The organism is Rhodobacter sp. CZR27, assembly GCF_002407205.1.
GTDB lineage: Bacteria > Pseudomonadota > Alphaproteobacteria > Rhodobacterales > Rhodobacteraceae > Cereibacter_A.
Genome location: NZ_CP023548.1, coordinates 112,236 through 167,636, shown reverse-complemented (window position 1 = coordinate 167,636; position 55,401 = coordinate 112,236). Strand labels below are relative to the sequence as shown.

Genomic DNA, 55,401 nt, shown 5'->3' with positions numbered 1-55,401 from the left:
CCGATCAACTGGCAGTTCCTGCCGACGAAACGGTTCGAGCCCGACGATTTCGCAGCCTTCCTCGCGCTGCTGCCGCCCGAACATGGCGGTCGTCGCCTGCGCCACGCCGTCGAACTGCGCCACGAAAGCTTCCGCGATCCCGCCCTGATCGCCATGACGCGCGAGCGCGGCATCGCCGTCGTCACGGCCGGCGACAGCGAGCATCCGCAGATCGCCGATGCCACCGCCGATTTCGCCTATGTGCGCATCATGGGAACCCGCCCCGAGGAACCCGAAGGCTATCCGGCCGCCGATCTCGACCGCTGGGCGGAACGGGCGCGAGCATTGGCCGGGGGCGACGCGCCGGCGGATCTCGATTGCGTGGCCGCCGGCACACCGCAGGCAACCGGCCCGAGGGACGTGTTCCTGTTCGTCATCTCGGGGCACAAGCCGGCCAACCCCGCTGCGGCGCAGGCGCTTCTCCGCCGGGTGGGATGATGCGCGCTTCCGCCCATTTGGCAGGCAGCCGATCGACATCTGCGGCCATGTTGGGCACACTCGCCCGCAGGCTGTGCCAGGCCCGTCTGCCTGTCTTGCGTGTCCCATCAGGGCGGGCAGTCTCTCACCCACTTCGCCCATGAGGAGAGACCGATGTTCCGCGCCTCCGTTGCCGCCTTCGCCGCGGCCATAACCTTCGCAGCGACGGCCCGGGCCGAAACCGCCATGCCCTTCGCCCTCGACTGGAAGTTCGAAGGGCCCGCAGCCCCCTATTTCGTCGCCATCGACAAGGGCCACTTCGCGGCCGAGGACCTGTCGGTGGAGGTCTCGGAGGGCGCGGGTTCGCTGGACGCGATTCCGAAGGTCGCGACCGGCGCCTTCCCGGTGGGCTTCGCCGACATCAACAGCCTGATGAAGTTCCTCGACCAGAACCCTGGCGCGCCGGTGACGGCGGTGATGATGATCTACGACAAGCCGCCCTTCGCGGTGGTGGGGCGCAAGTCGCAAGGCGTGGCCGCGCCGAAGGATCTGGAGGGTCGGAAGCTTGGCGCGCCGCCGCCGGATGGCGCCTGGGCGCAGTTCCCCATCTTCGCGGCCGAGAACGGCCTCGACATGGGCAAGATCACGGTGGAACCCGTCGGCTTCCCCACGCGCGAGCCGATGCTGGCCGAAGGTCAGGTCGATGCCGTCACGGGCTTCTCGTTCTCGTCCACGCTGAACCTGATCCGGCTGGGCGTGGCCGAGGACGACATCGCGACCCTGCTGATGGCCGACCACGGCGTGGCTCTTTACGGCAATGCGATCATCGTTAACACCGACTTCGCCAAGGCCAATCCCGAGGCGATGACCGGCTTCCTGCGGGCGGTTGCGAAGGGCTGGAAGGACAGCGTGGCTGACCCCGAGGCGGCCATCGCCGCGCTGATCGAGCGCAACCCGGCCGCCGATCCGGCGCTGGAGCAGCGGCGGCTGCAGATGGCGATCGAGGACAACGTGCTGACCGACTGGGTGAAGGCTAACGGCATGGGCAACGTGGATCCGGCACGCATGGCCAAGGCCATCGAGCAGACCCGCTCGGTCTACGAGTTCCAGAATGAGCCGGATGCGAAGCTCTACTTCGATCCCACCTGGCTTCCCACCGATGGCAGCCTGACGTTCGAGTGACCATCAGGCGCCTTCGGGCGCCGCCTGTTCCGGAAAGCCCATGGCCAACCTCATCGAGATCAGGGGCGTCACCCACGCCTACCGCACGCCTGTCGGCCCGCTGCCGGTTCTGGACGACCTTCACATCGCCGTGCCCGAAGGCGAGTTCTGCGCCGTCGTTGGCCCGTCCGGCTGCGGCAAGTCCACGCTGACGCGGCTGGTGGCGGGGCTGATGAAGCCCGACCGCGGCGAGGTCTGGCTGCATGGCGAGCGGGTGACAAGCCCTCGCAAGACGGTGGGGATGGCGTTCCAGAACCCGGTGCTGCTGGAATGGCGCACAATCCTGGAAAACGTCATCCTGCCGCTCGAGATCGTCGCGCCGAAGATGCCGCGGAAGGACCGGACCGACCGCGCGATGGCGCTGCTCGAGATGGTGGGCCTCAAGGGGTTCGAGGGGAAGCGGCCCAGCCAGCTTTCTGGGGGCATGCGCCAGCGCGCCTCGCTCTGCCGTGCCATCGTGCACAAGCCCGACGTGCTGATCATGGACGAGCCCTTCGGGGCGCTCGACAACTTCACGCGCGAGGATCTGTGGCAGACCATGCGCGACCTGCGGGCGGCCGAGCCCTTCACCTGCGTGCTGATCACCCATGACCTGCGCGAGAGCGTGTTCCTCGGCGATCAGGTGATCGTGCTGTCGGGCCGCCCGGCACATACCCAGTTCATCCTGAACGTGGGCCTTCCGGCGGATCGCCGGATCGACGTGCTGTATACGCCCGAGGCGACCGAGATGCTGCACCTGCTGCGCGACCAGATCCGGATCGCCCAAGGCCGGGACGGAGGGCACTGATGGACCTGCTCGGCAAGATCGGCGTGCCGGTGGCCGCCATCCTGATCTTCCTAGGCCTGTGGGAGTTCGTGGTCTGGGCGAACGGCTGGCCGAACTACAAGATGGCCTCGCCCTCGGACCTGCCGCCGGCCTATGCGCGCTACTGGGAGCTTTTCCTGTCGATGGGCTGGCAGACGCTCTGGCGCACGGTCGCGGGGCTGGCGCTGGCGGTGGTGTTCGGCACCTTCCTCGGGATGATCATGGGCTTCTCGCGCATCGCGCGCGACGCGCTCTATCCGCTGCTGGTGGGGTTCAACGCGATCCCGAAGGCGACGCTCGTGCCGGTGATCGCGCTGATCTTCATCGGCCAGCACGACTTCAACACCGTGCTGATGGCCTTCCTGATCTCGTTCTTCCCCATCGCCGTCTCGGTCGGCATCGGACTTTCGACGCTGGAGCCAGAGTATCGCGACATCCTGCGCTCGCTCGGCGCATCGAAGCTTACCATCTTCCGCAAGATTGCCCTGCCGAAGACCCTGCCGGAGTTCTTCGGTGCGCTGAAGGTCTCGGTCACGCTGGCCTTCATCGGGACCAATCTGGTCGAGATCGTCAGCCCCCACGGCCGCGGCCTTGGCGCACTCTTCAAGTCGGGCGAGACGAACGGCGACTACCCGCTGATGTTCGCCGTCCTGATCGCGCTCGCCTTCCTGGGGATCGTCCTCTACTACGCCGTCGTCGTGCTGGAGCGGATCTTCGCGGGCTGGGCCGAGCGTCCGCAACACTGAGCCGTTCACGAAGCGCGAATTGCCCCCGCGACCTGTTGCCTTTCCGACGGATCGGGTCTCAAACTGGACCGAACGGTCAATGAACGAAATCCGACAGGGAGCAACGGCAATGGAAGGCCTGGCACAGACGAACGACCTCAGCGAGGTCATCGAAGCCGACCGCGCGCACATGTGGCACCATCTGAGCCAGCACAAGCAATACGAGACGGTCGATCCGAGGATCATCGTCGAGGGCAAGGGGATGCGGGTCTGGGATGCCACCGGCAAGGAGCATCTGGACGCGGTGTCGGGCGGGGTCTGGACGGTCAACGTGGGCTACGGCCGCGAGTCGATCGCGAATGCCGTCCGTGACCAGCTGATCAAGATGAACTATTTCGCCCATTCCGCAGGCTCGATCCCGGCTTCGAAGTTCTCCAAGCGGCTGATCGAGAAGATGCCGGGCCTGAGCCGGGTCTACTACTCGAACTCTGGCTCCGAGGCGAACGAGAAGGTGTTCAAGATGGTGCGCCAAATCTCGCACCGTCACCACAAGGGCCGCAAGGGCAAGATCCTGTTCCGCGAGCGCGACTACCACGGCACCACGATCACCGCGCTCTCGACTTCGGGCCAGCCGCAGCGGGCCGAGCAGTATGGACCGCTGACCCCGGGCTTCGTGATGGTCCCGCACTGCCTCGAATATCGCAAGCAGTGGGATGTCGAAAACTATGGCGAGCGCGCGGCGGATGCCATCGAAGAGGTGATCCTGCGCGAGGGACCCGACACGATCGGCGCGATCTGCCTTGAACCCGTCACGGCGGGCGGCGGCGTGATCGTGCCCCCCGCGGGCTATTGGGAGCGGGTGCAGGAGATCTGCCGCAAATACGAGATCCTGATCCACATCGACGAGGTGGTCTGCGGTCTCGGCCGGACCGGGACGTGGTTCGGCTACCAGAACTACGGCGTGAAGCCCGATTTCGTTACGATGGCGAAGGGTGTGGCCTCGGGCTATGCCGCGATCTCGTGCACGGTGACGACCGAAGCCGTGTTCGACATGTTCAAGGACAATCCCGACGATCCGCTGAGCTACTTCCGCGACATCTCGACCTTCGGCGGCTGCACTGCCGGGCCGGTGGCGGCGCTGGAAAACATGCGGATCATCGAGGACGAGGGGCTGCTGGACAACACCCTGACGATGGGCGCGCGGGTGATCGAAAACCTGAAGGCGCTGCAGGAGAAGCACGCCGTCATCGGCGACGTGCGCGGCAAGGGCCTGTTCTGCGGGGCGGAACTGGTCGCCGACCGCGCCACGAAAGAGCCGATGGACGAGAAGCGCGTGGCGGCGGTGGTGGCCGACGTGATGGCGCAGGGCGTCATCATCGGCATGACGAACCGCAGCCTGCCGGGCTTCAACAACACGCTCTGCCTCTCGCCCGCGCTGATCGCGACGGCCGACGACATCGACCGGATCACCGATGCCATCGACCGCGCACTGACCCGCGTCTTCGGCTGAGCCAGGATCGGAACGGCGGAAGGGGCCCGTGCCACGCGCGGGCCTCTTTCATTTGCCGCTTTCGTCCCGCTCCCCCGTCCCCTGCGACGCGATGTCAGATTCGCGCATCCGCCTGTCGCTTTGTGATGTGCCCTCGCGTCGCGGGCGCTATAGCCCAGTGCCAAAGAGCAAAATCCGAGGGAGCCCATGCCGCAGTTCGTCCTCACCGTTACCTGCCCGACACGTCGGGGGATCGTCGCAGCCATCGCGAACTTCCTTGCGGACAACGGCTGCAACATCACCGATTCCGCGCAGTTCGACGACATGGAGACCGGCAAGTTCTTCATGCGCGTGGGCTTCCGCTCCGAGACCGGCGCAACGCTCGACCTGCTCGAGACGGCTTTCTCGGCGGTCGCCGACGAGTTCCGGATGGAGTGGCAGATCTTCGACACCGCGAAGAAGATCAAGGTCCTGCTGATGGTGTCGAACTTCGGCCACTGCCTGAACGACCTGCTTTACCGCTGGCGGATCGGGGGCCTTCCAATCGACATCGTGGGCGTGGTCTCGAACCACCTGACCTACCAGAAGCAGGTCGTGAACCATGACATTCCCTTCCACCTGATCAAGGTGACGAAGGAGAACAAGCCCGATGCCGAGGCGCGCCTGATGGCGCTGGTCGAGGAGACGGGGGCGGAACTCGTGGTGCTCGCCCGCTACATGCAGGTGCTGTCGGATGCCTTCTGCGCCAGGATGTCGGGGAAGATCATCAACATCCACCACTCGTTCCTGCCCTCGTTCAAGGGCGCGAACCCCTACAAGCAGGCCTACCAGCGCGGCGTGAAGCTCATCGGCGCCACGGCGCATTACGTCACCGCCGACCTCGACGAAGGCCCGATCATCGAACAGGACACCGTGCGGATCACCCATGCGCAGAGCCCCGAGGATTACGTGAGCCTCGGCCGCGACGTCGAAGCCTCGGTGCTGGCGCGGGCGATCCACGCCCACATCCACCACCGTGTGTTCCTGAACGGCAACAAGACCGTCGTCTTCCCGGCCTCGCCCGGCGCGCACGCCTCCGAGCGCATGGGCTGACGTGTCCGGGCGCCCGCCTCCAGGGTGGGCGCGCGCGCAACAGCCTTCACGCTTTCATGCGGAGAGGCTGAAGCGCCGGAACGCCTGAGCCGCGGCGCCACGGTCGAAGGTCAGGCCAGTTCTTCCGGTTTCAGCGGCAGATCGTCGTGCAGGGGCACGGTCTGCCGCTCGATCATCCGGCGCACGCGGGGCTTTCCCGGCCCCTCGTGCAGCGCCAGCAGCCGGTCGGTCACCTCGGCATCGGCCTTGGTGCGGCGCTCGTGGTGGCGCAGGTAGTCCGCCCAGGTCGCGACGTGATAGCTCTCGGCCCAGATCCCCGGCCGCTCCAGATCCCTCAGCAGCACCCATTGCCGCGCCCCGTCCCGGATGCGGATGCGCCGCCGGTCGGCCATCGCGGCGAGGAACGGCTCGATGTTCGCGGGGGCGATATCGTATTCCACCGTCACCACGATGGGACCCGAGCGCAGGCGCAGGTCGACCGGCAGGTCGGGCTCGACGAAGCGGTTCAGGGGGTCGAGATCCTGCATCCCGAAGGCCGGCAGCGGGATCCGCAGCCCGACCAGTGCGCCGACCAGAAGCACCCCCGCCGCCCATGCCAGCGCCTGCGCGACCCCGCCCGCCTCGGCCGCCTGACCCCAGAGAAGGCTGCCCGCGGCCATGCCGCCGAAGGTCGCCGTCTGATAGAGCGCGAGCGCCCGCCCCACCACCCAGCGCGGCGTCGCAAGCTGCACGCTTACGTTGAACAGCGACAGCGACAGCACCCAGGAGGCGCCGGCCGGCAGCAGCACCAGCCCCGACAGCCAGAGGTCCCGCGACAGGGATAGCGCCACGAGGGCCGCCGCGAAGCCCAGGAAGCCGCCGCGCACGATGGTCTCGTTCCGGAACCGCTCGCGCAGGCGGGCGCCGAGCAGCGCGCCGCCGATGGCGCCAAAGCCGAAGCAGCCCAGCAGGACGCCATAGGTGAAGGCGCCGCCGCCCACCAGGTCGCGGGCCACGATGGGCAGCAGCGCCAGCAGGCTGACCGCGGCAAGCCCGAACAGGAAGCCGCGGAACAGCACCTTCAGCAGCACCGGCGACATCGAGACATAGCGCAGCCCCGCCGCCACGGCCGAGCCCAGCGCCTCGCGCGGGAGGCGCCGCGGCGCGTAGTCGGGCCGCCACAGGAACAGGGCGAGGCACAGCGGGATGTAACTCGCGGCATTGATCGCGAAGGCCGCCGCAGCACCGCCTGCCGCCACGATCAGCCCGCCCAGTGCGGGGCCCACGCTGCGCATCAGGTTGAAGCCCATGCTGTTCAGCGCCACCGCCGAGGGCAGGTCGGCCCTCGGCACGATGTCTCCCACCGAAGCCTGCCACGACGGGTTGTGCAGGGCGACGCCCACGCCGATCAGGAAGGTGAAGGTGAGCAGCAACCACGGCGTCAGCAGCCCGGCGAAAGCCGCCAGTGCCAGCCCCGCCGAGGCGGCGAGCATGAAAACCTGCGCCGTCAGCATGATCCGCCGCCGGTTCAGGCTGTCGGCCAGCGCGCCGGAGGGCAGCGAGAACAGCATGATCGGCAGCGTGGTCGAGGCCTGCACCAGCGCCACCATGCCCGGCGAATGCGTGAGTTCGGTCATCATCCAGCCGGCACCCACCGCCTGCACCAGCCCGCCGAAGTTCGACACGATGCTGGCAAGCCACAGGCTGCGGTAGGTCGGCAGCCGGAACGGGGCAAGGGCAGAGGGGCGCTCGGGCACGCGGAAACCTTCTTTCAGGCCGTCCTGTCGGGGATAGGTCGCGAGGGTGCGGCGCGCAAGGCCGGTCCGCCTGCAACGCCGGGAACCCGCCCGCGTTCCGCCGGTTGAGCGCGACGCCGGACGCAGGGTCCGCGAAGCGCCGAAGCCGGGAGATCGCAGGGTGAAGGACGATCAGGTTCTCATCGAATTGCCGGACGGCGGCGAGGCGCTGGTGCCGCGCGGCCTCGTCTACATCTCGGACAGCGAGCCGGGAATAAGCCGCCGCCGCTGCGGCAAGGGCTTCGTCTACCGCGGACCCGACGGCCGGCTTCTGAGCCGCGAGGAACGGCAGCGGGTGCAGAAGCTGGGCATCCCGCCAGCCTACCAGCGGGTGTGGATCTGCCCGCTCGACAACGGCCATCTTCAGGCCACCGGCTTCGACGCGCGCGGGCGCAAGCAGTATCGCTATCACCCGGACTGGGGCACCTGGCGGGCGCAGGCGAAATATGCGCTGCTGCCGGCCTTCGGTCGCGCGCTGCCGCGGCTGCGCCGCCGGGTGGCGCGCGACCTGCGCGCCGAGGCGGGCGAGCTTGCCTTCTCGCTCGCCGCCCTCACCATGCTGATCGATCGGACCTACCTGCGCGTCGGCACCTCGACCTATGCCGAGGAGAACGGCTCCTACGGGGCCACGACGCTGCTTGCCAGGCACGTGAAGCTGCGCGACGGCGAGGTGCGGCTCGACTTCCGCGCCAAGGGCGGCAAGCGGGTGCGGCAGGTGCTGAAGGACCGCCGGCTGCACCGCATCCTGCAGGAGATCGAGGATCTGCCGGGCCGCAACCTCTTCACCTGGATCGACGACGAGGGGCAGGTGCGCCGCGTGGCCTCGCAGCATGTCAACGACTACCTTGCCGACGCGACCGGCCTGCCCGGCGCCAGCGCCAAGACCTTCCGGACCTGGGGCGGGTCGCTCGCGGCCTTCGGCGTGGCGCGGGCGGTCGAGGGCAAGCTGACCGTGAAGATGATGGCCGAGGCCGCGGCGGAGCGGCTGCACAACACGCCGACGATCAGCCGAACCTCGTACATCCACCCGCGCATCCTGGGCCTCGCGGACCTCAGGCCCGACGACCGGATGGCGCTGCTGGCCGATGCCCCCTGCGCCGACGATCCGGAGTTGCGCAGCGACGAACGCAGGATGCTGGGGTATCTGGAGCAATAGGCGGCGCTTCGCCCCGTCCTGCCTTGCCAGGACGCCGGACACGCTCCGGACCGGGATCTGGACCCGGCAGGTCAGAACGCCCGCGGCGCCCCGTGCCGAGGATCGACGTTCTCGCAAGCGAACCGGCAAGGGCCATTCAGGGCGAGGCCACGCCACTCGTAAGGCGTGCCTTGCGTCCTGAACGGAGCACCCACCCACACCCCCTGGGAACGGAACAGGACAAAGGCGCCGCGCCGGGGAGCGACGGCGCGGCGCGGGCACTCGACCGGGCGGATCAACCGGCGGACTTGTGGTCCGGCTTCCCCTTCCTCGGGGTCGAGGCCAGTTCCTCGAGCTGCCTTTCGGACATGGATTGCTCCATGCTCTTCGAGGCACCCTTCAACTCGCTCTTCTTCGTATCGCCGCGCTTGGCCGACAGGGCGGCACCGGCAGCCTTCTGCTGCGCTTTCGACTTCGCTGGCATTCGTGATCTCCTGGGCCTTTGCGGATGTCTCGGCGGTGCGACGGGCGGGGGCTCGGTTCGTCCGTCCTGCGTCGCGCGCCGTGGCTGGCGGCTGGCTTCGGCGCGAGGGCCGCGGGACGGGGGCGCAACATCGGCGCGCAGGCTTTGTTCCAGGGGCCGGCGGGCACCCGCCGGGCTGGCGGCCGGAACCCGTCCCGGACGGCGGCGGTTGACACCGAAGACAGTCCGGAGCCTGACGATGAAAGTTCTTCAGTTCGCCCTTGCGGCCAGCCTCCTTGCGACGCCTGTGGTGCTGTCGCAGACCGCGCCGACCGCGCCCCCGCCGCTGGTGGTGATCGACGACGCGCAGGTCTTCGCCGACATGGCCGTCTCATCCGCGCTCTACGGCGTGGCCGCAAGCGAGACCGCGCTGGAGCGCACGCAGGACGACACCGTGCGTGCCTTCGCCGAGAAGGTCCTAGCCGAGCGCCGCCACGCCGCCGAGCGGCTGATGGCCGCCGCGAAATCCGATTCGCTTGCGGTGGGCGAGCGCATGTCGCCCCGGCATGCGGCCGAGGCCGAGACGCTTCGCAGCGCCGAGGCGGGCATGTTCGATGCGCTCTACCTCGCCGGCCAGCGCCGCGCCATCGAGGAGGAAGTGACGCTCTACCAGGGCTTTGCCACCGCCGGACAGGCCGGCGCACTGCGCGACGCCGCGGGAGAGTTGCTGCCCGACATCATGGCCGGGCAGGAGGAGGCGCGGGCGCTCTCCTCGCCCTGAGGCAGCCCTCAGGCGGTGCGTGCCGCCGCCGCCCGGCTGTCCACCGGGGCCGCGTTCAGCGCATCGAGGAAGCTGCGGCACCAGTAGAGGACGTCGTGCTCCTGCAGATGGGTCATCATCCGGCGCCAGCGGGTCAGGCGCTCGTCGAGCGGCATGGTCAGCGCGCGACCGATGGCATTCGCCGTCTGCTCGGTGTCATAGGGGTTGATCAGGATGGCCCCGTCCAGTTCGCGCGCGGCGCCGGCGAAGCGCGACAGCACCAGAACGCCCGGGTCCGCGGGATCCTGCGAGGCGACATATTCCTTGGCGACGAGGTTCATCCCGTCGCGCAGGGGCGTCACCAGCCCCACCTTCGCGAGCCGGTAGAGGCCCGCCAGCACCGGGCGAGTCAGCGACTGGTTCACGTAGCGGATCGGCACCCACTCGATGGTGCCATGCGCGCCATTCACCCGGCCGCAATGCGCCTCGACCTGACCCTGCATGTCGAGATACTCGGGCACGTCCGAGCGCGAATGCGGTGCGACCTGCAGAAGCGTGACCTTGCCCGCCTGGTCGGGATTCCGGGTCAGGTAGCGTTCGAAGGCGTCGATCCGCGCCGCGATGCCCTTGGAATAGTCGAGACGGTCGACGCCGATGATCAGCGAACTGCCGTGCAGGCTCTGCTGCATGTCCGGCACGAGGTCGAGACGCTCGGTCCGCGCTGCCAGCCGCGCGAAATCGTCGGTCTCGATGCCGATGGGGAAGGCGGCCGCCGCCACATCCTTGTCGAAGGCCCTGAGCCAGCCATCGCCGCACCAGTCGCCCCAGTTCTCGCGGCGCAGGCAGCCGACGAAGTTGTCCAGATCGTAGTCGGTCTGGAACCCCACGAGGTCATAGGCGGCAAGGCCGCGCATGATGATCTCATAGACCGGCAGCGCGGTCAGGATGTCGGCCGGCGGCCAGGGAATATGCAGGAAGAAGCCGATCCGGTTGCGCACGCCGCGCTTGCGCAGCTCCTGCGCCAGCGGGATCAGGTGATAGTCGTGCACCCAGATCAGGTCGTCCGGCTCCAGCATCGGCACCAGCCGGTCGGCGAACAGGCGGTTGACGCGGAAATAACCCGCCATCTCCTGCCGGGCGTATTCCGCAAGGTCCAGCCGGCAGTGGAAGATCGGCCAGAGCACGCGGTTGGCGAAGCCGTTGTAATATTCGTCGATGTCGGCCTTGGAGAGATCGGTGAGCACGTAGCGGATCGGATCCTGGTCGATGGTGGTCAGCTCCGTCGGCTCGTCCTCGCCGGAAGTCCGGCCGGACCATCCCATCCAGATCCCGCCGTTCTTCCTCAGCGCGGCATGGACGGCCACGGCAAGGCCGCCGGGCGGAGGGTTGCCGCTTTCGTCGGGCAGCGGCACGCGGTTCGAGACGACGACAAGGCGGCTCATGCGGCCAGCTCCGCCACGAGGGCGCGCAACGCCTGGGGCGAGGACAGGCGGCGCCTCGCGACGGTGGGCGCCTCGGTCTCGCAGATCCGGACCGAGGCGCCGCCCCGGTCGTTCGCCACCCGGAACATCTCCTCGTCGGTCACGTCGTCGCCCACGGCAAGCGGCTTGCGGCCGGCGAACGGCGGCTCGGCCAGAAAGGCCTCGACCGCCGTTCCCTTGGAGGCCGAGGCGGGGCGCAGTTCCACCACCATCTTGCCGTGCTGCAGCGCCCAGCCCTTGCCCATCACCTTCAGCGCCATGTCCATCATCGCCCGCACGTCGGGCTCGCGCTCGGGCGCCTGCCGGTAGTGCAGCGCGACCGCCGCCACCTTGTCCTCGAGCAGCACCCCCGGCATCCGGGCGGTCCGTCGGCCGAGATCCTTGCGCAGGGCATTGAGCGCGGGCGTCAGCGCCGCGCGGTCCAGCTCTCCCGAGGCGCGGCGGCGCTCCACGCCGTGCAGGCCGGCGGCCGGAAAGAGATGGGGGCCGAAGTTGGCATCGATCCAGTCCACCCGCCGTCCGGTCACGAGGGCGAGCGCGCCGCCGAGCCGCTCGGCCAGCGACAGCAGGTGCCGGGGCAGGCCCGGCTCGATCCGCACGTCATGGGGCTGCGCGGCGATGTCCACCAGCGTCCCGTCGATGTCGAGAAACAGCGCCCAGTCCCCGGGCGAATCACGCAGGGCCGAGCGGAGAAAGCGGGCGCCGTCATCGGTTTCGGACTGCAGGACGGGATGATGCATGAAGCCTCCGGCGACAATACTGACCCGGGTCAACGCGCGCGGACGCCGTTTGGTTCACCGCAGGGCATCCGCGGCACGGCGGCCGCGCGCAATCCCCCCGGACACCGCGCCCACGGGTCCCGGCTCCGGCCCGCCCCGGTTCAGCCCAGCGCCTCGCGCACAAGTCGCAGAAGGAAGGCGGGCAGCACGCCGAAGGCATAGGTCGCGTGAACGCGCTCCAGCGGCGTGTGGAAGGCACGCCCCCACGGGCCCGCATTCACCGCGGGCAGGCCCGCCACGGTGCCCTCCCAGTCCATGCCGCGCCAGGCGGGTGTGTTCGCCGCGATCTCCGGCACGTCCGAGGCGCTGCCCTCGCCAAGGAAGGACAGGTCCGAGATGCCGGGAAAGAACGCCAGCGTGCCGATCCTTGTGCCATGGCTGTCCGCAATGGCCGCGCGCGCCCGGTCGATCGCCGCTTCCAGCCGGCGCGCGCGCTCTCCGCGGCCCAGCCGGACGGGAAGGTAGGGCAGCGAGCCGAACCCCAGCAGCACCGCCGGACCCTGCCGGCCCGACAGCCGCCACGCCTCCTCGGCCAGACGGCGGTTCTGGTCGGGCAGGGACAGGCCTTGCCCGGCCAGTTCGCGGCCAAGATCGTCCAGCCGCGCTCGCGCTTCGGCAGGCAGGCTGGCCGCAAGCTCTGCCTGCAGGGCCACCGGCACGGCGGGCACTGCGCGACACTCGCCCGTCACCGCCGCCTGCCGTGCGCCCAGGGTGCGCGCCAGATCCCCGACCGCCTCCCGCACGATGGCGCGGAACGCGGCCATCGTATCGGCCGCGCCCCGGCCCTGCGACAGGACGTTCCAGGTCGCGAAGACCGTGCCGGGAGTGGTCACGTCATAGCGCTCCTTGCCGTCGCGCAGGCTGAGAAGCACCGGCGGAATGCCGGCCGCACCCTCCTGGCCATCCGCAAGCTCGGTCGCCCATTCGGCCCGCGTCACGATGGCCGCCGCAAGCGCGCCGGCGTTCAACCCCTCGTAGGGGTGGCTCGCATGGGCCGGAACCCCCACGACCAGCGCCGTGACCAGAAGCTTTCCGACGCTGCCCAGCGCGACGGTGCGGCCGTGGCTGCCGTCGCCCTCGTCCGACACGCAGTCGAGGTTGACGGCGCCGATGACGGACAGGTCCTTTTCGGCCTCGATCCGTGGCAGTGCCGCCGCCAGCGCCCGCGCGCCGACCGAGGTTACCTCCTCGTCCGGGACGGCGACGAACAGGAGGTTCCCGCGCCGGCCGGGCAGCGCAGCCCAGGCCTCGAGCGTTGCCAGCGCCGCGGCAAGCCCCGCCTTCATGTCGAGCAGGCCGCGGCCCGGCAGGAAATCCCCCGATTCGAGATCCGCCTTCGCCAGCCGCTCGGCGGTGGTCGCAGGTTCGGCGAGCCGGCGCAGAAGCGCGCCGCGCAGTGCCTCGGGTTCCGTCGCGACCGGCTGGAGATCGCCGTAATCCTCGTCGGTCACCGTGTCGTAATGCCCGGTCAGCAGCAGCGTCTCGGGCCCCTCGCCGCGCAGCAGCACCGCGCAGCAGCTTCGCCCGAGGGCGTCGCCGCAGGGCACCGACCAGATCTCGGCCGCGGCCAGCGAGGGCGTTGCGGCGACGCGCTCCGCCAGAAGCCCCGCCAGCGCCACCTCGCCCTCGGTGCCGGTCACCGAGCGCTGCCGCGTCAGCCAGAGCGCCCAGTCCCGGGCGCGGTCGCTCATGGGATCGGTCATGGTCTTCCTCGCTTCTCTTCCGGGGTTGGCGCCCAGTGCTATTCCCACCGCAGCCGGGGCGGAACCACCCTCGTGAAAGCGTGAGAGGGGGCGGCGTGATGTCGCCCATGGCCGCTGCGGCCGCCGCGCGGCTTGACGCAGGACGTGGGCGGCGGCAACGGTGATCACTGGCCCAGCCCTGCATGTAAGGAGGCACACTTGCCCGAAGTCTCTGAATTAGCCTTTCGCCTGATGATCGCCGCCGTCATCTTCGTCGGCGTGGGCATCATGTTCGCCTTTGCCGGCGGTCACTGGTTCGTCGGCCTCGTGGTCGGCGGCCTTGTCGCGGCGCTGTTCGCGGCGACCCCGAACAACGACTGACCGCCGAGCGCGCCGGCCCGGCCCTCTGGCCCCGGCGCCCGCATCTCCGACCGGCTGCGTCCGCGCGGCCGGTCGGCTCATTCCGGCCACCGCCCCTCCGCGCCGCTGCCGCAATGAAAGCGTTGTCTCTCCCGAAGCCCTGCGTCTAACATGCCGCCTGCGGCCCGACGCCGTGGGGCCGATCCTTGGCGGCCGCGGCGGTCGGTGCCTCGACCGCTTTGCACGACCCTTTTGACGCCAGGATCTTTGCACCATGAACATTGCCGTCATCATTCCCTTCTACCAGAGGGAGCGCGGGATCCTGTCCCGAGCCCTCGACTCGGTGGAGGGGCAAGACCTTCCGGCCGGCATGTCGCTCACCATCTTCATCGTGGATGACGCCTCGCCCGTTCCGGCCAGCGTCGAACTGGCTGGGCGCGACAGCCGCGTCGAGATCCGGCTGATCGAACAGGCCAACGGCGGCCCGGGGGCCGCGCGCAATGCCGGGCTGGACGCGGTGGCGAAGGGCGCGTTCCATTACGTCGCCTTCCTCGACTCCGACGACATCTGGGCGCCGAGCCATCTGCGCGATGCGCTGGCGCTGCTGGAAAGGGGCTACGACTTCCATTTCTGCGACCACCAGCGCACCGATGACGACATCACCTACTTCCAGCGCACGGCGACCCTGCGCAGGCTGCGCGACGAGCGTCATGCCGGGGTGACCGTCATTGACGCCGATGTTCCGATCCTCGCCTTCGACCAGAAGACGATCATGGCCGCCTCGGTCGAGACCTACCTGAGCCAGACCTCGACGATCGTCATCCGCCAGCGCTTCGTTCAGGACCTGCGGTTCGACGTGACCCTTCGGAACGCGGGCGAGGACCAGCTTTACTGGCTGTCGCTCATCGCGGCGGGCGCACGCACGGTGGTGTCGTGGAAGATGAACGTCCACTGCGGCCGCGGCGTGAACGTCTATTTCGACGCCTTCGACTGGACCTCGACCAAGGTGGTGGACCGCACCGGCTACATGCTGATGTTCTTCCACACCCTGGCCCGGCGGCTGTCGCTGTCGCCATCGGATCGCGAGACGGTCTCGCAGCGCGTCACGCGCTACCGGAGGGCCTACAGCTACCTCTTCCTGCGCGCGCTGCTTCAGGGGCGCATCCCCACGCTGTCGCTGATGTGGAAGCTGGCGGCGCTCGACCCCGGGCTGATCCCGGCGATGCCGCTGCGTTTCCTCGCGGTATTGCCAAGGCGCAAGGCGGAAAGCCTCGACTGGTAGGGACCGGAGGGGCAGGTCGCGCGCCGGGGCATCCGGTTGCATGCTGCCGCAGGCGGAGAGGCCCGCGGCAGCGCCGGCCTGTCAGTCCCAGATCTTCCAGGGCGCCTTGCCGCTGTCCCACATGCCCTGAAGCAGGGTCTTGTCGCGCAGCGTGTCCATGTTCTGCCAGAAGCCCTCGTGCCGGTAAACCGCCAGCTGGCCATCGTTGACAAGGCCGGTCAGCGGGCCTTCCTCCCAGACCGACGAGTCGCCCTCGATGTAGTCGAAGACGGTGGGCTCCATCACGAAGAAGCCGCCGTTGATGGTCTGGCCGTCAAGGATGCTTTTCTCGCGGATGTGGTTGACGCGGGTGCCGTTGGACAGGTCGAGCGCGCCGAAGCGGCCCGGCAGGCGCACGGCCGTCACGGTGCCGATGGTGCCCTGCTCGCGGTGGAACTCGATCAGCTTGCCGATGTCGATGTTCGAAACGCCATCGCCATAGGTCAGGCAGAAGGCCTCGTCGCCGATGTGTTCGCGGATCCGCTTGATCCGGCCGCCCGTCATGGTCTCAAGTCCGGTATCGACCAGCGTCACGCGCCACGGTTCGGCCACCGGCCGGTGCAGTTCCAGCGAGTTCGAGCGCACGTCGATCGTGAAGTCGCTGTTGCGGTGGAAGTATGTCAGGAAATAATCCTTGATCATGTGCCCCTTGTAGCCACAGCACACGACGAAATCGGTGATGCCGTGCGCGGCGTAGATCTTCATGATGTGCCAGAGGATGGGTCGGCCCCCGATTTCCACGAGGGGCTTGGGCACCACGCCCGTCTCCTCGCTCAGACGCGTCCCGTAACCACCCGCCAGCAAAACGGCCTTCATGCAAATGCTCCTGTCAAATCTTCGTCGGTCAATATCCACCCGGAGGACTCGTATCGGGTCCGGGCACCCGATTCGGCAAATGTGACGTCAGAGTAGCGTCTCGGCCACCTCGCGGGAAAGCCGTTTTGCGGCAGGCCACTGCATGTGGAACGCATCCCAGAAGTCGGAATTGCCGTAAGTCTTATCGTGGGAGTAATCCAGCACGCGGATGCCGTGGGTGCGGGCGAACCGGGCGGCATCGTCCATGGCCCGGACCGTGCGCGGATAGAGACCGGAATAGCGCGGCGCCACGGGCGTCAGCACCAGCGTGAAGTCGATTCCGCGCGCGGCAAGCTCGGCTTCCAGCTGGTCGAGCGCCTCGAGGCAGGCCGGCTCCAGTGGCAGCTCCTCGTAGCGCAGTTCGTCGTTGGCGTCGGTCGGCCGGGTCGAGGGCGTCGTGCCGTGTTCGTCCATCCAGTAGCCGAAGCCGTCGAAGGGCACCTGTTGCTGCTCGCGGCGGCGGGCCTGCATCGCATAGCGCAGCGGCGCGAAATACCGCATGTAGAAATAGGCGACCGGCCGGTCACCGCGGACATAGGCCCTGGCATCGTCGAGATCCATGATCGAGCCGTCGCCCGTGCAGCCGGAAAAGTCCGGCAGCGCGCTCAGCATCACCACATGCGAGATCCCGGGATAGAGATCGAGGTAGAACCGCGTCAGCGTGCGGGTCTCGTGAATCCGCAGATAGGCCGTTCCGCCGTTCACGAAATGACCTCCGCGCGCGTCGAAGGGCGCACCGTCCAGGTGCTTCCAGGTGATCGAGGAGCCGACCGCCAGAACATCCACCGGCTCGTCGCCGCGCTGGCGCAGGTAGCGAAGCTTCTCGTCGGTGGCGATGCTTCCCGAGATCGCGGGCGGGGGCATCCTGTCCCTCCAGAGCGATTCGGCGGCGGTGAAGGATGCGGCGATGACGCCCCCCGTCAGCACGAGGCCAAGGGCCACGGACAGAATGTAGCGATTGATCACGAATGGCCTCCGACTACATCTCGCGACCGGCCAGGGGAAAGGCCCACCGGTTCGGGCACCGGCGCCGGGTCGCGCAAGGAGGATAGGCCGATCGGCACAAGGAGCGAGCCTTTTTTTCCAGCCGATCCCGCGAATTTTTCGGTCAGGAACCTTCGGCCCGACAGATTGTTGTTGACGCGAATCCGCAGGCTGCCGGATCCTCGGGCACCGACAGTTTAGGTGGTTCAGGCGCCGTGCCCGGCGACTTCCGGTGCGGAGCCGCATTTGAATTGAGGGCGCATATTTTGAGCGTTTCATTTGACTTTTCCGTGACGCCATCCCGCATGGAGGCGTTCCGAAGCCTGAGCGGGGATGACAATCCCATCCACTTCGACCCGGACTATGCACGGCTCCGCGGCTTTGCCGGGCCGATCGTCTATGGCGGCCTGTTGGTGGCCGAGATCTCGCGCCTGCTCGGCACCATGATGCCGGGGCACGGCTGCGTCTGGCAGTCGCTCACGCTGAGGTTCCGCAAGCCCCTGTTCGTGGGTCATGCCGCCCGACTGGAGGCTTCGGTGAAGCACGAGACGCCGCACCTCGGGATCACCCTCGTGACCTTCGTCATCCGCAGCGGCGAGGCGCGGATCGCCGAAGGCGAGGCGATGGCCCTGTTGCCTCCTCCCCGAACCGGGGCGGCTGCGTGACGGCGCTGCTCGTCACCGGCGGCAGCGGCGCCATCGGGGGCGCGCTCTGCCGCGCGGCGGCGGCGTCGCGGCCGGTCTGGATCGGCTTCGATCGCAATGCCGCGCAAGCCGCGGCGCTGGCCGAGGCGATTGCCGCCGGCGGAGGGCGCGCCCGGACGATCCACCTTCCGCTGCACGACCCGGCGACGCTTCAGGCCTCCCTCGCCGGCATTCCCGTGGCCGAGGCGCCCTCGGCGCTCGCGCTCTGCGGCTGGCCCGCACCTCTCGTCGCGCCCCTGTCGCGGCAGGCCGAGGACATGGACCGGCAGTCGGCTGCTCTGGCCGGATGTCTGGCGCTGCTCTCGGCGGTCTGGCGGATGTGGTGGCGCAAGGCGGGCGGGGGCCATGCGCTTGCGGTGCTGACGGCCGCGCTGGGGCCGCCGGCCGCGCCGCACATGGCGGCCTATGTGGCGCAGAAGGGCGCGCTGAAAAGCCTGCTGGATGCGGCAGCAGTGGAACTCGGACCGGCCGGATTGCGCATCAGCACCGTCTCGCCCGGCTATGTCGAGACACCCATGCTGGCGGCCTTCGACCCCCGGCTGCTCGACCGCGCGCGCACCGCGGCGGGGGGCGCCTTCCTTTCGCCGGATCGGGTGGCGCAAACCCTGCTTGGCGCGCTGCAGGCGCCCCCCGCGGCCGGCCGCGTTCAGGACCTTTCCCTTTCGGACGAGGTGGAGTGCGATGAAACGAACCCCGCTTGAGCTTGACTGGCTGCCGCCGCACGCCGACTTCGAGGGCGCCCTGAGCCACGCCCGGATCCTTTCGGAGACCGGGGCAGCGGGCTGGCACGCGCTTCGGGCGCTGTCCGGGCACCGGCTGGACTTCCTGCAGACCACGCGGATCGACCGCCTCCTGCGCCAGACCCCACCCCCGCCCGAGGTGCCGCGCCTTCGCCTTGCGCTGCTGGGCTCCTTCACGCTGGAGCATCTGGTGCCGGGCCTGCGCGTCGGCGCCCTGCGGCGCGGGCTGGCGCTGGAGGTTCACGTTCCGCCCTACGGCCAGTGGCGGCAGGAGATCCTGACCCCCGGCTCCGGCCTCGCGGCCTTCGCGCCCGAGGCCGTGCTGATCTGCTCGGCCGAAAGCGACCTTGTGCCGAGCCTGCCGCTGACCACGCCCGAGGCCGAGGTGGAGGCCGCGCTCGATGCGGCCATCGCCGACCTCGTGCAGGCGTGGCGACGGCTGCGCGCGACCGGGACGGCTGTGATCCAGCAACTGCCGATCCGCGCGGCGGCCCCGCTGTTTGGCCATTTTGACCGGCTGGTGCCCGCCTCGCCCGGCGCAATGGCGGCCGAGATCGAGCATCGGCTGATCCGCGCCGCGCGGGCCGAAGGCGTGCTGATCCTCGATCCCATGGCGGCCGCCCGCGCCGAGGGGATTGACGCCCTGCAGGACCGGCTGATGTGGCTCCATGCAAAGCAGCACGTCAGCCCCGCTGCCGGCCCGTGGTTCGGCGATCAGGCCGCGCGCATCCTTGCCGGCCTGCGCGGGTTGACGCGGAAGGTGCTGGTGCTCGATCTCGACAACACGCTCTGGGGCGGGGTGATCGGCGACGACGGGCTGGACGGCATCGTGATCGGCGAGGGGTCGGCCCGGGGCGAGGCCTTCAAGGCGTTCCAGCTTTACTGCAAGGCCCTGCGCGAGCGCGGCGTCCTGCTTGCGGTCAGTTCGAAGAACGACCCCGCCCGCGCCGAGGCCGCCTTCGACCACCCCGAGATGGTGCTGCGCCGGGCGGACTTCGCCGCCTTCGTCGCGAACTGGACCGACAAGGGGCAGGGCCTGCAACGCATCGCGCAGGAGTTGAACCTCGGCCTCGATGCGCTGGTGTTCTTCGACGACAACCCGGCCGAGCGCGCCCTGCTGCGCGAGCAGTTCCCCGAGGTTGCGGTGCCCGAGGTTCCGGAACAGCCCGAGGACTACGTCCGCTGCCTCGCCGCGAGCGGGCTGTTCGAGACTGTCGCCCATACCGCCGACGATGCGAGGCGCGCCGAACAGTACGCCGCGAACGCCGAACGCCGCCGGCTGGAAATCGTCGCCCCGGATATGGACAGCTTCCTCGCCGGGCTCGACATGGAAATGCGGATCGGGCCCGTGGAACGGGTGGATCTGGTCCGGGTGACCCAGCTGATCAACAAGACCAACCAGTTCAACCTGACCACCCGCCGATATACCGAGGCCGAGGTCGAGGCGATGATCGCCGATCCCGACATCCTGACCTTCTGCGTCCGGCTGACGGACCGCTTCGGCGACAACGGCATCGTCTGCGTCGTGCTGGGCCGCCTCCGGCCCGATGGCGAAGGTGGGCGCCTGCTGGAGGTCGATACCTGGCTGATGAGCTGCCGCGTCCTTGGCCGGCGGGTGGAGGAAGCCGTGGCCGCGGTCATCGCCGGCGCCGCCCGCGACGCCGGGGCCTCGACCGTCGTGGGCTGCTACCGGCCGACGCCGAAGAACGGCATGGTGGCCGATCTCTTCCCCCGGCTCGGGTTCCATCCCGCCGGCGGTGACGGCCATTCGGCGCTCTGGCGGCTAGACCTTGCGGCGCCGCCGCCACCGCCGCCGCATATCCGACTGTCCGTGAACCCTGTCCGGCAATGAGGGAGCCCGCATGACCGAGCCCGAGATCTTCGACGGCCTCACGGCCATCCTGCGTCAGGTCTTCGACGACCCCGGTATCGTGGCGACGCCCGACCTGTCGGCGCGGGACGTGGCCGAATGGGACAGCTTCAACCACATCAACATCGTCGTGGCGGCCGAGATGCGCTTCGGCGTCTCGTTCAAGTCCTCCGAGCTGGAGGAGTTGCGCAACGTCGGCGACTTCGCCGCCCTCATCCAGGCGAAGACGCTTCCCTGATGCTGTTCCACAGCCCCGAGTTCCTGTTCGCCTTTCTGCCGCTGACCCTGGCGGGTTACTTCCTGCTGGGGCGGCTGCCGAGCAAGCTCTGGGCGCTGGCCTGGCTTACGGCGGCCTCGCTCTTCTTCTACGCCTGGTGGAACGTCGCCTTCCTGCCGATGCTGCTGATCTCGCTGGGGCTGAACTATACCCTCGGGCTGCTGCTGGTGAACCGGCCGCGACGCTGGCTGCTGCTTTCGGGGATCGCGCTGAACCTCGGCGCGATCGGCTACTTCAAGTATGCGGGCTTCCTCGTCGAGGTGATGAACGCGCTGACGGCGGCGGCGGTGGCGGTGCCGCACATCCTGCTGCCGCTCGCCATCTCGTTCTACACCTTCCAGCAGATCGCCTATCTGGTGGACTGCCACGAGGGGCGGATCGGCCGGCCGAACCCGATCCGCTACGCGATGTTCATCACCTTCTTCCCGCAGCTGATCGCCGGGCCGATCGTGCACTACCGCGAGGTCGTTCCCCAGATCGAGCGCGACGAGACCTTCCGCATCGACCAGGCGAAGCTGGTTCTGGGCTTCACCATCTTCTGCCTCGGCCTGTTCAAGAAGATCGGCCTGGCGGATACGCTGGCTCCGCTGGCACAGCCGCTGTGGGATCTGGCCGCGGACGGACAGGCGGCCTATCTGGCCTATGCCTGGCGGGGCGCGGTTGCCTTTGCGCTGCAGCTTTACTTCGACTTCTCGGGCTATTCCGACATGGCCATCGGGCTGGGCCTGATGTTCGGCATCCTGCTGCCGTTCAATTTCGACTCGCCCCTGAAGGCCGGCAATATCATCGAGTTCTGGTCGCGCTGGCACATGACGCTGACGCGCTTCCTGACCTCGTATCTCTACAATCCGATCACCAAGGGGCTGATGCGCCGCCGGATGGAGGCGGGGAAGCCGATCTGGAACCCGCGCAAGCCGCGGGCGGTGCCGTTCCTCGTGATGCTGGCCTTTCCGACGCTGGTCACCATGGGACTGGCCGGGGTCTGGCATGGCGCGGGCTGGCAGTTCATCATCTTCGGCCTGATGCACGGGCTGATGCTGGTCGCGAACCACGCCTGGCGCGCCACGCGCGCCGGGCGGGCAGACCTGCCGCCCATTGTGCGCGGGGCGCTGGTGCCGGTAAACGTGCTGCTGACCTTCCTGGCCGTGACCGTGAGCCTCGTGTTCTTCAAGTCTCCCAGCCTGACCGAGGCGATGCTGGTGGTGCAGGGCCTGTTCGGCATGGGCGAGCACGGCCTGTATCTCTACTCGGGCGATACGGCGGTGGTGCTCCTTGGCCTGATCATCGTCTGGGCGTTGCCGAACACGCAGGAATGGATGGGGCTGAAGCCGGCTCCGGCGCGGGCAGCGCCCCCGCCCGCCGGCCGGCTCCGGTGGCAGCCGTCACCGCTGCACGGCCTGTTCGTCGGCGCGGTCCTCTGCGTCACGCTGCTGCGCATCTTCGGCAGCCCGCCGGCCGAGTTCCTCTACTTTGCATTCTGAGGCCCCGGCCGCCGCCCCGCGATATCAGAGAACGTAGCGGCTGAGGTCGGTCGAGCGGGAAAGCTCGCCCAGATTGGCCTCGACATAGGCTGCGTCCACCGTCACCGTCTCGCCGGGCCGGTCGGGGGCCTGGAAGGACAGCTCCTCGAACACCCGCTCCATCACGGTATAGAGCCGGCGCGCGCCGATGTTCTCGACCGTGCGGTTAACCTCTGCGGCGATCGAGGCCAGCGCCTTGATCCCCTCTTCGGTGAAGGTGACGGCGACCTTCTCGGTCGCCATCAGCGCCATGTATTGCCGGGTCAGCGCATTGTCCGTCTCGTTCAGGATGCGGACGAAGTCCTCCTCGGTCAGGGCGCGCAATTCCACCCGGATCGGCAGGCGGCCCTGAAGCTCGGGCAGCAGGTCCGAGGGCTTGGCGATGTGGAACGCCCCGCTCGCGATGAAGAGGATGTGGTCGGTCTTGACCGGGCCATACTTGGTCGAGACCGTCGTGCCCTCGATCAGCGGCAGCAGGTCGCGCTGCACGCCCTCGCGGCTCACGTCGGCGCCGCGCATCTCGGAGCGGGCGCAGACCTTGTCGATCTCGTCGATGAAGACGATGCCGTTCTCCTGCACCGCCTCGAGCGCCGCGGCCTTCACGACCTCGTCGTCCAGAAGCTTGTCGGCCTCCTCGTTGATCAGGATGTCATGGCTTTCGGCCACCGTCATCTTGCGCCGCGTGGTGCGCCCGCCGAAGGCCTTCCCGAAGATCTCGCCAAGGTTCATCATCCCCATCTGGCCCTGCCCGGTGGGATCGAGCATCTGCATCGGGTTCGAGGTGTCGGCCACGTCGATCTCTATCACCGTATTGTCCAGCTCGCCGCGCTTGAGCTTCGTGCGGAACGTCTCGCGGGTCTGCTCGCGCGCGTCGCGCCCCGCGATGGCCTCGATCACCCGGTCCTCGGCTGCCTTCACGGCGCGCGACTTCACGTCGTCGCGCATCCGGGTGCGGGTCTCGACGATGGCCGCATCCACCAGATCGCGGATGATGCTGTCGACGTCGCGGCCGACATAGCCGACTTCGGTGAATTTCGTCGCCTCGACCTTCAGGAACGGCGCCTTCGCCAGCCGGGCAAGGCGGCGCGAGATCTCGGTCTTGCCCACGCCGGTGGGGCCGATCATCAGGATGTTCTTGGGATAGACTTCGTCGCGGATGTCGTCGGCCAGCTGCTTGCGACGCCAGCGGTTCCTGAGCGCCACGGCGACGGCGCGCTTGGCGTCCTTCTGGCCGATGATGAAGCGGTCGAGCTCCGAGACGATCTCGCGCGGGGTCAGGTCGGTCATTTGGAAATCCGTTCCACGGTCAGGTTGCCGTTGGTGTAGACGCAGATGTCGGCGGCGATCGCCATGGCGCGGCGGGCAATCTCTTCCGCCGGCAGGTCGGAGGCCATCAGCCCCCGCGCCGCCGCAAGGGCGAAGTTCCCGCCCGAGCCGATGGCGGCCACGTCATGTTCCGGCTCCAGCACGTCGCCCGCACCGGTAATGACCAGAAGCGTCTCGCCATCGGTCACGATCAGCATGGCCTCGAGGTTGCGCAGGTACTTGTCCATGCGCCAGTCCTTGGCAAGCTCGACACAGGCGCGGGCAAGCTGCCCCGGCGCCGCATCGAGCTTCTTTTCCAGCCGCTCGAGCAGGGTGAAGGCGTCGGCGGTCGATCCCGCGAATCCGGCCACGACGTCGTGCCCGCCGGGGGTGAGGCGGCGGACCTTGCGCGCCGTGCCCTTGATGACCGTCTGGCCAAGGCTGACCTGCCCGTCGCCTGCAACGACCACCTCGCCGCCCCGACGCACGGCAAGGATCGTCGTGCCGTGCCAGCCGGGGAACCTGTCTTCCGCCATGAAACCCTCCGTTTGGGCCTATATGGAGCCCTTGCCGCGCCCGGACAAGCCGGGCGACGGCGCGTCGCGCTGGCAGCTCCGTTAAACCGGCCTTAGCCTTCTTGGCGCATGTTCCGGGGAAGCCGGAAGGGGAAAGATGCCGCACACGCGCGTTCTCAACATCTATCTGCCCAGCCCGATGCGCGAGGATGCGGTCGCGGGGAAGGTGAACATCATCAACCGCATCCAGGCGGCAGTCGCCACACGCGGTCTGGCGGTCGACATCCATCCCGACACGCCCGAGGATCGCGCCAACCCGGCCCGCCGGCAGGGGTGGAGCCTCTTTCACATGCAGGAGCCGGTCGGGCCGCGCTGTCTCTGCCTGCGCCGGGCCTACCATTACCCGTTCTGGCAGATCGAGGCGACGAACGAACGCTGGTGGTTCGACGTGGCCCGCAAGACATTCGATCCCGCGGAGGTCGAGGCCACCGCCGCGCGCCCGTTCTACCAGCGCTGGCGTCGCCGCATCGTGGGAGAGCGCAAGATCTCGCGCGACGGCTTCATCTTCATGCCGCTGCAGGGCCGGATCGGAGAGCACCGCTCGTTCCAGGCCATGAGCCCCATCGCCATGATCCATGCCACCCTGGATCACGATCCGCGGCCCATCCGCGCCACCCTGCACCCGAAGGAGCACTACACCTCGTCGGATCTTCACGCGCTCGAGGACCTGATCCGCCGCTATCCGCGGCTGGATGTCAGCCGCGCCGACCCGCTGCCGCTGTTGGCAGCCTGCGATCTGGTGGTGACGCAGAACTCCTCGGTCGCGCTGACGGGCTATTTCATGCGCAAGCCGGCCGTGCTGTTCGCCGGGATCGACTTTCACCACATCGCGGGCTCGGTGCCGCGCGAGGGGGTGGCCCAAGCCTTTGCACGGGCCGAGGGGACTCTGCCCGACCACGAGGCCTATCTCTACTGGTTCTTCCAGCTCAACACGATCAACGGCGGCTCGCCAGAGGCCGAGGCGCAGATCCTGTCGCGGTTCGACCGCCACGGCTGGCACTTCTGAGCGGACCCGACGCCTGACGCGGCCCTTTAAGGAGCACCCGTCTGCGAGCGCCCCGGAAACGGAAAGGGCGCCCGACCGGGCGCCCTGCGGAACGATGCGATGGCGCGCTCAGAGCGCGGTGGCGATCCAGTTCGCCAGCGCGGCCTTCGGCGCGGCGCCGACCTTGTTCGAGACCACCTGGCCGTCCTTGAACAGGAACAGGGCCGGGATGCCGCGAACGCCCAGCATCGCGGGGCTTTCGGGGTTCTCGTCCACGTTGACCTTCACGATCTTCACCTTGCCGGCATATTCCTTCGAGAGTTCCTCGAGCGCCGGGCCGATCTGCCGGCAGGGGCCGCACCATTCGGCCCAGAAGTCGACGACGACGGGCACGCTGGACTTGCGCACTTCGGCGTCGAAGGTAGCGTCCGTCACAGGAACGGTGGACATATTCAATTCTCCTGATGCGATAGGCTTGAGGAAAAGGTAAGGACCCCCCTCCCCCGCGTCAAGCTGTCGTGGCCCGGGCAAGGGCCGACCTCACGATATCGACAGGAAGCGGCATCAGCTGCGCCGTGCGGGTCCAGAGGATCGCCGTCTCGATGTGGCGCCCCGGATAGATCTGCGCCAGCGCCTCGGCATAGGCGCCCATCTGGCGCAGGATGCCCTCGGGGACCTCCTCTGGGCGGTCCGGCACCATCACGTTCGACTTGTAGTCGATCGCCAGCACCCGATCCTCGGCCACGATCAGCCGGTCGATGGTGCCGAACAGCCGCTGCCCAAGAACTTCAGCCGTCACCGGCACCTCGAGCAGCGCCTCGGCCGCCATGACCTCGGCCAGATGCGGCGCCGACAGCACGGCCCGCGCCTCCGCCAGAAGCTTCGCCACGTCGGCCGGATCCGGCAGCAGGCCGCGCGCCACCTCGTCCCAAGCCGTGGCCTCGTGCTGCGGCAGATGTTCGAGCAGCAGGTGCAGCGCCGTTCCCCGCGCCTTCGCCAGTTCGGCGGGCAGCGCCTCACCCGACAGCGCCTTCGCCCCGCCGAGATCCGAGGGAGAGAGCAACTTCGCCGCCCGCACGGGATCAGGGGCAGGGCAGCCCGCCCAAGCGGGCAGGACCGGCGGAGGAGCCTCGGCCGCAGCCGAAGCCGGCACCGGCTCGGGCCAGGCGCCCTCGACCAGCCGCATCCCGCCGTCGGGCAGGCGCTCCGATCCGGCGGCCTCCATCCCCTGCCGGACCAGATCGTGCCAGGCCCCGCCGCTGTCCAGCTTGCCCGCGGCAGCCACGATCAGCCAGCACTGCGCCCGCGTCATCGCGACGTAGAGCAGCCGGAGGTTCTCGGCCGCGTCACGCGCCCGACGTGCCTCGCGTGCGGCCACGATCTGCGGCGGGCTTTCCGCAGCGGCGGTCTTCCAGACCGGGACGCCGCCCGGCAGCGTGAAGATCTCGTCGCGTTCGCGCGGGCTGCGGTCGGCGGTGTCGGGCAGGATGACGATGGGCGCCTCCAGCCCCTTGGCGCCGTGGACCGTCATCACGCGGATGCGGCCGCCGGCGCCCTCCATCTGCCGCTTCACCTCGACCTCGTCGGTGGTGAGCCAGGTCAGGAAGCCCGTCAGGCTCGGCACGTCCGTCCGCTCGTAGGCAAGCGCCTGCGACAGGAGTTCGTCGATGCCGTCCTCGGCCTCCTCGCCAAGCCGCGCGAGCAGGCGGCGGCGGCCGTCGTGGCGGGTCAGCGCCCGCTCGATCAGGTCGAACGGGCGCAGGAAGTCGGCCTGATCGCGCAGGTCGCGCAAGGTTGCCACCGTCTCGGGATGGTCGGCCTCGCGGTCGTAGAGCCGGCGCCAGAGATAGCCGTCGCGCCCATGCGCAAGATCGAAGAGCTGAGCCTCGCTCCAGCCGAACAGCGGTGAGCGCAGGACGGCGGCGAGCGACAGGTCGTCCTCGGGCGTGGCGAGGAAGGCAAGCAGAGCGGAAAGGTCCCGGACCGCCAGTTCCGCGCCGAGCTTCAGCCGGTCGGCCCCGGCGATGGGCAGGCGGGCTTCCTTGCAGGCCCGGATGATCTCGCAGAAGATGTCCGAGCGGCGCTGGACGAGGATGAGGAAGTCCCCCGCCGTCACCGTGCGGAAACCAGAGTCCTGCGGGATCTGCACGCCCGCGTCGATCATCCTGCGGATCCGGTCGGCCACCTGCCGGGCAAGCCGGGCGGCGTGGTGCTCGTCCGAGACGAGGTCCACCGGATCGAACCAGTGTTCGGGCTCGGGGTCCTTGCCGGCGGGGACCAGCGGCCAGAGCTCGGCGCGGCCCGGCATCGCCGACTTGAAGGCGATGTGACGGACCTCGCCCCCCAGATCCTGCCGGCGCCGTTCGTCGAAGGTCAGGTCCACCAGCCGCAGGATGGTCGAGGACGAGCGGAAGGAATGCAGCAGGTCGAGCTGCTCCAGCCGGCGCTGCGCCTCGGAAAGCTTGCGGCCGAACTCGGCCTTCATCCGGTCGAAGGCCGCGACATCCGCACCCTGGAAGGAATAGATCGACTGCTTCTTGTCGCCGACCACGAAGATGGTGCGCTGCACCTCGCGCGCCCCGCGTCCCGCGGTGAACTCCTGCGCCAGAAGCTCGATCACCTTCCACTGGTCGGGGCTCGTGTCCTGCGCTTCGTCCACGAGGATGTGGTCGATGCCGCCGTCGAGCCGGAACAGCACCCATTGCGCCACCGACGGATCGGTCAGCAGCGCCTTCGCCCGCCCGATCAGGTCGTCGAAGTCAAGCCAGCCGCGCGCCGCCTTCCGCGCTTCGTAAAGCGGCAGGAAGGTCCCCGCAAAGGCATGGAGCAACCGCGCCCGCTCGGCCGCGATCAGGCAGCAGCGCAGTGGGCGGGCGCTCTCGACCCTGCGCATGAGGTCTTCCAGCCGGTCGAGCAGCGGGCCCAGCGCGTTGCGGGTCTCCTTGGTGGGGAACGAACCGATCTTGGCGGTGTAGGGCTCCTTTGCGCTGGCACCGGTCAGGAGGATGCCCTCCATATCGGCCAGCGTTGCGAGCGTCGGTGCGGCGAAGGACAGCGCCCGCAGCTTGGGCGCGCATTTGCGGTCGTTCGGCGACCCGGCCTCGAGCGCGGCGATCACCGCCGGCATCCACTCGGCCTCTCCGCCAAGGAAGACCTGCGCGATCAGCGCGTCCGCAGCCATGCCGGCCGGCAGGCCGTAGAGCGCGCGGCAGGCGTCCTCCTCCAGCGGCGGGAGAAGTCCGCCGCGGTTGCGCGCCACCTCTTCGGTCAGGGACGCGAAGTCCTCGCCGGTATAGGCGCGGGCGAGGCCGGCGATCAGGCCGGGGGCAAGCCGGTCGGCCATCTCCTCGACCATCTCCTCGCGCAGGAGGCGCGCCGCGCGGTCGTCGAGTTCGGTGAACTGCGGCGAGACGCCGGCCTCCAGCGGGAAGCGGCGCAGGAGCGTGGCACAAAACGAGTGGATGGTCTGGATGCGCAGCCCACCCGGGGTCTCGATCGCCCGCGCGAACAGGCGGCGCGCCTGCGCGAGCGTCTCGTGCTCGACCATCTCGAGGCCCAGAGCGTGCAGCGCCGTGCGCAGCGGCGCGTCCTCGAGCATCGCCCATTCGCCGAGGCGCCGGAACAGGCGGTTCTGCATCTCGGACGCTGCGGCCTTGGTATAGGTCAGGCAGAGGATGCGCTGCGGCTCGACCCCGTCGAGCAGCAGCCGCGCCACCCGGTCGGTCAGAACCCGCGTCTTGCCCGAGCCCGCATTGGCGGAGAGCCATGTCGAGGCGCGCGGATCGGCCGCCTGCACCTGCCGTTCGGTGGCATCGTCCCTCATTCCGCCTCCTCCGGCGCGGGTTGCGCAATGGGCCGGGCTGAGGCCTGCGTCTCTTCGGCGCCGGCCCCCTTGGCTTCCGGGCCGACGGGTTCGGGCTCCGGCGGGTCGCTCATCTCCCATTCGCCGAACCGGGCGAGGTGGTCGTAATCGCCCGGGAAGCGCTCGCCGAACATGGCGCGGCGCGAGGCATAGCCCTGGGCGTGGACCATGTAGCGCCCGATCAGCGCGTGAAGCCCCTCCCAGACCTGACCAAGAAGCGCGGCGTCCGTTTCCAGAGCTTCGATCTTCGGGCTGGACCCGAGGCCGATGTAGCTGATCCGCGCGACCTCGGCGACCTCGAGACCCGGAAAGCCGCCGCGCTCGGCCATCGCCGCCTCGAGCAGCAATTGCTTGTCGAACTGCTCCTGCTGCTTCTTCGTCGGCGGCGTGCCGGTCTTGTAGTCGAGGATGTGCAGCCGGCCATCCGGCAGCACGTCGATCCGGTCGGGCTTGGCGGTCAGTGTGAAGCCAAGGCCCGCAAGCTCCACCCGGCCTTCCCGCTCCAGCACCACCGGAGAGCCGCCTTGCGCCGCCTCGGCCTCGAGGAAGAAATCGGCCGCGCGGTCGAGCCGGGCGAGCCAGAGCGCGCGGGCGGCCGGCCAGGGCACCTCCTCGGCCAGGACGGTTTCGGCAATGGCCATCAGGCGGGCACGCTCTGCCGTGCGGTCGCTGGCGTCCTGCCGGCCCTTCACGAAATCCTCGAGGATGCGGTGCAGGATCGATCCCCGCAGCCGCGCATCGGGCGAGCGGTGCAGTGGGTCGAGCGGCCGGAGCCGCAGGATGTGGCGGGCGTAGATCGCGTAGGGGTCGCGGATCAGCGTGCGGATGCCGGTCACCGCCAGTTGCCGGGGCCGGACCTCGACGGGAGGCCGGGGCGCCGGGCGCCGCGCCAGAGGCACCGGTTCGCCCGGCGCCTCCAGCACCTGCGCAAGTGCTAGCCACCCCTGCCCGCGCCGCCGCATCGCGGCCAGCGCCTCCGGCCCACCCTGCGCAGGAAGGCCGCTCATCAGGTTCGTCAGCCGGTTCAGCCAGCGCGAGGGCACGGTCTCGGCCTCGGCACTCCGCACGGCACGGGTCAGCACGACCTCCGGCGCGGCCACGGCCTGCTGGTAGTCGTGAGCGGAAAGGCCGATCCGGCGCTCGGGCAGCAGGAGGCCGGCCTTCAGCCGCATCTGGCGGTTCAGCCAGGGATCGGGCGGGGGCAGCTGTGGCCATGTCCCGTCGTTCAACCCGCCCAGGACGACGAGGTCGGCCCCCTGGACCCGCGCCTCGAGCGTGCCCCAGATCATCAGGCCGGGATGGGCCTGCACCGCCTCGCGCACCTCGCCGCGCGCAAGGATGGCGTCGAAGAGGTCGGTGTAGTCGGCCGGCGTCAGGTCGCCGCCGTGCGGGGCCTCGCGGCGCAGGTCGCTGACCGCCGCCAGCGCGGCCTCGCCCGCCTCCTTGAGCCACAGCTCTCCCGTGGTGGCGCCCGAGGGACCCGCCGCCAGTGCTTCGACCAGCGCCAGATGCGCCTCGACGTGCGCCGAGAGCGAGCGTGTGGCCAAGGCCTCCACCCCCTCGATCAACCGCCCGAGCCAGAGCGCCCAGTCCAGGACCCCGTCGGCCGGCCGCGTGCCGGCCCAGTCGGCGAGATCGGCCCCGGTGGGAAAGGGAGGGCCGTGGCGGCGCAGCTTCAGCTCCAGATCGCGGGTCCAGCGCAGGTGGTTGCCGCGGTCCGAGCCGGTCGCCGTCAGCGGATGCTTGAGAAGCGTCAGCAGGGTCTCGCCGGTCAGCCGCCGCCCGAACAGCCGCGCGACGTGGCGCAGCAGGCGGCCCGGCGCCGACAGAGCCAGCGGCTTGCCGGCCGAATCGTCCGGCACGATCCCCCAGCGGTCCAGCGCGGCCGCCACCTGCCGCGTCAGCTCGCGGTCCGAGGTGATGAGCGCCGCCCGCCGCCCCTCCTCGGCCGCGCGGCGCAGGATCAGCGCGACCGCCAGCGCCTCGGCCCGCGGGCCCGGCGCCTCGATCAGCGTCATGGCCTTGGCCGCGCCGGACAGGTCGGGAAGCAGCTTGCCATCGGTCAGCCACTGGTCGGTCACCGGCGCAGGACGGAGGGACAGCGAGATCAGCCGGTTGCGCCCCGGGCTCGGCGCGGCGTCGGGGGACCAGCGCCGGACGTCCGAGGGCGTGGCGTCGAGCATTGCCAACAACCGGTGGAAGCGGAACTGCGGATGATCCTCGGCGGTCAGCGCATCGTCGAGGCCCGCCCAGACCGCAGCCGGCAGGTCGAAGTCGAAGCCGGGCAGCACCAGCGCCCCCTGCGGCAGCCGGGCCACCGCCTGCATGAACAGCGCCGTCGTCCCGCGCGAGCCGGTGGAGCCCGCCACGATCACCGGATGCGGTGGCGGCGCCTCGTGCCAGTGGGCCGCCAGCCGCTCCACCGTCATGCGGGCCAGCGCCTGCGCATCCGGCGCATCCGCTCCGAACATCGGCGCCACGATCGACATGAAGGCTTGCGTCCGCTGCCAGTGCGCGGAATGGTCCGCCACGTCGAGCCGCGAGATCGCCTCGGGGGCCACGCCCTCGCCCTGCATCTCGTCGATCAGCTCGGCCAGACTGTCGGCCAGATCGAACAGCGCCGAGCGCGGGGCAAGGTCGGGCTGCGCCTCGATCAGCCGCGCGACGAGCTGCGCCAGTTCCAGCCGCCGGCGCAACGCCGGCACCGGGGCGGGCAGGCCGGGCACCGGGGGCAGCTCGGTCACCAGACGGATGCGCGGAAGGAACCCGGCGCCTTCGGCCGTCATCAGCTCGGTGATCCGCCGCCGCATCCGCTGGGTGTTGACGTAAAGCTCGACCCGCGCCATCGCCTCGGGCGGCGCGTCCGCAAGCCGCGCGCGCAGGCCCGCGACAAGGGCGGCGGGAAAGTCCACGCCCGGAGGCAGGCCGAAAAGGCGGGGGCCGGGGCTGTCAAACATGGCCGAGCATCGCCTCGGCAGCAGTGATCCCCTCGGGGCGGCCGACGTCGCACCACCCGCCCCGATGCACCAGCCCGAAGGCGGTGCCGGCCTCGATCATCCGGTCCCAGATCAGGTTCAGCGAGAACTTCGCCTCCGCCACCCCGGCCAGACGGTCGGTCCGCAGGATCTGCGCGCCCAGATAGGTGTGCCCGGCCTGCCCCGCTGCACGCGCAAGGCGGCCGTCGGCATCCACGACGAAATCGCTGCGGGCGGCATTCACGGCACCGGAGGGCAGCAGCAGAAGCAGCGCCTCCATCCCTTCGCGCCAGCCGGCGGCAAGCTCGGCCAGCGGGTTCGCGCCGGTCCAGACCGCGTCGCTGTTCAGCGTGTAGACCGGCCCTTCGCCGAGCAGCGGAAGGGCGGTGCGCAGGCCGCCCCCGGTCTCGAGGATCTCCGGCTCGTGCGAGACCAGCGCCCTGCCCTCCAGATGGGCGTGAAGACTGTCGGGCAGGTAGTGGGTATTGGCGACAATGCGGCGGACCCCCGCCTCATCGGCCAGTGCCAGCGCGTGATCGATCAGCGGCCGCCCCGCCACCTCGATCATCGGCTTGGGCCGGGTGGCGGTCAGCGCGCCCATCCGCGTGCCGAAGCCCGCCGCGAAGATCATCACCGCATCCGGCCGCATTGCCCCCGGATCCTTTCCAGCAGCGCCGGCCGTGGCTCCGGCAGGAGTGCGCGGCATTCCTCCGCCAGCGCGGCGAGGGCGGGATGGCGCAGGTTGCGCCAGAGCTGGTCCCAGACCCGCGGGATCAGCGCCACATAGCCCGGCTTGCCGGCCACAAGGCAGAGCCGGGCGAAGACGCCGAGGATGCGCAACGCCCGCTGCGCGCCAAGCACGGCATAGGTCGCCGTGAACGAGGCTTCCCCGGCGCCGGTCGCGGCGGCGAAGCGGAGCATCATGCTGCGTTCGATGTCCCCGGGCACGTCGCGCCGGGCATCCTGCAGAAGCGAGACGAGGTCATATCCCGGCTGGCCCATCTGGGCGAGCTGGAAGTCGAGCAGGCCGACCCGCGCCAGCCCCTCGCGCTCCGGCAGCCACAGGAGGTTCTCGGCATGATAGTCGCGCAGGATCAGCACGCGCGGGCCGTCTGCGTGCCGGGCCATCGCCTCGGCGAGCAGCGCCGTGAAGCGCGCGCGATCGGGCCGCTGGCCCGTCGCGGCGAAGGCATACCAGTCGGGCGCAAAGCCCGCGGCCTCAGCCCAGTCCTGCGCCGACAGGTCCGGCAGCCCCGCGGGCGCGGGCGCGCCTTGCAGATGCACCAGCACGTCGGTCGCCGCGGCATAGAGCATCGGCTCCGCCACCGGATCGGGAAGCAGCCGCGCGAAGAGCGCATCGCCCAGATCCTCGAGCAGCAGGAAGCCGTTCGGCAGGTCCGCAGCCAGCACTTCGGGTGCGGACAGGCCAAGGCCGCGAAGATGTGCCGCGATGGCGACGAAGGCGGCTGGATCGTCGCCCCTGCCGGGAGGCGCATCCATCAGCACGGCCGTTCCCGCGCTGTTCGTCAGCCGGTCGTAGCTGCGATCCGACGCGTCCCCGGCAAGGAAGCCGCGCGCTGCCCCGCCCCATCCGGCCCGCTCCAGAAAGGCCCGCGACAGGGCCGCCCGCTCACTCATTCCAGCGCCGCTCCACCTCGGCCAGAAGGCCGGGCCGCCCGCCCGCAAGCCTTGCCACCCGCCCCTCGCCGGCTGCCTCGAGCGTCAGGTGAAGCGCGTCCGGCGGCGTCAGGCCGGCCATCCGGTCCGGCCACTCGACAAGGCAGACCGCCGAGGCGAAGGCCGCATCGAGTCCCAGTTCCAGCACCTCGTCGGGATGGGTGAGGCGATAGAGATCGGCATGCCAGATCTCGTGCCCCGGCGCCTCATAGGTCTGCACCAGCGTGAAGGTGGGCGAAGGCACCTCCTCCTCGCGTCCCAGCGCGGCGCGGATCAGCGAACGGGCAAGGTGGGTCTTGCCGGCGCCGATCGGCCCGGCAAGCAGCACCGCATCCCCCGGACGCAGCACCCGGGCCAGCACGGCACCAAGACGCGCGGTCTCCTCTTCCGAGGCAAGGGGCAGGGCAAGGAACGGTTCGGGCGACATGGTCGCGACCATGCCCAGACCGGTGGCGGGCTGCAAGCGGGATCAGGCGGTGCGCAGGGCCGGCGCCAGATCCAGCGGCGCGGCCTCGTCCGGCACGACGAGGCGGAACAGGACCAGCGTCGCCCCCCCGGTCAGCGGCGAGAACCGGCAGGCGATCAGCCGCCCGTCGTTCAGCCGGACCTCGCCGCTCCACGACTTCCGTTCGCCGATGACGGCCACGAAGCTTTCCGCCTCGGCCCAGATCGGCGAGGGGGCGCTCAGCGCCCGCCAGTGCTCGCAAAGCTGCCCGATGGCGGCCGAGCCGACCGTCTCGACCGGATCATGCCCCCAGAGCGTCGCATAGGCGGCATTGGTCATCACCAGTTGCCCGGCCTGCGAGAACACGGCGATCGCCTCGTCCATCGCATCGATCACCGACTGGCCGAGTTCGAGGTCGGCGCGATAGCGGCGGGTGCGGGTCATCTCGGTCGAGATGTCCTCGAACATCAGGGCGAGCGCGCCGTTCGGATGCGGACGCCCGATGACCCGGTAGGTCTGCCCGGCCGGCAGGCTCCACGTCTCCTCGTAGAGCCCGCTCGAGGCGGCCTTCTCGAGCGCAAGGATCTGCCGGCGCCAGCTGGGATAATCCTTCGGCTCGGGGATCATCTGGCGCTCGCGCAGCGCCTCGAGGAACGAGAACAGCGTGGGCTTCAGCGCCAGCATGTCCGGCGGCAGCCCGGTCAGGTCCAGAAGCGCCGGATTGAACAGCGCGAGCTTGCGATGCTGGTCGAAGATCGCAAGGCCGATGGGCAGATGCGCGAAGGTCTTGACCAGCGTCTGCATGAAGTCGCGCAGCGAGGCCTCGGCCTGGACGGCGGCATCGGCCGGCAACGCGAACAGAAGCCGCCCCGACCCTTCCGCGAAGCTCACGAGGTCGAACCACAGCACGCCATTGTCCGCCTCGATCCTCTGGCGCTGCCCCGCCGCGCCCTGCGCCGTGGCCGCCCGCTCGAACAGGCGGGGTAGCGGCCAGCTCAGGTCCTCGCCGGGGTCGAGCCGCCGCGCAGCCCGCAGGAGATAGGCGGCATTCGCCCAGACCACGTCGCCCGCCGCGGTCTCGCGCCACATCATCAGCGGCGCCTGTGTCACGGTCGCCCGCAACTGGTCCAGTTCCTCGACCAGTGCGCGCTGCGCCAGATGGTCCATGCGCTGGCGCGTGCCGCTGGCCGGATCGTCCAGCACGATCCGCGTGACGCCGCCGCGCATCTCGGCCTGCAGCAAAAGCGGCTCGCCCTCGGGGCCGGAGGCGAGGGTCAGCCGCCCGTCGCCGGCAAGCGTCGAGATCCGCTGTTCGAAATCCGGAAAGCGCGGGGCGACATAGGCGAGCAGCCGGAGCCAGGGACCGCCCCGCGCCGGAGACAGCGCGAGGATCGCCCGCGCCCCGGGGGTGGCATCCAGCAGCGTCTCGCCATCGAAGAGGAACACCGTCCCGCCCTGCGGGTCCGCGAAGATGCCGCCCTGCCGGCGATCCCCGCGCGCCTGCAGCACCCCCGCCAGAACGACGGCAGCCGAGGCGGCCATCACTGCCGTCAGGACGAGCCCGAGCGCCAGTGCCCAATCGAACCCCATTTGCCTGAAACCCCGGACGAACAGCACGATATTCCGACCATGAGGCGCAGAAGGTTAATAGCTGGTTAATCCGATGGGCGGTCGTCACGCCCGAAAGGAGGGCGTGACGCAGGCGCCTCAGCCCTGGATCAGGACGTTCTCGCCAAGCGGCGCGTTCCGCAGCACGACCAGCCGGCTGACGGGCCAGATGACCTCGACGATGGCGCCGCAGCGCTCGGGCCGCTCGTGCATGCGCAGGAAGGGGTCCGCGGCATTGGCAAAGCTCAGTTCGGCGCCGGAGCGTTCCAGCAGCGTCTTGGCGATGAAGAGGCCCAGGCCCATGCCCTCGTAGCCGGGACGGCTGGACTGCGTGTCCTCGCTGCGGCGCTGGCGCACGAAGGGATCGCCGATGCGGCCGATGATCGCGGGCGGATAGCCCTCGCCGTCGTCCACGATGCGCACGGCGATCCGGTCGCCGGTCCATTCGCCGTCGATCCATACCGTGGAGCGGGCAAAGTCCACCGCGTTCTGGATCAGGTTGCGCAAGCCATGGATCACTTCCGGCCGCCGCAGGATGACCGGCTGGCGCTCGTCGCCGTCCCGGCTGGGATAAAGGTCGAACTCGACCCGCTTGCCGCGGCCGACATGGGGCTCGGCCGCCTCGCGCAGCACCTCGCCAAGCGGCGCCTGCCGCATCTGCAGGTCGTCCTTCCCGGCCCGGCCCATCGAGCGCAGGATGTCGCGGCACCGGTCGGCCTGCGCGCGAATCAGTTCCGCATCGTCGCGCAGCGCCGGCCGGTCCGACAGCTCCTCGGCCAGTTCCGAGCTGACCAGCTTGATCGTCGCCAGCGGCGTGCCGAGTTCATGCGCCGCCGCGGCCACCACGCCGCCGAGGTCGGTCAGCTTCTGCTCGCGGTCGAGCGCCATCTGCGTGGCCAGCAGCGCATCCGACATCGAGCGGATCTCGATGGCGACCCGGCGCGAGTAGAGGCCGAGGAACAGCAGACCCACGACGATGGCAAGCCAGAAGCCGAACTCGAACATCCGCGGCACGACGAGCATGCTGCCGTCGGACAGGATCAATGGCAGGTTGAAATAGGCGGTGAAGGTCAGAAGGCCGATGGCGATGGCGCCGAGGATGACGGTCGTCCGAAGCTCCAGCGCGAGGGCCGAGATGGTGACGGGCGCAAGGATCAGCAGCGCGAAGGGATTGGTGAGACCGCCCGTCAGGAACAGCAGGAACGACAGCTGCGTGAGGTCGAAGAGCAGGATCATCAGCGCCTGGAACTCGGTCAGGCGGCGGTTCTGCGGGAACACGAAGCTCGCGATCACGTTCGCAATCACCGAGGCGCCGACGGCCATGAAGCAGAGCCCCATGGGCAGCTTCACCCCCAGATACCAGTTGGTCACCATGATCGCGACCAGCTGGCCCGCAACGGCCATCCAGCGCAGCAGGATCAGGGTGCGCAGCCGCACCCAGTCGCCGCGCGTGTCACGATTGAGAACGCCATCAGGGCCGAGGATCATTGCAGCACGTGCCGTTTTGCCTGTATCGGACCTTGTTAGGTCGCCGTGATCGCCGGATCAATGGCAACCGCATCTCCGTGGGAGGAAAGGGTCTCATGACGAAGCTCTTTGCAGGGGCGGCCGCGGCAGCCATCGCGGCGCTGCTCGCCGGCTCGGCAGCCTGGGTCTGGCTGAGGCAGCCGGAAGGCCGCTTCGCCGAATGCGGCGCCAACCAGGTTGCCGGCGGGGCGATCGGCGGCCCCTTCACGCTGGTCGACCAGAACGGGCGGACGGTGACCGACAGCGAGGTCCTGGCAAAGCCCGCGCTCGTCTATTTCGGCTATACCTTCTGCCCCGACGTCTGCCCCTTCGACATGGCGCGCAACGCGCAGGCCGTCGACATCCTGGCGGAATGGGGCACCGAGGTGACGCCGGTCTTCATCTCGATCGATCCCGCGCGCGACACGCCCGAGCAGCTGAAGTTCTTCGCCGAGGCCATCCACCCCGACACCATCGCCCTGACCGGGACGGAAGAGCAGGTCAAGGCGGCCTCGCGCGCCTACAAGACCTTCTACCGGCCGCAGGAGGCCGAGGGCGACTATTACCTGATCGACCATTCCACCTACACCTACTTCATGCTGCCCGGCACGGGCTTCGTCGACTTCTTCAAGCGCGAGGACACGCCCGAACAGATCGCCGAGCGAATTTCGTGCTTCGTGAATGACAGCCATGTGTCAACTTCCTTTGACGCTCGCCTGCAGAAGTCCTAAGAAGCGTTAAGGGGAAAGCTGATGGGCGATATCATGGCTGAGGATCTCGTATTCGAACTCGGGGCTGACAGGTCCCTGCTTCTCGTGGACGACGACGAGCCATTTCTGAAGCGTCTCGCCAAGGCGATGGAAAAGCGCGGCTTCGTGCTCGAGATGGCCCAGAGCGTGGCCGAAGGGAAGGCCATCGCGCAGGCCAGGCCGCCGGCCTATGCCGTGGTCGACCTGCGGCTCGAGGATGGCAACGGACTCGACGTCGTCGAGGTGCTGCGCGAGCGGCGTCCCGACTGCCGCATCGTGGTGCTGACGGGCTATGGCGCGATCGCCACCGCGGTCGCCGCGGTGAAGATCGGCGCGACCGACTATCTCTCGAAGCCGGCCGATGCCAACGAGGTCACCCATGCGCTGCTGGCCAAGGGCGAAAGCCTGCCGCCGCCGCCCGAGAACCCGATGTCGGCCGACCGCGTTCGGTGGGAACACATCCAGCGCATCTACGAAATGTGCGACCGCAACGTGTCCGAGACCGCGCGCCGGTTGAACATGCACCGCCGGACGTTGCAGCGCATCCTCGCGAAGCGCAGCCCGCGCTGACACGCGACGGCGAAAGGAACAGGCGGCGGCCACCCGGCCGCCGCCTTTCTTTTGCGGATCCGCCTCATCAGCCGGCTGTGCGGCCGGGCCGAAAACCGGGATTACTGTCCAAAAGTGCAGGCAGTGCCAACTTTTTACAGAAGCGCGGACGGAAATTCGGGTTTTTTAAGAACGCTTCCATTGACCTTCATGGAGAATGATAAAAAGGATTGAGCCATGGCTCACCTATGGGAACAAAAAAGTGGACATCGATCTCGACTCCATGACCCTCAAGGAACTCAAGTCGCTTCAGACCCAGGTCGCAAAAGCGATCGCGACCTATGAGGACCGGCGGAAGCGGGACGCATTGGCCGAACTGGAAGACAGGGCCCGCGAACTCGGCTTCTCGCTTTCGGAACTGACAGGCTCCGCCGCGACCAAAAGACGGGCGGCAGCAGCACCAAAATACGCCAACCCCGACAATCCCTCGGACACCTGGTCCGGACGCGGCCGCAAGCCGCGGTGGTTTGAAAACGCGATCAGGGCGGGTAAGTCCGCCGACAGCATGGCGATCTGAGTCAGCGCCGGTCGAGCGCGGAAAGAAGCGTCTGATGCCGGGCGGTGAAAGCCGCCCGGACTTCCACCGGCGGGCGAAGCCTGATCTCCAGGTCATCAATCAGCGCCTCGGGTGGTCGACCGAAGAACCGGTCCGCCTCCTCCACGGTAAAACCCGCAATCCGGACCGCCTCCAACCAGGCCGATATCCGGTCGGCCCGCTTGATGTCCCGCTTGACCTGGGCGGGCAACTGCGCAGGCAAGCCGAAGCGGATATGGATCGCGGCCGCCAATCTGGCATCCAGATCGCCGTATTGCGCGCCAATGGCCGCCTTCACCGGGCTGATCATGTCGCCGATCACATATTCCGGCGCATCGTGCAGCAGGGCCGCCAGCCGCCAGCGGGCCGGCGCATGGGGCTGGCAACGGCCAAGGATCTCCTCGACCAGCAGCGAATGCTCGGCGACGGAAAAGGCGAAGTCGCCCCGGGTCTGGCCATTCCAGCGCGCCACGAAGGCAAGGCCGTGGGCGATATCCTCGACCTCGATGTCGACCGGCGTCGGGTCGAGCAGGTCCAGCCTGCGGCCCGACAGCATGCGCTGCCAGGCGCGTTTCACCGGATCACCGTCATGTCGGACGGAAAGCGGTCGAGGTATCGCGCAAGGCTGCGGCCAGAAAGAAAGTGCTTCACGAGCATCTTCCGCATCATCGGCGCGTCGGGCGAGAGTCCGCGGCTGATTTCAATGCGCGGACGCTCGGGGAAGTGACGCGCGATGAAGGCGTCGAAACTGCGGGCGAAGCGCGGGGAATACTGGCCGTGCCGGTCCGCCCAGGGTTTCAGCGTGCCGATGAAGTGCACGATGTGCGGATAGCGCATGGCTTCGAACAGCCGCGCCGCCCAGGAATACTGCCAGTTCCACATCGGGCTGAGTTCCGCCCAATCACCCTGTAGCACCGCGTTATAAAGGTTCTGGTCGTGCCGGATCATCCGGTGCGCTTCACGCCGCCCGAGATCCACGCAACGGCGAAGCAGGTCCATTTCGTTGTAGCGGCGCACATCCATCAGGAGGACGCCTGCGTTGAAATAGGGTGCCGCGGGCAGACCGAGCCGCCGGAATTGTTCCGCCCGCCGCGTCGGAGTGCGCCACTGGATATTGTCGCGGATCGCCCCGAGCGGGCGGGCTCCGAGATCGAGCCCCAGAAGCGCGGCAAAATCCCCGCCCTGAACGAAGATGTCGGAGTCGAGATAGAGGATGCGGTCGTAATCCGCCGCCAGCGCCTCGGGCAGGGCAAGCCGCAGATAGACATCATGAGTCCGCCGGGGATCAAGCCGGAGGCCGCTGAATACGCCGCCGGTATCGATGCGGATCAGCCGGACATCCAGCGCCGAGAGGCTTTCGGGGATCGAAAGCGGTTCCTCGCCGTGGCAGATGCAGAAGTCGAACGCGCGATCCGGGGTAAGCCGGTCGATCTGGTCCGCGGCATGAAGCGCATAGGGCAGGTAGCCCGCGTTGCAGCAGAAGATCACCGCCTGCCGGAACCGCGCCGGTCGCGACGCCTGGACGGTCAATGCCATGGAGCCCCCCTCGTCCGTCCGGCCCGGGTGCCGCGAAAGCCGCAGATGGGCTGCATTGCCCCATTCCTGCGTCGATGCTAAGGCAGGTCCGACTTTTTGATCAGGAGCCGAAAGCCCATGGCCGATTTCATCGTCAAGGATCTATCGCTCGCCGACTTCGGGCGCAAGGAACTGGACATCGCCGAAACCGAAATGCCGGGCCTGATGGCCCTGCGGGAAGAGTTCGGAACGACCAAGCCGCTGAAGGGCGCGCGCATCGCGGGCTCGCTGCACATGACGATCCAGACCGCGGTGCTGATCGAGACGCTGGTGGCGCTCGGCGCCGAGGTCCGCTGGGCCTCGTGCAACATCTTCTCGACGCAGGACCACGCGGCGGCCGCCATCGCGGCCTCGGGCGTGCCGGTCTTCGCGATCAAGGGCGAGACGCTGGAAGAATACTGGGCCTACACCGACAGGATCTTCCAGTTCGCCGACGGCACCTGCAACATGATCCTCGACGACGGCGGGGATGCGACGCTCTATGTCCTGCTCGGCGCGCGGGTCGAGGCGGGCGAGACCGACCTGATCGCGGTCCCGACGAGCGATGAGGAGGTCTGCCTCTTCAACCAGATCCGGAAGCGCATGGCCGAGACCCCCGGCTGGTTCACGAAGCAGCGCGAGGCGATCAAGGGCGTCTCGGAAGAGACCACCACGGGCGTTCACCGTCTCTATGACCTGCACAAGAAGGGCCTGCTGCCCTTCCCGGCGATCAACGTGAACGACAGCGTCACCAAGTCGAAGTTCGACAACAAGTACGGCTGCAAGGAATCGCTGGTGGACGGCATCCGCCGCGCGACCGACACGATGATGGCAGGCAAGGTTGCGGTGGTCTGCGGCTATGGCGACGTGGGCAAGGGCTCGGCCGCCTCGCTCCGGGGTGCGGGCGCCCGCGTGAAGGTGACCGAGGTCGATCCGATCTGCGCGCTGCAGGCCGCGATGGACGGGTTCGAGGTCGTCGTGCTCGAGGATGTGGTGTCCTCGGCCGACATCTTCATCACCACCACCGGCAACAAGGACGTGATCCGCATCGAGCACATGCGCGAGATGAAGGACATGGCCATCGTCGGCAACATCGGCCACTTCGACAACGAGATCCAGGTCGCGGCGCTGCGCAACCACAAGTGGACGAACATCAAGGATCAGGTGGACATGATCGAGATGCCCTCGGGCGCCCGGATCATCCTGCTGTCCGAAGGGCGCCTGCTGAACCTCGGCAACGCCACCGGCCACCCGAGCTTCGTGATGTCGGCCTCGTTCACCAACCAGGTGCTGGCGCAGATCGAGCTGTGGACCAAGGGCGGCGAGTATGCGCCCGGCGTCTACATCCTGCCGAAGGCGCTGGACGAGAAGGTGGCCCGGCTGCACCTGAAGAAGATCGGCGTGAAGCTGACCGAGCTGCGCCCGGACCAGGCCGACTACATCGGCGTCAAGGTCGAAGGCCCCTACAAGGCCGAGCACTACCGCTACTGAGCGCGCCCGCCGCGCCAGAGGACGCCGCCCGGGACACCGGGCGGCGTTCGCGTTTCAGAGGCTCTCGCCGAAGCCGAAGGTCTGCGTGACGTAGTCGATGTCCTTGTCGCCGCGACCCGAAAGGTTGATCAGGATCGACTTGCCGGGATGGTTCTTCGCCTCGCGCATCGCGAAGGCGACCGCATGGGCGCTTTCCAGCGCCGGAATGATCCCCTCGTGCCGCGACAGCGCGAAGAAGGCGGCCAGCGCCTCCTTGTCGTTTGCGCCGGTATAGGTGACGCGCCCCGAGCGGTGCAGGAAGGCATGCTCCGGCCCCACGCCGGGATAGTCGAGGCCCGAGGCCACGGTGTGCACCGGCGCGGGATTGCCCTCGGCATCCTTCAGCACCATCGTGCGGAAGCCGTGAATGTCGCCATCCTCGCCATAGGTGATGGTCGCGGCGTGATCGCCGAGGTTCGACGAGGTGCCGCAGGGCTCGACCCCGTAGAGCGCCACGCTCGCATCGTCGATGAAGCCCGAGAAGATCCCCATCGCATTCGAGCCGCCTCCGACGCAGGCGGTGACGATGTCCGGCAGGTCGCCCGTCATCTCGAGGAACTGCTCGCGCGCCTCGACGCCCACGACATGCTGGAAGTCGCGCACCATCATCGGGAACGGGTGCGGGCCGACCACCGAGCCGATGGCGAAGAGCGCCGTGTCAGCCTGCGAAAGGTAGCTCTGGAAGCAGCTATCCACCGCTTCCTTCAGCGAGCGGCCGCCGAAGCCCACCGGCACCACGGTCGCGCCCAGAAGCTTCATGCGCGTGACGTTCGGCGCCTCCTTGGCGATGTCGATCTCGCCCATGTGGATCTCGCATTCCATGCCGAAGTAGGCGGCGGCCGTTGCCAGCGCCACGCCGTGCTGGCCGGCGCCCGTCTCGGCCATCAGCTTCTTCTTGCCCATGAACCGCGCCAGCAGCCCCTCGGCCATGCAATGGTTCAGCTTGTGCGCGCCGGTGTGGTTCAGATCCTCGCGCTTGGCGTAGATCTGCGCGCCGCCGCACTGGGCCGAGAGGTTCTTGAGATAGGAGACCGGCGTGGGCCGGCCCTGGAAGTGCTTGCGGATGTAGCGCAGCTCGTTGATGAAATCGGCCGATTTCGAGATCCGGTCATAGGCGTCGCGGATCTCCTTGAAATGCGGCTCGAGCGGCGGCGGCAGCATCGCGCCGCCATAGGGGCCGAAGAAGCCGTCGCGCGTGGGATGGGATTTCAGGTAGGCGCTCATTCCGCCCCTCCTCCTCTGGACTGGGATGGCCGGGACTATGGCCGCGCGGCACGGCAGGGCCAAGATCGGTCGTGGTCGCAGCCCTGGCGGTTTTCGATCGACCGCTATGGCCGGTCCGACCGCAACAAGTGCCGGGCGGTGATCTGCTACCTGCTGGTCGAGCCTTTCGGCAAGGCGGCCGCGCTGGCCTGAGCCATTCGACTCAAATGCCGGGCGCTTGGGCTTTGCCGGCAACCCCGGAACGCGCTAGTGTTCTCTGGACAGGGCAGGACGCCCGGGACCTTTCAGAGACACGTGTGGTGCCAAGGGGAGCACGTGTGGGTGGATGGAGGGTCCCTTCTGGGGTGGGGACCCTCCATTTTTCAGGCCCCCTGCAGTCCGCCCATCTCGCAGATCACCCGCCATTCCGCGTCGCTCACCGGCTGCACCGACAGGCGCGAGTTCGTCACCAGAACCATGTCCTTCAGTCGCGGCTCGGCCTTGATCGCGTCGAGCGTGACCGGCTTCGGCATCGGATGCACCGCCCTGACCGTCACGCAGTCCCAACGCGGATCGTCAGCGGTCGAATCCGGCGCCGAGAGGCCGCAGACCTCGACGATGCCCACGACCTCCTTGCCGATGTTGGAGTGGTAGAAGAAGCCGCGCTCGCCCAGCTTCATCGCACGCATGTGGTTGCGGGCCTGATAGTTGCGCACGCCGGTCCATTCCTCGCCTGCGTCGCCCTTCGCGACCTGCTGGTCCCAGGACCAGGCGTCGGGCTCGGACTTGAACAGCCAGAAGGCCATCAGCCGATCACCTTCTTCCATTCCGAGATCGTGACGCTCTCGAACAGGCCCGCCTTGGCATAGGGATCGCCCGCTGCCCAGTCCTGCGCCTCGGCCAGCGTCTCCACGTTCAGCACCACGAGCGAGCCGGTCATCTGCCCCTCGGGGCTGAGGAACGGGCCGGCCATCTCGACCACCCCGGTCTGCTCGATATAGGCGAGGTGGGCGGCGCGGGTGTCGAGCCGGGTTTGCAGCGCACCGGCCTTGTCGGTGCAGATGAGCGCGACGCGCATGGGCTACTCCTGTTTCAGGGGACGGGAAAGAAGGGTCTGGATCGCCTCGGGCAGGGTGACGCGGCCCCCGGCCAGCGCATCCACCATGGCGGCGATGGGCATGTCGATGCCCCGTTCGGCGGAAAGCCGGGTGACGGCGGTGGCGGTCGCCCGGCCCTCGACCGTCACGGTGGCGTCAAAGCCGGCCCCCGCGCCGAGTGCCTGGCCAAAGCGGAAGTTGCGCGACTGGTCCGAGGTGCAGGTCAGCACCAGATCCCCGAAGCCCGAGAGGCCGGCCAGCGTCTCGGCCCGCGCCCCGAGCGCGAGCGCGAGGCGCTGCATCTCGGCGTAGCCGCGGGTCATCAGCGCCGCCCGCGCGCTGTGGCCGAGGCCCGCGCCGATCACCACGCCGGCGGCAATGGCGATCACGTTCTTCAGCGCGCCCCCCAGTTCGGCGCCGGTGACATCCGTCGTGCGATAGAGGCGGAGCGCCGCCGTGGACAGGTCCCGCTGCAGCGCCTCGCCCGCCGCATCGTCGGCGCAGGCGAGCGTCAGGGCGGTCGGCAGGCCGCGGGCGATGTCGGCGGCGAAGCTCGGCCCGGTCAGGACGGCGGCGGTGGCGCGCGGACAGGCCGCCCGGATCAGCGCGGTCGGGCCAAGGCCGGTTGCAAGGTCCACGCCCTTGCAGCAGGCGACCAGCGCGCGACCGTCGAGCCGGCCCGCATCCTCGCGCAGCAGCCCGCCCAGCGCCTGCATGGGCACGGCCAGCAGCACGGTCCCGGCCTCGACGGCGCCGAGGTCCGCCGTCACCGTCACGTTATCGGGCAGCGGCACGTCCAGCTTCGGCACGCCGCGGCGCCCCCAGAGCATCACCGGCTGTTCGCGACCCAGGGTGACCGCCAGCGCCGTGCCAAAGGCGCCTGCGCCAAGAATGCCGATCATGCCTTAGCCCCCTTCTTGCCTGAGCCGATCAGCGCCGGCGCGGTCCTGTCCAGCGGCCAGCGCGGCCGGGCCGACAGGTCCATCCCGTCGCGCGCGCCGCCGCGGAAGCGCTCGATCCCGGCCCAGGCGATCATGGCCGCGTTGTCGGTGCAAAGCCGCAGCGGCGGCGCCACGAACCCCGCCCCCGCCTGGGCCGCGACACGCATCAGCGCCGCCCGGATCGGCCCGTTCGCGGCCACGCCCCCGGCGACGGCCAAGGCCGGGCGGTCCGGCGCCTCGGCCGCATGAAGCGCAAGCGCCCGCCTCGTCTTCTCGGCCAGAACCTCGACCACCGCCGCCTGAAACCCGGCGCAAAGATCGGCGCGGTCTTCCCGGGTGATGCCACCCTTCTCGGCGACCACCGCGTCGCGCGCCCGCAGCAGCGCCGTCTTCAGCCCGGAAAAGGACATGTCGCAGCCGGGACGGTCCAGCATAGGCCGCGGGAAGGCGAAGCGGCGCGGATCGCCGCGCGCGGCCTCGGCCTCGACCGAAGGACCGCCGGGCTGCGGCAGGCCCAGAAGTTTCGCGGTCTTGTCGAAGGCCTCGCCCGGCGCATCGTCGATCGACCCACCCACCCGCGAGAAGTCCTCGGGTCCGCGCACGATCAGGAACTGGCAGTGCCCGCCCGAGACGAGGAGCATCAGATAGGGAAAGGCCAGACCGTCGGTCAGGCGGGGCGTCAGCGCGTGGCCCGCAAGGTGGTTCACCCCCACCAGCGGCAGGCCACTGCCCGCGGCGATCCCCTTGGCGCACATGACACCGGACAGGACGCCCCCGATCAGCCCCGGCCCCGCGGTCACCGCGACTCCGTCGAGATCCGAAAGCTGCAGCCTCGCCTCGGCCAGCGCGCGTTCGACGCACAGATCCAGCCGCTCGGCATGGGCGCGGGCGGCGATCTCGGGCACGACGCCGCCGAAGGCCGCGTGCAGCGCGGTCTGGCCATCCACCACCGACGCGAGGATCTCGGCCGGCTCGCCCTCGCGGTGGCGGACCACGGCGGCCGCCGTATCGTCGCAGCTGCTCTCGATGCCAAGGAAGATGAGCGGGTGGGACATGGGGCGCCGTTGCCGAGGGTTCCGTGCGCAGGTAACACCTCGCTCATGGCCCCACAATCCCGCGACCCCCTGCCGACCTTCCTTCTGACCCGCCCCGAGGCGCAGGGAGCGCGCTTTGCCGCCGCCCTGCGCGACGCCTTCGGTCCGGACATCCGCATCGTCACCTCGCCGCTGATGATGCCCGAGTTCCTGTCGCCCGCCATCGCCGAACAGCCGGAGGCGCTGATCTTCACCTCGGAAACCGGGGTCGAGGCCTGTCGCCGGCTCGCCTCTCCCGAACTCGAGGGGGTCGGGCGGGCGTGGTGCGTGGGCAACCGGACGGCGCGCGCCGCCCGCGCAGCCGGGTTCGAGGCGCGGTCGGCCGATGGCGATGCCGAGGCGCTGGTCGCGGCAATCCTGGGCACGGGCGAGCGGGGGCCGCTGCTTCACCTGCGCGGCGCGGAGTCGCGTGGTGACGTGGCAGGCCGGCTTTCGGCACAGGGCATCCCGACGGCCGAGGCCATTGTCTATGACCAGCGCCCGAAGCCGCTGTCGGCCGAGGCGATTGATGCCTTGGGCGGCGGCCGGCCGGTGCTCGCCCCCCTCTTCTCGCCCCGGACCGCCCGGCTTCTCGCGGCCGAAGTCGCACGCGGCGCGCCGGGCGCGGTCCTCTGGATCGCGGCCCTCAGCCCCGCCGTGGCCGAGGCAGCCGCAAGCCTGCCCGCGCAGCGGCGGCAAATCGCCGCGCAACCCGATGCCGATGCCCTGCTTGATGCGGTAAAGGCGCTACTTGACGCACAGTCTGATGCTTGAGGCATCCCGCCGCAGCGGATAGGGTGACTCGATCACAAAACACCTGAAAAATTGGAAGGCACGGCGATGTCAGAACCGGAGTCCCGCGAAGCTGGTGAGAAGAAACGGGAGGACGATTCGCCCGAGCCCCTGACCCTTTCCCAACCGGAGCCGGTCGAGCCGGAAGGGTCGCCGGCGGACGAGCCGTTCCGGGACGGCGAACGGTCGGACGAGAGCCGCGCGCTTCCCGACGAGGCCGAGATCATCGCCGAGATGCCGCCGGCGTCGGACAGCGACGGGATCACACGGCCCGACGAGGACCTCGCCCGGCCCGAACCCGTGGTCGCGTCATCGCCCCGCCGGCCCGAGCCGGCACGGGGCAGCGGCACCGGCGGGCTCGTCCTGCTGCTGCTTGGCGGCATCGCGGGCGCGGCCGGCGGCTTCGCCTATTCCCGCCACGCCAAGCCGGACTGGCCGCTCGCCGACTATGGCCAGACGACCCAGGTGGCAGCACAGCAGCGCGAGCTGGAAGACCTGCGCGCGCAGCTTGCCGCCCTTCCCGAGCCGACCCCCGCCCCCGTCGTGACCGAAGGCCCCTCGGCCGCCGAACTGGCCGAGGCGCAGCAGCGCGCCGCCGCAGCCGAGGCCCGGATCGCCGAGCTCGAGGCGCAGCTGGCGCAGGCCGCAAGCCAGCCCGCCGCGCCCGTCGGCGATGCGGGCGCCCTCCAGCAGGAGATCGCGGCGCTTCGCGACCAGATCGCGCAGGCGTCCGGCTCGGCGGTGACCGACGCGCAGGCCGAGGCCGAGAAGCGCGTCGCGGACGCCGAGGCTCAGGCCGCCAGGCTGAAGGCCGAGGTCGAGGCAGCCGCGCGGGCCGCCACCACCGCGGCAGCCGTGGCGCAGGTGCGCGCCTCGATCGACGCGGGAACGCCCTACGCCGCCCCGCTCGAGGCGCTCGCCTCCAAAGGCGTCGAGATCCCGATGAAGCTCATCGAGACCGCCGAGGCCGGCGTTCCGACGCTCCCCGCGCTTGAAGACAGCTTCCCGCCCGCGGCACGCGAGGCGCTGGCCGTCTCGCGCCGCGCCACGATGGGCGACAGCTGGACCTCGCGCGCGCGCGCCTTCCTGTTGACCGAGGCGGGCCTGCGCTCGCTCTCGCCGCGCGAGGGCAGCGACCCCGACGCCATCCTGTCGCGCGCCGAGGCCGCGGTTCATGGCGCGGACCTGCCGAAGGCGCTGGAGGAGATCGCGACGCTGCCCGCCGAGGGACAGGCCGCCATGGCCGGCTGGGCCGCCGAGGCCAAGAAACGCATTGAGGCAATCGACGCCGTCGCGGCACTCGCCGCTGCCGCGGAAGGGAAGTGAGGCGGGTTCCATGCTCTGGTCGTTGATCAAGATCCTGATTTTCGTGGCCCTCGTGGTCGGCCTGACCTTCGGGGCAGGATATCTGATGGACACCGGCGGCGGGCTGCGCGTTGCCCTTGCCGACTGGGAGTTCAACCTCGGCCCGCTGCAGGCGGTGATCGCGGCGCTGCTCCTCATCGCCGCGGTCTGGCTGTTCATCAAGATCGTGGGCTTCATCGTCGCGGTGCTGCGCTTCCTGAACGGCGACGAGACCGCCGTGTCGCGCTATTTCGACCGCTCGCGCGAGCAGAAAGGCCTGCGCGCGCTGTCCGAGGGCATGATGGCCCTTGCCGCCGGCGAACCGCGCGTGGCGATGTCGCGCGCGGCCCGAGCGCGGAAATACCTTGGCCAGAACGCGATGACGACGCTGCTGAACGCGCAGGCGGCGCAGCAGGCGGGTGATTCGCGCCGGGCGGCCGAGTCCTACAAGCTGCTGCTGCAGGACGAGCAGACGAAGTTCGTCGGCGTCCGCGGCCTGCTGAAGCAGAAGCTGGAGGAGAACGACACCAACACCGCGCTGGCGCTGGCGCAGAAGGCCTTCGAGATCAACCCGAAGCACTCCGAGACGCAGGACATCCTGCTGAGGCTGCAGGCCGAGCGGCACGACTGGACCGGTGCGCGCAACACGCTGAACGCCAAGATGAAGTCCGGCGCGCTGCCCAAGGCGGTCTACAAGCGCCGCGACGCGGTGCTGGCGCTGCAGACCGCCAAGGACGTGTTCGACGAATCCTCCACGATCGAGGCGCGCGAGGCGGCGATCCTGGCCAACAAGAAGTCGCCGGACCTCATTCCCGCGGCGGCCATGGCGGCGCGCAGCTACCTGTCCCAGGGCAACAAGAAATACGCCGTGCGCGTGCTGAAGAAGGCCTGGGAAGCCCAGCCCCATCCCGACCTCGCGGCGGCCTTCGCCGAGATCGAGCCGGACGAGACCCCGGTGGAGCGCCTGAAGCGCTTCCGCACCCTGACCGCGATCCGGCCGGACGACGACGAGACGCGGATGCTTCTGGCCGAACTCTCGCTGGCGGCCGAGGATTTCCCGGCGGCGCGCCGCGCCCTCGGCGACCTCGTGACGCGGCACCCCACGCAGCGCGCGCTGACCATCATGGCAGCGGTCGAGCGCGGCGAGGGCTCGGACGAGGCGCTGGTGCGCGGCTGGCTGGCGCGGGCCCTGTCGGCTCCGCGGGGGCCGCAGTGGTGCTGCGACAACTGCCAGACCGTGCATTCCAGCTGGGGCCCGATCTGCGACAACTGCGGCGGTTTCGACACGCTCAGCTGGCGTGAACCGTCGCAGAAGTCAGAGCCCACGGGCACCGGAACCGAGCTTCTGCCGCTGATCGTCGGCGGACCCGCGGCCTCGCGTCCCGTCGAGGATGAGGGCGAGGTGATCGACGAAAAAGCGGTTGAGCGGACCGAAAAATAGGGCTACCCACCGCCGCGGGACTTTGCTAGAAGCCCCGCATCGCCGCCGGATCTGGCGTGCCGCGGACCAGCCGCAGCGCCAGATCCTCCTGAAAAGCCTGCCGATTGAGCAGGTTGACCGGGTCAGGCGCGCGAAAAGCCGCTCCGGCGGCCGATAGCAGAGAAGTGCCGGTGTAGCTCAGCTGGTAGAGCACGTCATTCGTAATGATGGGGTCGGGGGTTCGAGTCCCTTCACCGGCACCACTTCTCGCAGAACAGCATGATGTATTGGCGCGCGCCGCGCCATCAGCCTCTGCCGTGTCCCAACCATCAGCCTCTGCGGTTCCCGCACCGTATCGCTCGCTGCGACGTGCAGATCCTCGTCGCAGACCTTGCATCGGGCGGACCCGCCGCGTCTGCGGCCGCGAAGGCGGGGGCTCGATGCCCCCGCCTCCGCGCCCCATCCGCAAAGGCCGACCCTCTCCCGCTTCAGATCTTCCTGCCGGTAATCCGGCGCAGGGTTCCCTTCCACAGGTCGCGGCGGCTTTCCGAGGCGATGGCGGAAAGCAGGGCGGCGCTCGGCGCCGTCGGCCGCGTCGGGGTCCCCTGCCCGGCGAGCACGGCGCTGCGCAGATCCGCCATCCGCGCGGCCTGCAGGTCGCAGCACCTGCGCACGTCCTGCAGCAGCGGCAGGCTGGGCAGCTCGCCGGCCAGAAGCTCGCGCCCCACCTGCCCCAGCGCCTCTTCGCTGTCGGCAAGGCGGATGCCCCGGAATTCCTCGGCGAGCCAGAGGTTCTTGTGGGTATTGGTGCGAACGAGAGCGCTGGGGATGCCCTTGGTGGCGCACATCAGCGCCATGTGGTAACGCCCCCCCACATGCGCCCGGCAACGCGACAGCAGGACATCCGCATCCGCCATCCGCACGTCCTGCATGAACACGCCGCCCAGCGCCTCCACTTCGGCACGCATCGGCACCAGTCGTTCCCACGCCTTCGTCATCACCAGCGGCCGGAGCCCGGTCTCGCGGCAAAGCGCCAGGCCTGAGCGCGCCGCGGCAAGGTCGCGCTCCGGCGCGACCTCGGCTCCGGTGGTGATCAGCAGGCAGTCGGCATCGGCGACGACCGGCTCGCCCTCCCAGAGCACGGCCGTATCGGGCGCAAAGCCCACCTGCCAGAACTCCGCCGAGGGGCGGTCGCGCAGCGACGCGTGGACCGCGCCCTTCAGCAGCATGCGGATCGGCTCGGCCCGCTCATCGCGGAACAACGGGAAGGTTCCGTTGGTGACGGCGACGGGAACGCCGACATGCAGCACCGCATAAAGCGGCAGGGACAGGTTGCGCAGGATGCGGAGAGGCCGGTGGCTGTCCGAGATCGTGCCCTCGGGCTGGAACACCACCGCCGCGCCCTCCTCGACCGCGGCCACCGCGGCGAGGCCGTATTCCGCGATGGAGAGCGTCCGCAGGAACGACCTGCCGAAGACGTCGCCGCCGCGCGCCGCCACGAGCCGGTCCGACCAGCGCGGCAGGCGCAGCCTGCGGCCGAAGCCCCAGGGCGCCGGCGTGACCTCGGCCTCCGGGAAGGTCGCCTCGAGGCTCTGCTTCAGCGTGCGGCTCGTGAGCCTGCACCCGGGATTGCGGCGCCCGTCGGTGTCGTTCACGACCAGAAGCTTCATACGCACTCTCCAAGCGCTGCAGGCAACTGACGGTTGGCTAGCGCGATCCCGTCAGCCATGGCAAGCCGGTTTCCGGCCGCCGCCGGCTTGCCCTCGGGCGCGGTGGATGCGACGGTGCGGACCATCGGGCCCGGCCCCGCGACATCCGAGGAGGCGATGCGGCATGACCGCGCCTGTGAACGTCATCTGCATGAAGTGGGGCACCCTCTATGGCCCCGAATACGTCAACAATCTGCGGCGCGGCGTGGCGCGGCATCTCGGCCGGGCGCACCGGTTCGTCTGCTTCACCGACCGCGCCGAGGGTCTTGACCCCGAGGTCGAGGTGCGCCCGATCCCCGACCTCGGGCTGCCCGCGGGCCACAGCGACCGGCGCTGGCAGAAGCTCTCGGTGTTCCGGCCGCAGCTGGCCGACCTGACGGGCACCGCGCTGTTCCTCGACCTCGACCTTGTCGTGGTTGGCGGTCTCGACCCCTTCCTCGACCTGCCGGGCGCCTTCCGCATCATCCGCGACGACGACCTGTTCCGCGCCAAGCCGCTGCGGAGGCTGAACCCAAGCCGCGACCGTTTCCTGCATTCCGTCGGCAACAGCTCGGTGTTCCGGTTCGAGATCGGCGCCCACACCTACATCCTCGATGCCTATCTTGCCGATCCCGCCGCGGCGACCCGCGACTACGAGATCTCGCAGCAGTTCCAGAGCGCGCAGCTCGCGGCGCATGGCCAGCTCGACTACTGGCCGAAGGGCTGGTGCGTCAGCTTCAAGAACGATTGCGTGCCGCGCGGTCTGGCGAGCTTCCGCGCCGATCCCGTCCTGCCCGAGGGCGCGCGGATCGTGGTCTTTGCCGGCAATCCGAAGATGACCGAGGTCCTCGCCGGGCAGGGGCAGAAATGGTATCGTCGCATCGGCGACGTCGGTTGGCTGCGTCACGCCTGGGAGGGCTGAGCATGGGCCTCGCAGCGGCCTTCCGTGCGGCCAAGGCGCGGTGGCGCGCCGCGCGGGCCATTGCCGAGATCGAGACGAGGAGGCTGTCCCCGCGCCCGCACGGGCTCGACACTCCGCTTGCGGTGTCGCTGACCAGCTATCCCGCGCGCTATCCGACACTGGCGCCGACACTGCGGTCGCTGCTGCGCCAGACGGTGAAGCCCGACCGGCTGGTGCTGTGGCTGACCCCGGCCGATGCGGCCGTCCTGCCGGCAGAGGTCCGCAGGCTCGAGGGCGAGGGGCTGGAGATCGCGACCGCGGCCGAGCTGCGCTCGTTCAAGAAGATCATCCCCGCGCTGACGGCGATGCCGGGCCACTGCCTCGTGACGGCCGATGACGACGTCTATTACTGGCCGGACTGGCTGGAGGGGCTGGTGGCGGCACGCCGGGCGACGGGGCGATCGGTCCTCTGCCACCGCGCACATCGCATCCGGCTGGGCGGGGACGGCCTGCCGCTGCCCTACGGCGACTGGGATCGCCGCCTTGACGCGCCGGCGCCTTCGGGCCTGATCTTCCCGACCGGGGTGCATGGCGTCCTTTACGCGCCGGACGCCTTCCACGCCGACGTGCTGCGCGAGGATCTGTTCCTTTCGCTCTGCCCCAGCGCCGATGATGTCTGGCTCTACTGGATGCACCGGCTGCGCGGCCACCGGGCGATGCAGGTCGGGCGGCTGCACCGCGTGCTGGAATGGCCGCAGAGCCAGCAGAGCAACCTGCGCAGCGCGAATACTGCGGAAGGCGGCAATGACCGCGCCATCGCCGCGATGATCCGGCACTACGGCTTTCCCGCACCCTGACCCTCGGACCCGGGCCATCGCTGCCCGTGTCCGGCGCGGGCCGTGCAACCCGCATCCGGCCGCCCGCTCTTGCCCTGCCGCACCGGCGGTGCCACCTTCGCCTCTGCGACGTTCCGGGAGGATGCCATGCTGGAGAAACGCGAGTTCTACATCGGCGGGCGCTGGGTAGCGCCAGCGGTGCCGCGCGATTGCGCCGTGATCGACCCCTCGACCGAGGAACCCTGCGCCGTGATCTCGCTGGGCGACCGGGCCGACACGGATGCGGCCGTGGCCGCGGCGCGCGGTGCGTTCGACGGCTGGGCGGCCACCCCGCCCGCGGAACGGCGCCGGCTGGTGGAGGGGATCCTTGCGCAATACGAGGCGCGGAAGGAAGAGATGGCCCGCGCCATCAGCCTCGAGATGGGCGCGCCGATCGACCTTGCGCGCAGCAGCCAGGCGCCCTGCCTGCCGTGGCACCTGACGAACTTCCTGGGGGCCTTCGACCAGATCGAGTGGATCCGCCCGCTTGGCCCCCATGCGCCCACCGACCGCATCGCGATGGAGCCGATCGGCGTCGTGGGCCTGATCACGCCGTGGAACTGGCCGATGAACCAGGTGGCGCTGAAGGTGATCCCGGCGCTGCTCGCGGGTTGCACCTGCGTGCTGAAACCCTCCGAGGAGGCGCCGCTGTCCTCGATGCTCTTCGCCGAGTTCCTGCACGACGCGGGCCTTCCCCCCGGCGTCTTCAACCTCGTGAACGGCGATGGCGCGGGCGTGGGCAGCCAGCTTTCCGCGCATCCGGATGTCGAGATGATCTCGTTCACCGGCTCCACCCGGGCGGGGCGGGCCATCTCGAAGGCGGCGGCGGAAAGCCTGAAGCGCGTGACGCTGGAGCTGGGCGGCAAGGGGGCGAACCTGATCTTCGCCGACGCCGACGAGCAGGCGGTGGCGCGCGGAGTGAAGCACTGCTTCAACAACTCGGGGCAAAGCTGCAACGCGCCGACGCGGATGCTGGTCGAGCGTGCAATCTACGATCAAGCGGTCGAGATCGCCCGCGAGGTGGCCGAGGCAACCCGCGTGGCCTCCGCCCACGAGCAGGGGCCGCACATCGGCCCTGTCGTGAACCAGCGCCAGTACGACCAGATCCAGGCCTATATCCAGAAGGGCATCGACGAGGGCGCGCGGCTGGTAGCAGGCGGCCTCGGCCGGCCCGACGGGCTGAACCGCGGCTTCTTCGTCCGGCCCACGGTCTTTGCCGACGTGGTGCCCGGCATGACCATCGAGCGCGAGGAGATCTTCGGTCCCGTCCTGTCGATCCTGCCGTTCGAGACCGAGGCCGAGGCCGTCCGCATCGCCAACGACACGCCCTATGGCCTGACGAACTACGTCCAGAGCCGGGATGGCGCGCGGCGCAACCGTCTCGCCCGGCAACTGCGCTCGGGGATGGTCGAGATGAACGGCCGCTCGCGCGCGGCGGGCTCGCCCTTCGGCGGCGTCAAGGCCTCGGGCCGGGCGCGGGAAGGCGGCGTCTGGGGGATCGAGGAGTTCCTCGAGGTCAAGGCGATCTCGGGCTGGGACCCGGAGGCCGAGGCCGCGGCGGCGGAGTAGTGGTCTAGAACGGGCAGGGCGCGCTGTAGGTGATGCTCTTGCCCGTCTCGGGATGGCGGATCCGCAGGCTTTCCGCATGCAGCATCAGC

At 69.3% G+C, this 55,401-nt stretch carries 54 protein-coding genes and 1 tRNA gene (2 of these 55 running past the window's edge); 28 read left to right on the top strand and 27 right to left on the bottom strand.

Features of this window, described 5'->3' with window-relative positions:
* From CK951_RS00770 to purU, 6 genes are all read left to right on the top strand, one after another.
* A protein-coding gene (locus CK951_RS00770) for a DUF72 domain-containing protein (protein ID WP_096784365.1) crosses the window boundary here: on the top strand, positions 1–477 show its 3' portion. 312 nt of this gene lie to the left of the window's left edge; the window shows 477 of its 789 coding nt (coding positions 313–789); its start codon lies beyond the left edge, outside the window; the stop codon is at positions 475–477.
* 153 nt (positions 478–630) lie between these two features.
* Positions 631–1,638 carry an ABC transporter substrate-binding protein gene (locus CK951_RS00765; protein ID WP_096784364.1) on the top strand — a complete coding sequence of 336 codons (1,008 nt, stop codon included), beginning with the start codon at positions 631–633 and terminating at the stop codon, positions 1,636–1,638.
* A gap of 40 nt (positions 1,639–1,678) precedes the next feature.
* A complete protein-coding gene (locus CK951_RS00760) occupies positions 1,679–2,464 on the top strand; it encodes an ABC transporter ATP-binding protein (RefSeq protein ID WP_096784363.1) in 786 nt (261 codons plus the stop codon).
* A complete protein-coding gene (locus tag CK951_RS00755) occupies positions 2,464–3,228 on the top strand; it encodes an ABC transporter permease (RefSeq protein WP_096784362.1) in 765 nt (254 codons plus the stop codon). The genes CK951_RS00760 and CK951_RS00755 overlap by 1 nt, the downstream gene beginning before the upstream one ends.
* Positions 3,229–3,337: 109 nt before the next feature.
* Complete coding sequence (tpa, locus tag CK951_RS00750) at positions 3,338–4,717, top strand: hypotaurine--pyruvate aminotransferase Tpa (RefSeq protein WP_096784361.1); 1,380 nt, start codon at positions 3,338–3,340, stop codon at positions 4,715–4,717.
* 186 nt (positions 4,718–4,903) lie between these two features.
* Entirely contained in the window at positions 4,904–5,788 is an 885-nt protein-coding gene (purU, locus tag CK951_RS00745) for a formyltetrahydrofolate deformylase (RefSeq protein WP_096784360.1), read from the top strand.
* Between the two features lie 110 nt (positions 5,789–5,898).
* On the opposite strand, the gene CK951_RS00740 is transcribed toward purU, so the two are convergent.
* The gene (locus CK951_RS00740; protein WP_096784359.1) at positions 5,899–7,524 is read right to left on the bottom strand and encodes an MFS transporter; all 1,626 of its coding nucleotides are present in this window, start codon (positions 7,522–7,524) and stop codon (positions 5,899–5,901) included.
* A gap of 160 nt (positions 7,525–7,684) precedes the next feature.
* Between CK951_RS00740 and CK951_RS00735 the strand changes: the two genes are divergently transcribed.
* On the top strand, positions 7,685–8,719 hold the full coding sequence (locus CK951_RS00735; protein ID WP_096784358.1) for a DNA topoisomerase IB: 1,035 nt from the start codon (positions 7,685–7,687) through the stop codon (positions 8,717–8,719).
* Between the two features lie 274 nt (positions 8,720–8,993).
* On the opposite strand, the gene CK951_RS00730 is transcribed toward CK951_RS00735, so the two are convergent.
* Complete coding sequence (locus CK951_RS00730) at positions 8,994–9,182, bottom strand: DUF3008 family protein (RefSeq protein WP_096784357.1); 189 nt, start codon at positions 9,180–9,182, stop codon at positions 8,994–8,996.
* Between the two features lie 238 nt (positions 9,183–9,420).
* Here CK951_RS00730 and CK951_RS00725 point away from each other — a divergent pair, with 238 nt between their 5' ends.
* Positions 9,421–9,942: a DUF4142 domain-containing protein gene (locus tag CK951_RS00725; RefSeq protein ID WP_096784356.1), complete on the top strand. Its 522-nt coding sequence runs from the start codon at positions 9,421–9,423 to the stop codon at positions 9,940–9,942.
* Positions 9,943–9,950: 8 nt separating this feature from the next.
* Here the strand turns inward: CK951_RS00725 and otsA are convergent, their stop codons facing one another.
* The 3 genes from otsA to CK951_RS00710 form a co-directional block, all read right to left on the bottom strand.
* The gene (otsA, locus tag CK951_RS00720) at positions 9,951–11,363 is read right to left on the bottom strand and encodes an alpha,alpha-trehalose-phosphate synthase (UDP-forming) (protein WP_096784355.1); all 1,413 of its coding nucleotides are present in this window, start codon (positions 11,361–11,363) and stop codon (positions 9,951–9,953) included.
* Entirely contained in the window at positions 11,360–12,142 is a 783-nt protein-coding gene (gene otsB, locus CK951_RS00715) for a trehalose-phosphatase (protein ID WP_096784354.1), read from the bottom strand. Before otsB ends, otsA begins: the two co-directional genes overlap by 4 nt.
* Before the next feature lie 140 nt (positions 12,143–12,282).
* Positions 12,283–13,884, bottom strand: coding sequence for a M20/M25/M40 family metallo-hydrolase (locus tag CK951_RS00710; RefSeq protein ID WP_232520651.1), 1,602 nt, complete (start codon positions 13,882–13,884; stop codon positions 12,283–12,285).
* A 198-nt stretch (positions 13,885–14,082) separates the two neighbouring features.
* On the opposite strand from CK951_RS00710, the gene CK951_RS00705 reads away from it, so the two are divergent.
* Positions 14,083–14,244 (top strand): hypothetical protein, encoded by a 162-nt coding sequence (locus tag CK951_RS00705; RefSeq protein WP_096784353.1) that lies wholly within the window; start codon positions 14,083–14,085, stop codon positions 14,242–14,244.
* Between the two features lie 253 nt (positions 14,245–14,497).
* A complete protein-coding gene (locus CK951_RS00700) occupies positions 14,498–15,505 on the top strand; it encodes a glycosyltransferase family 2 protein (protein ID WP_096784352.1) in 1,008 nt (335 codons plus the stop codon).
* An 81-nt stretch (positions 15,506–15,586) separates the two neighbouring features.
* On the opposite strand, the gene rfbF is transcribed toward CK951_RS00700, so the two are convergent.
* Together rfbF and CK951_RS00690 are read right to left on the bottom strand one after the other, a co-directional pair.
* Positions 15,587–16,360 (bottom strand): glucose-1-phosphate cytidylyltransferase, encoded by a 774-nt coding sequence (gene rfbF / locus CK951_RS00695; protein WP_096784351.1) that lies wholly within the window; start codon positions 16,358–16,360, stop codon positions 15,587–15,589.
* 87 nt (positions 16,361–16,447) lie between these two features.
* A complete protein-coding gene (locus tag CK951_RS00690) occupies positions 16,448–17,365 on the bottom strand; it encodes a hypothetical protein (RefSeq protein WP_232520650.1) in 918 nt (305 codons plus the stop codon).
* Between the two features lie 308 nt (positions 17,366–17,673).
* Here CK951_RS00690 and CK951_RS00685 point away from each other — a divergent pair, with 308 nt between their 5' ends.
* The 5 genes from CK951_RS00685 to CK951_RS00665 are packed head-to-tail and all read left to right on the top strand — an operon-like array spanning position 17,674 to position 22,455.
* A complete protein-coding gene (locus CK951_RS00685) occupies positions 17,674–18,048 on the top strand; it encodes a MaoC/PaaZ C-terminal domain-containing protein (protein ID WP_232520649.1) in 375 nt (124 codons plus the stop codon).
* Positions 18,045–18,788, top strand: a complete 744-nt coding sequence (locus tag CK951_RS00680) for an SDR family NAD(P)-dependent oxidoreductase (protein WP_096784349.1) — start codon at positions 18,045–18,047, stop codon at positions 18,786–18,788. The genes CK951_RS00685 and CK951_RS00680 overlap by 4 nt, the downstream gene beginning before the upstream one ends.
* Positions 18,769–20,679, top strand: a complete 1,911-nt coding sequence (locus CK951_RS00675) for an HAD family hydrolase (RefSeq protein WP_096784348.1) — start codon at positions 18,769–18,771, stop codon at positions 20,677–20,679. Before CK951_RS00680 ends, CK951_RS00675 begins: the two co-directional genes overlap by 20 nt.
* A 10-nt stretch (positions 20,680–20,689) precedes the next feature.
* On the top strand, positions 20,690–20,935 hold the full coding sequence (locus CK951_RS00670) for an acyl carrier protein (RefSeq protein WP_096784347.1): 246 nt from the start codon (positions 20,690–20,692) through the stop codon (positions 20,933–20,935).
* On the top strand, positions 20,935–22,455 hold the full coding sequence (locus tag CK951_RS00665) for an MBOAT family protein (RefSeq protein ID WP_096784346.1): 1,521 nt from the start codon (positions 20,935–20,937) through the stop codon (positions 22,453–22,455). Before CK951_RS00670 ends, CK951_RS00665 begins: the two co-directional genes overlap by 1 nt.
* 24 nt (positions 22,456–22,479) lie before the next feature.
* Here CK951_RS00665 and hslU read toward each other — a convergent pair whose 3' ends face one another.
* Positions 22,480–23,781, bottom strand: a complete 1,302-nt coding sequence (gene hslU / locus CK951_RS00660; protein ID WP_096784345.1) for an ATP-dependent protease ATPase subunit HslU — start codon at positions 23,779–23,781, stop codon at positions 22,480–22,482.
* Positions 23,778–24,335, bottom strand: a complete 558-nt coding sequence (hslV, locus tag CK951_RS00655) for an ATP-dependent protease subunit HslV (RefSeq protein WP_096784344.1) — start codon at positions 24,333–24,335, stop codon at positions 23,778–23,780. Before hslV ends, hslU begins: the two co-directional genes overlap by 4 nt.
* 136 nt (positions 24,336–24,471) lie before the next feature.
* On the opposite strand from hslV, the gene CK951_RS00650 reads away from it, so the two are divergent.
* A complete protein-coding gene (locus CK951_RS00650) occupies positions 24,472–25,380 on the top strand; it encodes a hypothetical protein (protein ID WP_096784343.1) in 909 nt (302 codons plus the stop codon).
* Between the two features lie 108 nt (positions 25,381–25,488).
* On the opposite strand, the gene trxA is transcribed toward CK951_RS00650, so the two are convergent.
* The 8 genes from trxA to regB all read right to left on the bottom strand — a co-directional run bounded on the left by trxA (position 25,489) and on the right by regB (position 37,414).
* On the bottom strand, positions 25,489–25,809 hold the full coding sequence (gene trxA, locus CK951_RS00645; RefSeq protein WP_096784342.1) for a thioredoxin: 321 nt from the start codon (positions 25,807–25,809) through the stop codon (positions 25,489–25,491).
* 58 nt (positions 25,810–25,867) lie between these two features.
* Complete coding sequence (gene addA, locus CK951_RS00640) at positions 25,868–29,182, bottom strand: double-strand break repair helicase AddA (protein WP_096784341.1); 3,315 nt, start codon at positions 29,180–29,182, stop codon at positions 25,868–25,870.
* Positions 29,179–32,178, bottom strand: a complete 3,000-nt coding sequence (gene addB / locus CK951_RS00635) for a double-strand break repair protein AddB (protein ID WP_096784340.1) — start codon at positions 32,176–32,178, stop codon at positions 29,179–29,181. The genes addA and addB overlap by 4 nt, the downstream gene beginning before the upstream one ends.
* Positions 32,171–32,845: a nucleotidyltransferase family protein gene (locus CK951_RS00630; protein ID WP_096784339.1), complete on the bottom strand. Its 675-nt coding sequence runs from the start codon at positions 32,843–32,845 to the stop codon at positions 32,171–32,173. Before CK951_RS00630 ends, addB begins: the two co-directional genes overlap by 8 nt.
* Positions 32,827–33,834, bottom strand: coding sequence for an aminoglycoside phosphotransferase family protein (locus tag CK951_RS00625; RefSeq protein WP_096784338.1), 1,008 nt, complete (start codon positions 33,832–33,834; stop codon positions 32,827–32,829). Before CK951_RS00625 ends, CK951_RS00630 begins: the two co-directional genes overlap by 19 nt.
* Positions 33,827–34,312: a tRNA (adenosine(37)-N6)-threonylcarbamoyltransferase complex ATPase subunit type 1 TsaE gene (gene tsaE, locus CK951_RS00620; RefSeq protein ID WP_096787116.1), complete on the bottom strand. Its 486-nt coding sequence runs from the start codon at positions 34,310–34,312 to the stop codon at positions 33,827–33,829. Before tsaE ends, CK951_RS00625 begins: the two co-directional genes overlap by 8 nt.
* A 30-nt stretch (positions 34,313–34,342) precedes the next feature.
* Positions 34,343–35,908: a PAS-domain containing protein gene (locus CK951_RS00615; protein WP_096784337.1), complete on the bottom strand. Its 1,566-nt coding sequence runs from the start codon at positions 35,906–35,908 to the stop codon at positions 34,343–34,345.
* Positions 35,909–36,025: 117 nt separating this feature from the next.
* The gene (regB, locus tag CK951_RS00610; protein ID WP_096784336.1) at positions 36,026–37,414 is read right to left on the bottom strand and encodes a sensor histidine kinase RegB; all 1,389 of its coding nucleotides are present in this window, start codon (positions 37,412–37,414) and stop codon (positions 36,026–36,028) included.
* Between the two features lie 95 nt (positions 37,415–37,509).
* On the opposite strand from regB, the gene CK951_RS00605 reads away from it, so the two are divergent.
* The 3 genes from CK951_RS00605 to CK951_RS00595 all read left to right on the top strand — a co-directional run bounded on the left by CK951_RS00605 (position 37,510) and on the right by CK951_RS00595 (position 39,307).
* Complete coding sequence (locus tag CK951_RS00605) at positions 37,510–38,163, top strand: SCO family protein (protein ID WP_096784335.1); 654 nt, start codon at positions 37,510–37,512, stop codon at positions 38,161–38,163.
* 33 nt (positions 38,164–38,196) lie between these two features.
* Positions 38,197–38,751, top strand: coding sequence for an ActR/PrrA/RegA family redox response regulator transcription factor (locus tag CK951_RS00600; RefSeq protein ID WP_096787115.1), 555 nt, complete (start codon positions 38,197–38,199; stop codon positions 38,749–38,751).
* Positions 38,752–38,992: 241 nt separating this feature from the next.
* Positions 38,993–39,307 (top strand): H-NS family nucleoid-associated regulatory protein, encoded by a 315-nt coding sequence (locus CK951_RS00595; protein ID WP_096784334.1) that lies wholly within the window; start codon positions 38,993–38,995, stop codon positions 39,305–39,307.
* A gap of 1 nt (position 39,308) precedes the next feature.
* Here the strand turns inward: CK951_RS00595 and CK951_RS00590 are convergent, their stop codons facing one another.
* Both CK951_RS00590 and CK951_RS00585 read right to left on the bottom strand, forming a co-directional pair.
* Entirely contained in the window at positions 39,309–39,881 is a 573-nt protein-coding gene (locus CK951_RS00590) for an HD family hydrolase (RefSeq protein WP_198402425.1), read from the bottom strand.
* 17 nt (positions 39,882–39,898) lie between these two features.
* Complete coding sequence (locus tag CK951_RS00585; protein WP_198402424.1) at positions 39,899–40,855, bottom strand: glycosyltransferase family 8 protein; 957 nt, start codon at positions 40,853–40,855, stop codon at positions 39,899–39,901.
* 123 nt (positions 40,856–40,978) lie between these two features.
* Here CK951_RS00585 and ahcY point away from each other — a divergent pair, with 123 nt between their 5' ends.
* Positions 40,979–42,370: an adenosylhomocysteinase gene (ahcY, locus tag CK951_RS00580; RefSeq protein WP_096784331.1), complete on the top strand. Its 1,392-nt coding sequence runs from the start codon at positions 40,979–40,981 to the stop codon at positions 42,368–42,370.
* Between the two features lie 54 nt (positions 42,371–42,424).
* Here ahcY and trpB read toward each other — a convergent pair whose 3' ends face one another.
* Complete coding sequence (trpB, locus tag CK951_RS00575) at positions 42,425–43,633, bottom strand: tryptophan synthase subunit beta (protein WP_096784330.1); 1,209 nt, start codon at positions 43,631–43,633, stop codon at positions 42,425–42,427.
* Between trpB and CK951_RS20900 the strand changes: the two genes are divergently transcribed.
* A complete protein-coding gene (locus CK951_RS20900) occupies positions 43,610–43,825 on the top strand; it encodes a hypothetical protein (RefSeq protein WP_157764484.1) in 216 nt (71 codons plus the stop codon). The genes trpB and CK951_RS20900 overlap by 24 nt on opposite strands.
* 170 nt (positions 43,826–43,995) lie before the next feature.
* Here CK951_RS20900 and CK951_RS00570 read toward each other — a convergent pair whose 3' ends face one another.
* Genes CK951_RS00570 through tsaD form a run of 4 tightly spaced genes read right to left on the bottom strand, consistent with a single transcriptional unit; the run spans position 43,996 to position 46,705 of the window.
* Positions 43,996–44,418 (bottom strand): EVE domain-containing protein, encoded by a 423-nt coding sequence (locus CK951_RS00570; RefSeq protein WP_096784329.1) that lies wholly within the window; start codon positions 44,416–44,418, stop codon positions 43,996–43,998.
* Positions 44,418–44,690 carry a YciI family protein gene (locus tag CK951_RS00565; RefSeq protein ID WP_096784328.1) on the bottom strand — a complete coding sequence of 91 codons (273 nt, stop codon included), beginning with the start codon at positions 44,688–44,690 and terminating at the stop codon, positions 44,418–44,420. The genes CK951_RS00570 and CK951_RS00565 overlap by 1 nt, the downstream gene beginning before the upstream one ends.
* 3 nt (positions 44,691–44,693) lie before the next feature.
* Positions 44,694–45,611, bottom strand: a complete 918-nt coding sequence (locus CK951_RS00560; RefSeq protein WP_096784327.1) for an NAD(P)H-dependent glycerol-3-phosphate dehydrogenase — start codon at positions 45,609–45,611, stop codon at positions 44,694–44,696.
* Positions 45,608–46,705: a tRNA (adenosine(37)-N6)-threonylcarbamoyltransferase complex transferase subunit TsaD gene (gene tsaD, locus CK951_RS00555; RefSeq protein ID WP_096784326.1), complete on the bottom strand. Its 1,098-nt coding sequence runs from the start codon at positions 46,703–46,705 to the stop codon at positions 45,608–45,610. The genes CK951_RS00560 and tsaD overlap by 4 nt, the downstream gene beginning before the upstream one ends.
* A 45-nt stretch (positions 46,706–46,750) precedes the next feature.
* Here tsaD and CK951_RS00550 point away from each other — a divergent pair, with 45 nt between their 5' ends.
* From CK951_RS00550 to CK951_RS00540, 3 genes are all read left to right on the top strand, one after another.
* Complete coding sequence (locus tag CK951_RS00550; RefSeq protein WP_096784325.1) at positions 46,751–47,497, top strand: uroporphyrinogen-III synthase; 747 nt, start codon at positions 46,751–46,753, stop codon at positions 47,495–47,497.
* A gap of 66 nt (positions 47,498–47,563) precedes the next feature.
* Positions 47,564–48,841, top strand: coding sequence for a COG4223 family protein (locus tag CK951_RS00545; protein ID WP_096784324.1), 1,278 nt, complete (start codon positions 47,564–47,566; stop codon positions 48,839–48,841).
* A gap of 10 nt (positions 48,842–48,851) precedes the next feature.
* Entirely contained in the window at positions 48,852–50,300 is a 1,449-nt protein-coding gene (locus tag CK951_RS00540; protein WP_096784323.1) for a heme biosynthesis protein HemY, read from the top strand.
* Between the two features lie 25 nt (positions 50,301–50,325).
* On the opposite strand, the gene CK951_RS20895 is transcribed toward CK951_RS00540, so the two are convergent.
* On the bottom strand, positions 50,326–50,493 hold the full coding sequence (locus tag CK951_RS20895; protein WP_157764483.1) for a hypothetical protein: 168 nt from the start codon (positions 50,491–50,493) through the stop codon (positions 50,326–50,328).
* On the opposite strand from CK951_RS20895, the gene CK951_RS00535 reads away from it, so the two are divergent.
* Positions 50,467–50,542: transfer RNA gene (locus CK951_RS00535), tRNA-Thr, on the top strand. The two genes, CK951_RS20895 and CK951_RS00535, sit on opposite strands and share 27 nt — an antisense overlap.
* A 225-nt stretch (positions 50,543–50,767) precedes the next feature.
* On the opposite strand, the gene CK951_RS00530 is transcribed toward CK951_RS00535, so the two are convergent.
* Entirely contained in the window at positions 50,768–51,949 is a 1,182-nt protein-coding gene (locus tag CK951_RS00530) for a polysaccharide pyruvyl transferase family protein (RefSeq protein ID WP_096784322.1), read from the bottom strand.
* A 163-nt stretch (positions 51,950–52,112) separates the two neighbouring features.
* Between CK951_RS00530 and CK951_RS00525 the strand changes: the two genes are divergently transcribed.
* From CK951_RS00525 to CK951_RS00515, 3 genes are all read left to right on the top strand, one after another.
* Positions 52,113–52,889 carry a hypothetical protein gene (locus tag CK951_RS00525; protein ID WP_096784321.1) on the top strand — a complete coding sequence of 259 codons (777 nt, stop codon included), beginning with the start codon at positions 52,113–52,115 and terminating at the stop codon, positions 52,887–52,889.
* A 2-nt stretch (positions 52,890–52,891) separates the two neighbouring features.
* A complete protein-coding gene (locus CK951_RS00520; RefSeq protein WP_096784320.1) occupies positions 52,892–53,725 on the top strand; it encodes a glycosyltransferase in 834 nt (277 codons plus the stop codon).
* A 126-nt stretch (positions 53,726–53,851) separates the two neighbouring features.
* Complete coding sequence (locus CK951_RS00515; protein WP_096784319.1) at positions 53,852–55,312, top strand: aldehyde dehydrogenase family protein; 1,461 nt, start codon at positions 53,852–53,854, stop codon at positions 55,310–55,312.
* Between the two features lie 4 nt (positions 55,313–55,316).
* On the opposite strand, the gene CK951_RS00510 is transcribed toward CK951_RS00515, so the two are convergent.
* Positions 55,317–55,401 carry the 3' end of an RluA family pseudouridine synthase gene (locus tag CK951_RS00510; RefSeq protein ID WP_096787114.1) on the bottom strand. Its footprint extends 563 nt past the window's final position, so 85 of the gene's 648 nt are visible here — the last part of the coding sequence; its start codon lies off the right edge, out of view; its stop codon occupies positions 55,317–55,319.

What these genes read in the sequence shown, in the direction of transcription:
- CK951_RS00765 (WP_096784364.1), top strand. Translation starts at nt 631, where the DNA reads ATGTTCCGCGCCTCCGTTGCCGCCTTCGCCGCGGCCATAACCTTCGCA.
- CK951_RS00760 (WP_096784363.1), top strand. Translation starts at nt 1,679, where the DNA reads ATGGCCAACCTCATCGAGATCAGGGGCGTCACCCACGCCTACCGCACG.
- CK951_RS00755 (WP_096784362.1), top strand. Translation starts at nt 2,464, where the DNA reads ATGGACCTGCTCGGCAAGATCGGCGTGCCGGTGGCCGCCATCCTGATC.
- tpa (WP_096784361.1), top strand. Translation starts at nt 3,338, where the DNA reads ATGGAAGGCCTGGCACAGACGAACGACCTCAGCGAGGTCATCGAAGCC.
- purU (WP_096784360.1), top strand. Translation starts at nt 4,904, where the DNA reads ATGCCGCAGTTCGTCCTCACCGTTACCTGCCCGACACGTCGGGGGATC.
- CK951_RS00730 (WP_096784357.1), bottom strand. Translation starts at nt 9,182, where the DNA reads ATGCCAGCGAAGTCGAAAGCGCAGCAGAAGGCTGCCGGTGCCGCCCTG.
- CK951_RS00725 (WP_096784356.1), top strand. Translation starts at nt 9,421, where the DNA reads ATGAAAGTTCTTCAGTTCGCCCTTGCGGCCAGCCTCCTTGCGACGCCT.
- otsA (WP_096784355.1), bottom strand. Translation starts at nt 11,363, where the DNA reads ATGAGCCGCCTTGTCGTCGTCTCGAACCGCGTGCCGCTGCCCGACGAA.
- otsB (WP_096784354.1), bottom strand. Translation starts at nt 12,142, where the DNA reads ATGCATCATCCCGTCCTGCAGTCCGAAACCGATGACGGCGCCCGCTTT.
- CK951_RS00710 (WP_232520651.1), bottom strand. Translation starts at nt 13,884, where the DNA reads ATGACCGATCCCATGAGCGACCGCGCCCGGGACTGGGCGCTCTGGCTG.
- CK951_RS00700 (WP_096784352.1), top strand. Translation starts at nt 14,498, where the DNA reads ATGAACATTGCCGTCATCATTCCCTTCTACCAGAGGGAGCGCGGGATC.
- rfbF (WP_096784351.1), bottom strand. Translation starts at nt 16,360, where the DNA reads ATGAAGGCCGTTTTGCTGGCGGGTGGTTACGGGACGCGTCTGAGCGAG.
- CK951_RS00675 (WP_096784348.1), top strand. Translation starts at nt 18,769, where the DNA reads ATGAAACGAACCCCGCTTGAGCTTGACTGGCTGCCGCCGCACGCCGAC.
- CK951_RS00670 (WP_096784347.1), top strand. Translation starts at nt 20,690, where the DNA reads ATGACCGAGCCCGAGATCTTCGACGGCCTCACGGCCATCCTGCGTCAG.
- CK951_RS00665 (WP_096784346.1), top strand. Translation starts at nt 20,935, where the DNA reads ATGCTGTTCCACAGCCCCGAGTTCCTGTTCGCCTTTCTGCCGCTGACC.
- hslU (WP_096784345.1), bottom strand. Translation starts at nt 23,781, where the DNA reads ATGACCGACCTGACCCCGCGCGAGATCGTCTCGGAGCTCGACCGCTTC.
- hslV (WP_096784344.1), bottom strand. Translation starts at nt 24,335, where the DNA reads ATGGCGGAAGACAGGTTCCCCGGCTGGCACGGCACGACGATCCTTGCC.
- CK951_RS00650 (WP_096784343.1), top strand. Translation starts at nt 24,472, where the DNA reads ATGCCGCACACGCGCGTTCTCAACATCTATCTGCCCAGCCCGATGCGC.
- trxA (WP_096784342.1), bottom strand. Translation starts at nt 25,809, where the DNA reads ATGTCCACCGTTCCTGTGACGGACGCTACCTTCGACGCCGAAGTGCGC.
- addA (WP_096784341.1), bottom strand. Translation starts at nt 29,182, where the DNA reads ATGAGGGACGATGCCACCGAACGGCAGGTGCAGGCGGCCGATCCGCGC.
- addB (WP_096784340.1), bottom strand. Translation starts at nt 32,178, where the DNA reads ATGTTTGACAGCCCCGGCCCCCGCCTTTTCGGCCTGCCTCCGGGCGTG.
- CK951_RS00630 (WP_096784339.1), bottom strand. Translation starts at nt 32,845, where the DNA reads ATGCGGCCGGATGCGGTGATGATCTTCGCGGCGGGCTTCGGCACGCGG.
- CK951_RS00625 (WP_096784338.1), bottom strand. Translation starts at nt 33,834, where the DNA reads ATGAGTGAGCGGGCGGCCCTGTCGCGGGCCTTTCTGGAGCGGGCCGGA.
- tsaE (WP_096787116.1), bottom strand. Translation starts at nt 34,312, where the DNA reads ATGGTCGCGACCATGTCGCCCGAACCGTTCCTTGCCCTGCCCCTTGCC.
- CK951_RS00615 (WP_096784337.1), bottom strand. Translation starts at nt 35,908, where the DNA reads ATGGGGTTCGATTGGGCACTGGCGCTCGGGCTCGTCCTGACGGCAGTG.
- regB (WP_096784336.1), bottom strand. Translation starts at nt 37,414, where the DNA reads ATGATCCTCGGCCCTGATGGCGTTCTCAATCGTGACACGCGCGGCGAC.
- CK951_RS00605 (WP_096784335.1), top strand. Translation starts at nt 37,510, where the DNA reads ATGACGAAGCTCTTTGCAGGGGCGGCCGCGGCAGCCATCGCGGCGCTG.
- CK951_RS00600 (WP_096787115.1), top strand. Translation starts at nt 38,197, where the DNA reads ATGGCTGAGGATCTCGTATTCGAACTCGGGGCTGACAGGTCCCTGCTT.
- CK951_RS00590 (WP_198402425.1), bottom strand. Translation starts at nt 39,881, where the DNA reads ATGCTGTCGGGCCGCAGGCTGGACCTGCTCGACCCGACGCCGGTCGAC.
- ahcY (WP_096784331.1), top strand. Translation starts at nt 40,979, where the DNA reads ATGGCCGATTTCATCGTCAAGGATCTATCGCTCGCCGACTTCGGGCGC.
- CK951_RS20900 (WP_157764484.1), top strand. Translation starts at nt 43,610, where the DNA reads ATGGGATTTCAGGTAGGCGCTCATTCCGCCCCTCCTCCTCTGGACTGG.
- trpB (WP_096784330.1), bottom strand. Translation starts at nt 43,633, where the DNA reads ATGAGCGCCTACCTGAAATCCCATCCCACGCGCGACGGCTTCTTCGGC.
- CK951_RS00570 (WP_096784329.1), bottom strand. Translation starts at nt 44,418, where the DNA reads ATGGCCTTCTGGCTGTTCAAGTCCGAGCCCGACGCCTGGTCCTGGGAC.
- CK951_RS00565 (WP_096784328.1), bottom strand. Translation starts at nt 44,690, where the DNA reads ATGCGCGTCGCGCTCATCTGCACCGACAAGGCCGGTGCGCTGCAAACC.
- CK951_RS00560 (WP_096784327.1), bottom strand. Translation starts at nt 45,611, where the DNA reads ATGATCGGCATTCTTGGCGCAGGCGCCTTTGGCACGGCGCTGGCGGTC.
- tsaD (WP_096784326.1), bottom strand. Translation starts at nt 46,705, where the DNA reads ATGTCCCACCCGCTCATCTTCCTTGGCATCGAGAGCAGCTGCGACGAT.
- CK951_RS00550 (WP_096784325.1), top strand. Translation starts at nt 46,751, where the DNA reads ATGGCCCCACAATCCCGCGACCCCCTGCCGACCTTCCTTCTGACCCGC.
- CK951_RS00545 (WP_096784324.1), top strand. Translation starts at nt 47,564, where the DNA reads ATGTCAGAACCGGAGTCCCGCGAAGCTGGTGAGAAGAAACGGGAGGAC.
- CK951_RS00540 (WP_096784323.1), top strand. Translation starts at nt 48,852, where the DNA reads ATGCTCTGGTCGTTGATCAAGATCCTGATTTTCGTGGCCCTCGTGGTC.
- CK951_RS00530 (WP_096784322.1), bottom strand. Translation starts at nt 51,949, where the DNA reads ATGAAGCTTCTGGTCGTGAACGACACCGACGGGCGCCGCAATCCCGGG.
- CK951_RS00525 (WP_096784321.1), top strand. Translation starts at nt 52,113, where the DNA reads ATGACCGCGCCTGTGAACGTCATCTGCATGAAGTGGGGCACCCTCTAT.
- CK951_RS00520 (WP_096784320.1), top strand. Translation starts at nt 52,892, where the DNA reads ATGGGCCTCGCAGCGGCCTTCCGTGCGGCCAAGGCGCGGTGGCGCGCC.
- CK951_RS00515 (WP_096784319.1), top strand. Translation starts at nt 53,852, where the DNA reads ATGCTGGAGAAACGCGAGTTCTACATCGGCGGGCGCTGGGTAGCGCCA.